49 protein-coding genes (2 of these 49 cut by a window edge) are annotated in these 57,671 nt (G+C 43.8%); 22 read left to right on the forward strand and 27 right to left on the reverse strand.

Annotation, left to right across the window (positions count from 1 at the left end):
• Both QE417_RS09055 and QE417_RS09060 read right to left on the reverse strand, forming a co-directional pair.
• Nucleotides 1-1,026, reverse strand: the 5' portion of a protein-coding gene (locus QE417_RS09055; RefSeq protein WP_311949431.1) for a sensor histidine kinase. 9 nt of this gene lie to the left of the window's left edge; 1,026 of the gene's 1,035 nt are visible here — the first part of the coding sequence; its start codon is at nt 1,024-1,026; its stop codon lies beyond the left edge, outside the window.
• Between the two features lie 164 nt (nt 1,027-1,190).
• Nucleotides 1,191-2,027 (reverse strand): LiaF transmembrane domain-containing protein, encoded by an 837-nt coding sequence (locus tag QE417_RS09060; RefSeq protein ID WP_311949432.1) that lies wholly within the window; start codon nt 2,025-2,027, stop codon nt 1,191-1,193.
• A 180-nt stretch (nt 2,028-2,207) separates the two neighbouring features.
• On the opposite strand from QE417_RS09060, the gene QE417_RS09065 reads away from it, so the two are divergent.
• A complete protein-coding gene (locus tag QE417_RS09065) occupies nt 2,208-2,708 on the forward strand; it encodes a hypothetical protein (protein WP_311949433.1) in 501 nt (166 codons plus the stop codon).
• Nucleotides 2,626-3,198, forward strand: a complete 573-nt coding sequence (locus tag QE417_RS09070; protein ID WP_311949434.1) for a c-type cytochrome — start codon at nt 2,626-2,628, stop codon at nt 3,196-3,198. Before QE417_RS09065 ends, QE417_RS09070 begins: the two co-directional genes overlap by 83 nt.
• Before the next feature lie 223 nt (nt 3,199-3,421).
• On the opposite strand, the gene QE417_RS09075 is transcribed toward QE417_RS09070, so the two are convergent.
• Together QE417_RS09075 and QE417_RS09080 are read right to left on the reverse strand one after the other, a co-directional pair.
• Nucleotides 3,422-4,486 (reverse strand): agmatine deiminase family protein, encoded by a 1,065-nt coding sequence (locus QE417_RS09075; RefSeq protein WP_311949435.1) that lies wholly within the window; start codon nt 4,484-4,486, stop codon nt 3,422-3,424.
• A 110-nt stretch (nt 4,487-4,596) separates the two neighbouring features.
• Nucleotides 4,597-5,466: a carbon-nitrogen hydrolase gene (locus QE417_RS09080; RefSeq protein ID WP_311949436.1), complete on the reverse strand. Its 870-nt coding sequence runs from the start codon at nt 5,464-5,466 to the stop codon at nt 4,597-4,599.
• Between the two features lie 196 nt (nt 5,467-5,662).
• Here QE417_RS09080 and QE417_RS09085 point away from each other — a divergent pair, with 196 nt between their 5' ends.
• Both QE417_RS09085 and QE417_RS09090 read left to right on the forward strand, forming a co-directional pair.
• Nucleotides 5,663-6,607 carry a lysylphosphatidylglycerol synthase transmembrane domain-containing protein gene (locus QE417_RS09085; RefSeq protein WP_311949437.1) on the forward strand — a complete coding sequence of 315 codons (945 nt, stop codon included), beginning with the start codon at nt 5,663-5,665 and terminating at the stop codon, nt 6,605-6,607.
• 11 nt (nt 6,608-6,618) lie between these two features.
• A complete protein-coding gene (locus QE417_RS09090; RefSeq protein ID WP_311949439.1) occupies nt 6,619-7,323 on the forward strand; it encodes an SDR family NAD(P)-dependent oxidoreductase in 705 nt (234 codons plus the stop codon).
• 272 nt (nt 7,324-7,595) lie between these two features.
• Here the strand turns inward: QE417_RS09090 and QE417_RS09095 are convergent, their stop codons facing one another.
• The 3 genes from QE417_RS09095 to QE417_RS09105 form a co-directional block, all read right to left on the reverse strand.
• Nucleotides 7,596-8,888 (reverse strand): alpha/beta hydrolase, encoded by a 1,293-nt coding sequence (locus tag QE417_RS09095; protein WP_311949440.1) that lies wholly within the window; start codon nt 8,886-8,888, stop codon nt 7,596-7,598.
• Nucleotides 8,889-9,020: 132 nt separating this feature from the next.
• Nucleotides 9,021-9,410 carry a DUF1634 domain-containing protein gene (locus QE417_RS09100; protein WP_311949441.1) on the reverse strand — a complete coding sequence of 130 codons (390 nt, stop codon included), beginning with the start codon at nt 9,408-9,410 and terminating at the stop codon, nt 9,021-9,023.
• A 6-nt stretch (nt 9,411-9,416) separates the two neighbouring features.
• The gene (locus QE417_RS09105; protein ID WP_311949442.1) at nt 9,417-10,253 is read right to left on the reverse strand and encodes a sulfite exporter TauE/SafE family protein; all 837 of its coding nucleotides are present in this window, start codon (nt 10,251-10,253) and stop codon (nt 9,417-9,419) included.
• A gap of 107 nt (nt 10,254-10,360) precedes the next feature.
• Between QE417_RS09105 and QE417_RS09110 the strand changes: the two genes are divergently transcribed.
• Both QE417_RS09110 and QE417_RS09115 read left to right on the forward strand, forming a co-directional pair.
• Nucleotides 10,361-11,725 (forward strand): M16 family metallopeptidase, encoded by a 1,365-nt coding sequence (locus tag QE417_RS09110; RefSeq protein ID WP_311949443.1) that lies wholly within the window; start codon nt 10,361-10,363, stop codon nt 11,723-11,725.
• A 14-nt stretch (nt 11,726-11,739) separates the two neighbouring features.
• Nucleotides 11,740-13,053, forward strand: coding sequence for a M16 family metallopeptidase (locus tag QE417_RS09115; RefSeq protein ID WP_311949444.1), 1,314 nt, complete (start codon nt 11,740-11,742; stop codon nt 13,051-13,053).
• Nucleotides 13,054-13,532: 479 nt separating this feature from the next.
• Here the strand turns inward: QE417_RS09115 and QE417_RS09120 are convergent, their stop codons facing one another.
• From QE417_RS09120 to rhaT, 15 genes are all read right to left on the reverse strand, one after another.
• Nucleotides 13,533-14,102 (reverse strand): DUF4199 family protein, encoded by a 570-nt coding sequence (locus QE417_RS09120; protein ID WP_311949445.1) that lies wholly within the window; start codon nt 14,100-14,102, stop codon nt 13,533-13,535.
• A gap of 8 nt (nt 14,103-14,110) precedes the next feature.
• The gene (locus QE417_RS09125) at nt 14,111-14,785 is read right to left on the reverse strand and encodes a hypothetical protein (protein WP_311949446.1); all 675 of its coding nucleotides are present in this window, start codon (nt 14,783-14,785) and stop codon (nt 14,111-14,113) included.
• Between the two features lie 41 nt (nt 14,786-14,826).
• Nucleotides 14,827-15,426 carry a hypothetical protein gene (locus tag QE417_RS09130; RefSeq protein WP_311949447.1) on the reverse strand — a complete coding sequence of 200 codons (600 nt, stop codon included), beginning with the start codon at nt 15,424-15,426 and terminating at the stop codon, nt 14,827-14,829.
• 8 nt (nt 15,427-15,434) lie between these two features.
• The gene (locus QE417_RS09135; RefSeq protein ID WP_311949448.1) at nt 15,435-16,691 is read right to left on the reverse strand and encodes a dihydroorotase; all 1,257 of its coding nucleotides are present in this window, start codon (nt 16,689-16,691) and stop codon (nt 15,435-15,437) included.
• 62 nt (nt 16,692-16,753) lie between these two features.
• Entirely contained in the window at nt 16,754-18,781 is a 2,028-nt protein-coding gene (locus tag QE417_RS09140; RefSeq protein WP_311949449.1) for a BatA domain-containing protein, read from the reverse strand.
• A gap of 49 nt (nt 18,782-18,830) precedes the next feature.
• Nucleotides 18,831-20,801 carry a tetratricopeptide repeat-containing sensor histidine kinase gene (locus QE417_RS09145; RefSeq protein WP_311949450.1) on the reverse strand — a complete coding sequence of 657 codons (1,971 nt, stop codon included), beginning with the start codon at nt 20,799-20,801 and terminating at the stop codon, nt 18,831-18,833.
• A gap of 355 nt (nt 20,802-21,156) precedes the next feature.
• A complete protein-coding gene (locus QE417_RS09150; protein ID WP_311949451.1) occupies nt 21,157-23,553 on the reverse strand; it encodes an ABC transporter permease in 2,397 nt (798 codons plus the stop codon).
• Nucleotides 23,554-23,800: 247 nt separating this feature from the next.
• Complete coding sequence (locus tag QE417_RS09155; RefSeq protein ID WP_311949452.1) at nt 23,801-24,397, reverse strand: LutC/YkgG family protein; 597 nt, start codon at nt 24,395-24,397, stop codon at nt 23,801-23,803.
• A gap of 159 nt (nt 24,398-24,556) precedes the next feature.
• Nucleotides 24,557-25,933, reverse strand: a complete 1,377-nt coding sequence (locus QE417_RS09160; RefSeq protein WP_311949454.1) for a lactate utilization protein B — start codon at nt 25,931-25,933, stop codon at nt 24,557-24,559.
• A gap of 87 nt (nt 25,934-26,020) precedes the next feature.
• A complete protein-coding gene (locus QE417_RS09165) occupies nt 26,021-26,758 on the reverse strand; it encodes a (Fe-S)-binding protein (protein ID WP_311949455.1) in 738 nt (245 codons plus the stop codon).
• Between the two features lie 41 nt (nt 26,759-26,799).
• Nucleotides 26,800-27,081, reverse strand: a complete 282-nt coding sequence (locus tag QE417_RS09170; protein ID WP_311949456.1) for an FGGY-family carbohydrate kinase — start codon at nt 27,079-27,081, stop codon at nt 26,800-26,802.
• Nucleotides 27,082-27,103: 22 nt separating this feature from the next.
• Nucleotides 27,104-28,186, reverse strand: coding sequence for an FGGY-family carbohydrate kinase (locus QE417_RS09175; protein ID WP_311949457.1), 1,083 nt, complete (start codon nt 28,184-28,186; stop codon nt 27,104-27,106).
• An 8-nt stretch (nt 28,187-28,194) separates the two neighbouring features.
• A complete protein-coding gene (locus QE417_RS09180; protein WP_311949458.1) occupies nt 28,195-29,469 on the reverse strand; it encodes a TIM barrel protein in 1,275 nt (424 codons plus the stop codon).
• A gap of 109 nt (nt 29,470-29,578) precedes the next feature.
• Entirely contained in the window at nt 29,579-31,699 is a 2,121-nt protein-coding gene (locus QE417_RS09185) for a bifunctional aldolase/short-chain dehydrogenase (protein ID WP_311949459.1), read from the reverse strand.
• A 35-nt stretch (nt 31,700-31,734) separates the two neighbouring features.
• Nucleotides 31,735-32,814: an L-rhamnose/proton symporter RhaT gene (gene rhaT / locus QE417_RS09190; protein WP_311949461.1), complete on the reverse strand. Its 1,080-nt coding sequence runs from the start codon at nt 32,812-32,814 to the stop codon at nt 31,735-31,737.
• A 357-nt stretch (nt 32,815-33,171) separates the two neighbouring features.
• Between rhaT and QE417_RS09195 the strand changes: the two genes are divergently transcribed.
• The 7 genes from QE417_RS09195 to QE417_RS09225 all read left to right on the forward strand — a co-directional run bounded on the left by QE417_RS09195 (nt 33,172) and on the right by QE417_RS09225 (nt 42,729).
• On the forward strand, nt 33,172-34,206 hold the full coding sequence (locus tag QE417_RS09195) for a GntR family transcriptional regulator (protein ID WP_311949462.1): 1,035 nt from the start codon (nt 33,172-33,174) through the stop codon (nt 34,204-34,206).
• Between the two features lie 18 nt (nt 34,207-34,224).
• Nucleotides 34,225-35,649 carry a sialate O-acetylesterase gene (locus tag QE417_RS09200; RefSeq protein ID WP_311949463.1) on the forward strand — a complete coding sequence of 475 codons (1,425 nt, stop codon included), beginning with the start codon at nt 34,225-34,227 and terminating at the stop codon, nt 35,647-35,649.
• A 4-nt stretch (nt 35,650-35,653) separates the two neighbouring features.
• A complete protein-coding gene (locus tag QE417_RS09205; RefSeq protein WP_311949464.1) occupies nt 35,654-37,966 on the forward strand; it encodes a DUF5703 domain-containing protein in 2,313 nt (770 codons plus the stop codon).
• Between the two features lie 108 nt (nt 37,967-38,074).
• Nucleotides 38,075-38,884: a 5'-nucleotidase, lipoprotein e(P4) family gene (locus QE417_RS09210; RefSeq protein WP_311949465.1), complete on the forward strand. Its 810-nt coding sequence runs from the start codon at nt 38,075-38,077 to the stop codon at nt 38,882-38,884.
• A gap of 76 nt (nt 38,885-38,960) precedes the next feature.
• Nucleotides 38,961-41,399 (forward strand): bifunctional YncE family protein/alkaline phosphatase family protein, encoded by a 2,439-nt coding sequence (locus QE417_RS09215; RefSeq protein ID WP_311949467.1) that lies wholly within the window; start codon nt 38,961-38,963, stop codon nt 41,397-41,399.
• Between the two features lie 34 nt (nt 41,400-41,433).
• Nucleotides 41,434-42,300 carry an aldose 1-epimerase family protein gene (locus QE417_RS09220; RefSeq protein ID WP_311949468.1) on the forward strand — a complete coding sequence of 289 codons (867 nt, stop codon included), beginning with the start codon at nt 41,434-41,436 and terminating at the stop codon, nt 42,298-42,300.
• Nucleotides 42,301-42,390: 90 nt separating this feature from the next.
• A complete protein-coding gene (locus QE417_RS09225) occupies nt 42,391-42,729 on the forward strand; it encodes a hypothetical protein (RefSeq protein WP_311949469.1) in 339 nt (112 codons plus the stop codon).
• A gap of 60 nt (nt 42,730-42,789) precedes the next feature.
• Here QE417_RS09225 and QE417_RS09230 read toward each other — a convergent pair whose 3' ends face one another.
• Complete coding sequence (locus QE417_RS09230) at nt 42,790-45,519, reverse strand: DNA gyrase/topoisomerase IV subunit A (protein ID WP_311949470.1); 2,730 nt, start codon at nt 45,517-45,519, stop codon at nt 42,790-42,792.
• A 240-nt stretch (nt 45,520-45,759) separates the two neighbouring features.
• Nucleotides 45,760-46,272 carry a YdeI/OmpD-associated family protein gene (locus QE417_RS09235; protein ID WP_311949471.1) on the reverse strand — a complete coding sequence of 171 codons (513 nt, stop codon included), beginning with the start codon at nt 46,270-46,272 and terminating at the stop codon, nt 45,760-45,762.
• A 167-nt stretch (nt 46,273-46,439) separates the two neighbouring features.
• Between QE417_RS09235 and QE417_RS09240 the strand changes: the two genes are divergently transcribed.
• The 3 genes from QE417_RS09240 to QE417_RS09250 all read left to right on the forward strand — a co-directional run bounded on the left by QE417_RS09240 (nt 46,440) and on the right by QE417_RS09250 (nt 48,649).
• Entirely contained in the window at nt 46,440-46,865 is a 426-nt protein-coding gene (locus QE417_RS09240; RefSeq protein ID WP_311949472.1) for a nuclear transport factor 2 family protein, read from the forward strand.
• 461 nt (nt 46,866-47,326) lie between these two features.
• Nucleotides 47,327-47,752: a nuclear transport factor 2 family protein gene (locus QE417_RS09245; protein WP_311949473.1), complete on the forward strand. Its 426-nt coding sequence runs from the start codon at nt 47,327-47,329 to the stop codon at nt 47,750-47,752.
• Between the two features lie 471 nt (nt 47,753-48,223).
• Nucleotides 48,224-48,649 carry a nuclear transport factor 2 family protein gene (locus QE417_RS09250; RefSeq protein ID WP_311949474.1) on the forward strand — a complete coding sequence of 142 codons (426 nt, stop codon included), beginning with the start codon at nt 48,224-48,226 and terminating at the stop codon, nt 48,647-48,649.
• Nucleotides 48,650-48,722: 73 nt separating this feature from the next.
• Here QE417_RS09250 and QE417_RS09255 read toward each other — a convergent pair whose 3' ends face one another.
• The 3 genes from QE417_RS09255 to QE417_RS09265 all read right to left on the reverse strand — a co-directional run bounded on the left by QE417_RS09255 (nt 48,723) and on the right by QE417_RS09265 (nt 52,443).
• Nucleotides 48,723-49,220, reverse strand: coding sequence for a cytidine deaminase (locus QE417_RS09255; RefSeq protein ID WP_311949475.1), 498 nt, complete (start codon nt 49,218-49,220; stop codon nt 48,723-48,725).
• Between the two features lie 134 nt (nt 49,221-49,354).
• On the reverse strand, nt 49,355-50,890 hold the full coding sequence (locus QE417_RS09260) for a cryptochrome/photolyase family protein (protein WP_311949476.1): 1,536 nt from the start codon (nt 50,888-50,890) through the stop codon (nt 49,355-49,357).
• Between the two features lie 269 nt (nt 50,891-51,159).
• On the reverse strand, nt 51,160-52,443 hold the full coding sequence (locus QE417_RS09265; RefSeq protein ID WP_311949477.1) for a DASH family cryptochrome: 1,284 nt from the start codon (nt 52,441-52,443) through the stop codon (nt 51,160-51,162).
• 188 nt (nt 52,444-52,631) lie between these two features.
• Between QE417_RS09265 and QE417_RS09270 the strand changes: the two genes are divergently transcribed.
• The 6 genes from QE417_RS09270 to QE417_RS09295 all read left to right on the forward strand — a co-directional run.
• A complete protein-coding gene (locus QE417_RS09270; RefSeq protein ID WP_311949478.1) occupies nt 52,632-53,285 on the forward strand; it encodes a TetR family transcriptional regulator C-terminal domain-containing protein in 654 nt (217 codons plus the stop codon).
• Between the two features lie 106 nt (nt 53,286-53,391).
• Nucleotides 53,392-54,045, forward strand: a complete 654-nt coding sequence (locus tag QE417_RS09275) for an HAD family hydrolase (RefSeq protein WP_311949480.1) — start codon at nt 53,392-53,394, stop codon at nt 54,043-54,045.
• A 13-nt stretch (nt 54,046-54,058) separates the two neighbouring features.
• A complete protein-coding gene (locus tag QE417_RS09280; protein ID WP_311949481.1) occupies nt 54,059-55,384 on the forward strand; it encodes an ABC1 kinase family protein in 1,326 nt (441 codons plus the stop codon).
• Between the two features lie 116 nt (nt 55,385-55,500).
• Nucleotides 55,501-56,397, forward strand: a complete 897-nt coding sequence (locus QE417_RS09285) for an NAD(P)H-binding protein (RefSeq protein WP_311949482.1) — start codon at nt 55,501-55,503, stop codon at nt 56,395-56,397.
• 10 nt (nt 56,398-56,407) lie between these two features.
• Nucleotides 56,408-57,316 carry a TIGR01777 family oxidoreductase gene (locus QE417_RS09290; RefSeq protein ID WP_311949483.1) on the forward strand — a complete coding sequence of 303 codons (909 nt, stop codon included), beginning with the start codon at nt 56,408-56,410 and terminating at the stop codon, nt 57,314-57,316.
• On the forward strand, nt 57,309-57,671 hold the beginning of the coding sequence (locus QE417_RS09295) for a cryptochrome/photolyase family protein (RefSeq protein ID WP_311949484.1). The gene runs 945 nt beyond the window's last position; the window shows 363 of its 1,308 coding nt (coding positions 1-363); its start codon is at nt 57,309-57,311; its stop codon lies beyond the right edge, outside the window. Before QE417_RS09290 ends, QE417_RS09295 begins: the two co-directional genes overlap by 8 nt.

Raw genomic sequence — 57,671 nt, forward strand, 5'->3', positions numbered from 1 at the left:
AGGTATTTTTATCATGATGGTAAATATATCATCATTTAGGAAAGTTTCAACCAAATCATTACGGGCAAAAAGCAAATAAAGTCGTCGTTGTATACCACTCACACCAAAGCCGGTACCTTGGCGCGGACGGGCGGTTTGCGGATCGTATGGATTTTGAACCATTACTACAAGGTAACTATCCTCAATTTCGGCACGTATGCTTATGGTTACCTCGCCTGTGGTATCATACAGGCCAAACTTTATAGCATTCTCTACAATGGGTTGTAGCAACAAAGGGGGCAGCATAGCCTTGCGGCATTTTTCATCGCAACTTATTTCGGTAAGCAAGCGGTGACCAAAACGTACTTTTTCTATTTCGAGGTAAAGGTTTAGGTGTTCCAGTTCTTCATTAAAAGTTACCTGCTGCTGGTCATCTTTTTTTAATGTACCACGCAAAAAGTCGGATAACTGGTGAATCATCTTACGGGCTTCATCGGGTTTAAAGCCAATGAGCGCGTTAATAGAGTTTAGGCTGTTGAATAAAAAGTGGGGCTGCAGTTGCTGGCGCAAATTATACAACTCGGCATCGCGCGATAGCTTTTCGGCTTCGGATTTGCGCTTTTCGTTTTCTTTTTGGTCTTGCTGCACATACCATACCAGGCTTATCATGGCCATCCATCCTATGGCCAAAAAGCTGGTTGAAAAACGCAGCACCAATGATTGCTTTAAAAAGGCATCATATACTTCGCCCAAGCTAAGCATGGGCATTGCCCACCTAATGAGCAATGTACAGGCCGCGGCCAGTACCAGGCACCATATAAACAAATTAATATAGCTGCCTTTACCCGGTTGATAGTAGCGCAGGTTATTATCAATTAACCAGCAAGAAGCGGCCAAAGGAATTATACTTAAACCGCTATCGATGCCTGCTACGTACCAGTTAAAACCAAAACTATATATAATATAGGTTTGCAATGCAGCCCATACCAAACCGCCTACGGCAAAAGCCAAACTAAGTTTACTATAAAAGGTAGGTGAAGCGGCCATGGGTTAGTTAAAAATTGTGGTCAGTTATTTTGTGTTAAGGTTAAGGTTGATTTTGAGCTTATTTTACAGGCCCTCCAAAAAAGCCTATAACTAATTTAAAAATGGTGTAAACGCTGATGAGAATTAAATACCAGTTCATGATTGATAGGTTTTAGAGATTTGAATTAAAAGCTGCGTATATCGATACCTGCAAAAACAGATATACCTTTGAGGTACAAAATTTTGTCGGGGCTTTGGGCAACATTACCAAAGCGTTTATCATCAACACCAGCAAAAACCGATGATACATCAGATACTACCTGCCAGTGTGGTGGCACCAATAATTTAGTGCCGCCAAATAATTGGGTTATTTCAACTATAACCGGGCCCTGTATATCAGCGCGGGTAAAGTCTACCTCGGCACCACCAAATATGTTTACTATTTCGCCGCCTTTAAAGGCTTTTGAAAGCACCATGCGCTTAACGCCGCCAAATACAGATACAATATCCAGCACGTCATCGCCTTTAATATTGTAATTATAGGTTGATGAGGTTTCGGATTGTGTTGATTGCTCGGCACCGGCCGGTTGTGCTTCTTCACCCTCAGGCTTTACTACATAATCGGCTTCGGTAAAAACCGGTTCTTTATCAAAGTACTGGTCTTTTTTTTTATCCCAGGGGTTTTGCTTGCCTTTTTTAGTGATAAGCCAAAAACCTACTGCTATGATAATAACCGGGAAGGCAAAATCGCGTGCATTAAACCAAGGCATAATTTTGCCCGATAAAAACAGAACGCCTAATACAATAAGTATAAAAGAACTTGGCTTTTTGAAATCGTTTTTAACTCCCTGAAAAACACCGATAACGATTAACAGCATCGGGAAGCTGAATATCCAGCCTGGGAAAAAGAAGAAATCGAATTGACGTAAAAGCAGCATTGCGCCTACGCCTAAAAGAATAAGTCCGGCAAGGGCTTTACCATTGTTTTGCGGACGTTTTGGATATATTGGTTCAGTACTCATGACTTTGTGTGTTAGTATTATTATGATTCAAAAGTAAAGCGTTAACTAAATTTTGCCTAAGTAAATATGGTAATTGAACTCAGTTTGTCGGTAAACGGCAGGTTTTTGTCGGTGAAAAATTTGGCCTTGTAACATTTGGGTGCTTACATACGTCTTACCGATACTTATTACAATTTTATTATGCCTAAAAAATCAAACAAGCTGGGTAAAGCATTGCTTATTATCCTTATTTTAGTTCTGATAGTGGTAGCCTCCGCAATTGGCTACCTTAAGTTTGCCCAACCCAATGTGGGCGATGCACCAAACATTCACATAACAAGCACCCCGGCGATGGTTGAACGCGGCCGCTATTTGGCTATGCACGTAATGTCGTGCATGGATTGCCACAGCACGCGTGATTTCAGCAAGTTTGCCGGCCCCATGACCGAAGGCACTTTGGGTAAAGGTGGCGACCATTTTGGCCCCGAAATGGGCTTCCCTGGCACATTTTATGCCCGTAACATTACCCCAGCCAGTTTAAAAGACTGGACCGACGGTGAAATTTTCAGAACCATTACCACCGGTGTTACCAAAAACGGCGAACCTATTTTCCCGCGTGATGCCTTACCACTCGTACGGCCGTGGCGATTCTACCGATATTATTTCGGTAATTGCTTATCTGCGCACCATACCGGCCATTGAGAATAATGTTCCTGCATCAAAAGCCGATTTCCCGGTTAACCTCATCATGCGGACCTTCCCCAAAAAGGCGGGCTTAATGACCAAGCCCGACACCACTAACCAGGTAGCGTATGGCAAGTATTTAGTAACTATTGCAGCCTGCCAGGATTGCCATACCCAGGTTGATGATAAAGGTGCCTTTATAGCCGGTACCGAAATGGCCGGAGGCCGCAAATTCCCGATGCCGGGCGGCGACATCAGATCGGCCAATTTAACATCAGATAACGCAACCGGTATAGGCACCTGGACAGAAGAAAGCTTTGTAAACCGCTTTACCAAATTCCGCAACCCGGCCGAAGCGCACAGAAGTGTTGGTAATAAGGATTTTAACTCCATTATGCCATGGACCATGTATGCTGGCATGAAAGACGGCGATTTGAAAGCGATTTTTGCTTACCTGAAAACGGTTAAGCCAATAAATAATCAGGTGGAAAAGTTTTCGCCGAGATAGGCCCACCCCAGCCCTCTCCAAAGGAGAGGGAGTGAAATAAAAACTACGTCATTGCGAGGTACGAAGCAATCTCTGAACTGAGCATGAACGCCTTGCATCCGCAGAGATTGCTTCGTACCTCGCAATGACGATTCTAAATAAAAAAGCGTCCTGAACAAAATGTTCAGGACGCTTTGATTTTCAAGTCCTTTCGCCTAAGGCGGAGATGATTTAGGTGGGGCTTTTACACCTCCGGTTCCTGCTGGCTAAGGCAGTGGAAACTGCCCAAACCCCATATAATGTCAGTTGAATCAACTCCTACAACCTTACGGTCGGGGAAGCATTGTTGCAAAATATCTAAAGCCTTATTATCATTAGCGCAACGGTAAGTTGGCACTACTACGGCTGCGTTGCTAATGTAAAAGTTAGCGTAAGATGCTGGTAGCGGCTGATCTTCGTAAATTACCGGTGTTGGCATGGGCAATTCAACTACGTTTAGTTGCTTGCCATCCAGCAAACGCATTTTATTTAACGCTTGCAAGTTCTCCTGCAAAATATGGTAGTTCTCGTCGTTCTTGTTTTCTTCAACAACGGTTACTACGGTATCTTCTTTTACAAAGCGGGTAATATCATCAATATGGCCGTCGGTATCATCGCCAATAATACCATCGCCCAACCAAAGCACCTGTTCAACACCGTAGTAGTTTTGCAGGTATTCTTCAATTTGCGCTTGGTTTAAGTGCGGGTTACGGTTTTGATTTAACAAACAAGCCGTTGTAGTTAACAATGTGCCTTTGCCATTAAACTCTACCGAACCACCTTCCATTACAATACCCGGATGGTACACCGGCAGGTTAAAATGTTCGGCAATACGGGTTGGTATCACATCATCCAAATCGTAGGGAGGGTATTTACCCCCCCAGGCATTGTAACCCCAATCAACCACCACTTTCCTTTTGGCTTCGCGATTTACCAAAAACGCCGGACCATGATCACGACACCAGGCATCGTTGGTAGGAAATTCAAAAAACTGGATGCGATTCAAATCAACACCGGCCTGATGCAGGTGCTGACGGGCAAACTCGATCATTTGTTGATCGGCTACATTAATGCGCACCAACTCGCCAACGGATACTTCTTTAATAAATTCGCAATACTTAGCGTAAATGGTATCAAGCTTACCCGGCCATGAGGCCTCTTTGTGCGGCCAACTTAACCAGGTAGCAGTATGCGGTGCCCACTCGGCAGGGAAGGTAAAACCCTGTTTAGCGGGGCTGTTGTTAAAATCCATAGTCGATGATTGACTCATTATAATATAAAAATTGTCATTGCGAGGAGCGATAGCGACGTGGTAATCCCCTCGCGATTAAACGATGAAAGAGGAGATTGCCACGCTACGCTCGCAATGACACAGATTTGTTAGTCCTCGTCTAATAGTCTTTTAGTTATTGGCTGATATGTTTCCACACGTCTGTCGCGTAAAAACGGCCAGTGGGTACGGTAGTAATCTGTTTTATCCAGATCTAATTCAACCACACTGATCTGCTCTTCATGATGATCTCCCTGAAAAATAACTTTACCAAACGGGTTCGAAACAAATGAACCACCCCAAAATTTCAGTCCGGCTTCTTCGCCTACACGGTTTACGCTTACCACGTGCACGCCGTTAGCCACCGAGTGCGAACGTTGAATGGTTTGCCATGCATTGTACTGATCGGTATTGGTATCCACATCCTGGCTTGATGCCCAACCGATAGCCGTTGGGTAGAACAGAATTTCGGCACCCATTAACGCAGTAATACGGGCGGCTTCGGGGTACCACTGATCCCAGCAAATTAACACGCCAATTTTGGCAAACTTGGTTTGAAAGGTTTTGTAACCTAAATCGCCCGGAGTAAAGTAAAATTTTTCATAAAAACCCGGATCATCAGGGATGTGCATTTTACGGTATTTACCTAAATATGAGCCATCGGCATCTAATACCGCAGTGGTGTTATGGTATAATCCCTGAGCACGTTTCTCAAATAAAGAGGCAATAATTACCACACCCAGTTCGGCAGCTACAGCCGAAAGCGCATCGGTTGACGGGCCAGGAATAGTCTCGGCCAGCTGGAAGTTGTCATAATTCTCCTCATCGCAAAAATATAACGATGTAAACAGCTCTTGCAAACACACGATCTGGGCACCTTTTCGGGCAGCCTCACGTACCTTTTCAATCGCTTTTTGTAAATTTTGCTGTTTATCAGCGGTACAGGTAGTCTGTACTAAACCTACTTTTACTTTGCTCATGGGCGTTAAAAATTTGCGCAAAAATACGCATTAGTTAATTAAATTACAGGGTAAACCAGTCGTGGTTTTCAATGGTAATATGGAGTTAATGTAAAAATTACCGTTCTTATTTACCTTCATAAATACATTCACCAGCAAGTAAGGTTTTGATTACGATAAACAGGTATTAAAATACTTTTTATAGTTTTGCCACCAAATGACTGATACGGAAACTCTTCCAAAACAAAAAACCTGGAAGGATACTTTGTGGAGCGCTACCAAACTGATACTGAAAATAGTAGTTACTTCGGCGCTTTTATATTACGTTTTTACCAAAGTACCTTTTCAGGAGGTTAAAGATAAGTTGCTTCATGCAAACTACTGGTGGATGGGCACTGCTGTGCTGGTGTTCTTCTTATCAACAATAGTATCGGCCTGGCGTTTGCTGAGCTTCTTTAACTCTATTGAATTACGGTTAGACCCTCGTTTTAACTTCCGGCTGTATTTACTGGGTATGTTCTACAACTTCCTGCTCCCCGGCGGCATAGGCGGCGACGGTTATAAAATTTACCTGCTCAATAAAAGCTATAAACTACCGGCTAAAAAAGTATTTTGGGCTATTTTGTTCGACCGCTTAAGCGGACTTTGGGCTATCGGGTTAATTATCGTTGCACTCATATTGTTCGTTCCTCAGGTTGAATTGCATATAGCCATACCAGCATCCATATTTTTAGTAGGAACCGCCATATATTACTTCGTAGCTCACCGTTTTTTTAAAGAGTACACACGCTATTTTATACAGGGGCATGGCAAGGCTGTTTTAGTACAATCGTTACAGGTATTAACCATACTTTGTGTGTTGTTAGGGCAAAACTTTAACGGCAAATTTGCGCCATATTTGTTGTCATTCCTCATGTCGGCTTTGGCTGCGGTTGTGCCTATTTCGTTAGGCGGAGCCGGTGCCCGCGAAGCTATATTTACCCAGTTGTCAGGACCATTTCATATGAATGTGGCACTGGCGGTGTTCCTGAGTATATCGTTTTACATTATATCCCTCATTATATCACTATTCGGGGTTTATTACGTATTGAGGCCAAGCCGTTTGCAAGAGGGTTTGCCAAGTATTGAGGAAGAGCCTGAGCATAACAGCGAAACCATATAACCAGCAATCCTATGAACATCATTATAACCGGTGCCAGCAGCGGCGTAGGCTTCGAGGCCGTGCTCGAACTCACTTTAAAGAAAGAGAATAAGGTTATTGCACTTGCCCGCTCACAGGATAAATTAACCCGTTTGCTCGAAATTGCCCAAAGTTTAAGCCCCGATTGTACACTGTACCCTATTGCGTTTGATATTGTACACGATGAGTATGCCGGTTTAGAGCAATTTATTAAATCGCATTTTGAAGGCAAGGTTGATGTGCTCATTAATAATGCCGGAGCATTGGTTAACAAACCCTTTACCCAAACCGATGAAACTGACTTTGTAGAAATGCTGCAAAGCAACTTTTTAGGCCACACCCGTATGATACAGAGTATGTTGCCCTTTATGGGTGAGGGTAGCCATATTGTAAACATTGGCAGCATGGGCGGCGTTCAGGGCAGTGTGAAGTTTGGCGGATTGGCGGCTTACTCAGCCAGTAAGGCGGCTTTACATGCACTTACCGAGTGTTTGGCAATGGAGTTAACCGACCGTAAAATAAGCGTAAATTGCCTGGCCTTAGGTTCGGCGCAGACTGAAATGCTGGAAAAGGCTTTCCCTGATTACCAATCGCCGGTGATGGCGTTTGAGATGGGTAAATACATGGCCGATTTTGCCACAACCGGCCATAAGTTCTTTAATGGCAAGATTTTACCGGTGGCGGTAACAACACCTTAGGATTTAGAAGCCAGAGACAAGAGCCAGGAACCAAGAATTTGGAAGGTTAGGAATCAAGGGTAAAGAGTCAGGAACCAAGATATACCTTTTCTATATAAAAAAACGACTGCTTCTTCCCACTTTTTGCCGTTAAAATCCTCAAAATTACCCAGTTTTTCCTGATTTTTCTGCGGTGTTCAATGTAGTGTTTCCGTAAACGCGTTAAACAGATGTAACGCATGAAACGCAGTTGAACACCTTGAACACTGACAAGGTCATGTCAGTACTTTCTTCTACTTTAAAGCTTTTACAAAATCTGTTACAGCAGCTACCAGTTCGGGTTTAACAGGCAGTTCGGGTTGGTTATAGGTGGCCAGGTTTGCGGCTTGTGTGGCCGGGGCTTCTTTCAGCACATAGTTCATGCCGGTAATCATTACCACCTTAGCATCCGATTTACCTTTTTTCAAGCGCTCAGCATAGGCAGCGTTTACCTGCAAGTCGGTAGTTCCCTGTATCAACAGGGTGGGTACCTTTACCTTCTTAATTTCTTTAACGGGGTCAAAGCGCATCCAGGTCATGAGGTAGGGTTGTACCGTTGCACGGGCTATGCTGTACAATTTAGGATCAACCTTGTCATAAGTTTTACCCCGGCGCAGGCTGTCGGTTATTTGTTTAAATCCCTGGGTAACGTAATCGGGCTGGCCTTTCAGCTGCTCCGTCATCAGTTTATCGCCTTGCAAGCTTTCGCCCTCAACCGATATAAAGCCGTTAACCGGCTGACCAATAGTAGCCAGCATACCCACCAATGAGCCTTCGCTGTGGCCTAAAACTACCACTTTCGAAAAACGCTCATCTTCGCTTAAACGTCCTATAAGGGTTACGGCATCATCAATGTAATCATCAAAGCGTAGCTGCGTTTCTTTGGTTGGAGTTACCACCTCGCCTATCAAACGCTTATCGTAACGTACCGACGCTATACCGTTTTTTGCCAGTGCGTAAGCCAGCAGTTTATAACTATCGGGGTTTTGGTTAAATTTTGGCTTATTACCATCGCGATCTGTAGGACCCGATGATGCGATGATGATCACGACAGGTATCTTACCGCTTGCCTGTTTAGGCATAGCCAACGTACCGCGTATGGCCCCCGAAAGGGTTTTGAGTTCCAACGGTGTTTCGGTTGTGTACGGATCTTCGGCAGTACGTGCCCTGCCGGTTTCGCCGCGATAATTATCAAACAATAAACCGCCTATTTTGCCCGATGAGTTGATGCTGATCTGCATAGCTAGTACCGCTTTCTGAAAATCGACACGATAAGTGGCCACGCCATCGGCCAGTCCGCTAAACGATGCCCTTTGTAACCTGCCCGAGCGGGTTTGTAACTCACCAAACATTTCGCGGTTTTTTTGAGCAGGCATATCCTTTTTTACCTCGGCGGCAAACATGTTAAAAATACTGTCGGCCTGGTTACGGTTGTAGTACAGCATAAACTTATTAAGCACTATGCGGTACACGCCCGGCTCAGCAGCCTGCGCATAGGCTTGTGGTAAACTGAATATTAATGCTGTTATAAAAAGTAATTTTTTCATTATTAAATTATCAAAAACGCAATTTCTTCCGCAGAGATTGCTTCGTTCCTCGCAATGACGTGTTATCTAACCTTTCTTTGCACAAAGCAAAAGCTTTTAGCTCCCTCTCCATTGGAGAGGGCCGGGGTGAGGTTACCCCGCGTGCCCCGTCAAAGCACTCGCCACAATTATAAACAATACCAGCAGCGTTATGCCTGTATACAACCAGTCTTTCTCCAGCACAAAACCAATGGCCGAAAACAAAATACGTATCACCGGCGTGGCTATCAACAAAATAATACCGGCCTGTATAATGGCCCGCCCCCTAAAGGTTATAATGCCATGCCATATACCCGATGCCGAATGCACAAAGCCTGGTATGCCTACAAATTCGCCGTAATGTACGGTCTCATAGCCATGCCTGTACAAATATACACAGCCGCCAACAAACACCACCCCCATCGAAATGATTACACCCAGGCGCAATATCCAGCCTATAATTTGCTGTATATCGGTGTCGGCTATATGTTTCTGTTCGGGCATTGAGTATTATATTTTATGATTAAAGCCGTTATAAATCATTTGTCCGGCCAAAAAAGTAACTATAACCGCAAATACCCAGCGTACCCATTGCGACGATGAGGTGTGCACCAATATTTTTGATCCGGTTAGTGCCCCAAGCAATACGCCGATAACTACCGGCATTGATAATCCCGGATCGATGTAGCCGCGTTGCAGGTAAACCACGGCGCTGGCCGCAGCGGTTACCCCTATCATAAAGTTGCTGGTAGTGGTACTCACCTTAAAGGGTATACGCATAATGCCATCCATAGCTACCACTTTAAGAGCACCCGAGCCTATGCCCAATAAGCCCGATATTACTCCGGCAAACAGCATCATAAAAAAGCCGCCGCCCACATTAGCTACATTGTAGGCCACCATAGTATTATTGGCGGGATAGGTACCGTTCAATTTCAGCTTTTGTGCCCACATGCTTTTTTGTTCGGCCAAGTGCTCTTTCTTTTTTTTGAGCGACATAACGGCCGAAAAAATGAGTATCAATCCAAATATAATGGCTATTACGCTGGTTTGCATATACAGCGCCAGTACAGCGCCAATCATGGCGCCTATGGTGGTGGCAATTTCTAAAAACATTCCCAGCCTTATGTTGGTAATACCCTCTTTAACATAAGCCGCCGCCGAACCTGATGATGTGGCAATAACCGATATTAACGACGCGCCAATAGCGTAATGAATATTTACATTAAGCAATAAGGTAAGCAAAGGGATAATTACCACGCCCCCGCCCAGCCCGGTTAACGAGCCTATAAGCCCGGCCAAGTACGATCCGGCTAAAATAATCAGGGTAATTTCGGTAACGGTCATGCAGTAGTATTTGCAATTAAGCCGCTAAAATATCCATTATCTTTTGGTATGCGATTTTTTTGTGAAATGAATAAAGTTTTTTAGCTTGAGCCAATTAATAAAACCTTATGACGAAAAAGCTTTTAGCGCTACTTTACTTGTTAATTACAGTTGCCGGTTTGCATGCCCAAAGCAAGCTGCCCTCCAATATATTCTTTAAAAAACTCCCTAACGGACTTGATGTATTAGTGGTTGAAGATAACAGCGTACCACTGGCCACCATTATGCTTACCAGCAAAAACGGGTCGTATACCGAAACGCCCCAGTTTAATGGTTTGAGCCACCTGTACGAGCATATGTTTTTTAAGGCCAATAAAGATTACAAAAGCCAGGAAGAGTTTATGGACCGCGTGAGCGAACTGGGTATTGACTTTAACGGAACCACCAGTTATGAAAACGTTGACTATTACTTTACCCTGCCTAAGTTTAACCTCAAGGCAGGTTTAAAATTCATGAACTCGGCCATACGTTACCCTAAGTTTGACGCTCAGGAAATGGCGCGCGAAAACGTAGTGGTTGACGGTGAATTTCAGCGCAAGGAATCGAGCCCGGGTTATGCCCTTAACGAGGCTATGGACCATCACTTGTGGGGAGATTTATACAGCCGCAAAAACACCATTGGCAATCATGATGTAATACGCAATGCGGTACCGGCTCAAATGGATTCTATCAAAAACAAGTATTACTACCCTAACAACTGCCTGTTAACCATTGCCGGCGATGTGCTGCACAATGATGTTTTTAAACAGGTAGAAATGATATACGGTAGCTGGCCGGCATCAGGCTTCGATCCGTTTAAAAAATGGCCTATACCCGAGTTTAAGCCCTTAACTAAGGTTGATAATTTTTACGTGGTATCGAACTTAACCCAAGTACCGGTATTAGAGATCGACTGGCTGGGGCCGGATACCCGTACCGATATACCGGCCACGTACGCGGCCGACGTGTTTTCGTACATACTTAACCAAAATGCATCTAAGTTTAGCCAGTCGCTGGTGCAATCGGGTTTGGCGCTGCAAGCCAACATTGGTTACCTAACCCTGAGCCATGTTGGCCCTATTACCCTGTTTGTAGTGCCCAACCCCACTAAGGTTAAAGAGTGCCTGGCCGAGGTAAAACGCCAGGTGGCTATGTTTGATGCAGAAGATTATGTAACCAACGAACAAATAGAAACAGCCAAACTAAAGCTGGGCATACGCCAAACCGAGGAACAGGAAGTAACTTCGGATTTTGTGAAGGTGCTTTCATTTTGGTGGGCATCGGCTTCTATTGATTACTTTACCACCTACCAGGAAAACCTGAGCAAGGTAACCCGGGCCGATATGCAAACTTATGTGCGCAAGTACATCAAAAACAAACCTTATTGCGCAGGTTTACTGGTTAACAGCCAGCTGCAATCACAAGTCCCGGCCGATTTTAAGCCCGCCAATTAAACCGATACCAACTCATGAATAAGATATTTTTAATGCTGATGACGGGCTTGTTTTTTGTAACGGCAGCATCGGCGCAAACAACTCCTGCCACCACAAGCGTAAGCACCATTACCACTACCTCATTTGAGGTAAACGGGCTAAAGGTTATTTTTAAGCCTACTGTTAAAGAGGTGATCAGCGTGCGCATGTACTTCCGTGGCGGCAATGCAAACTTTGCGGCCAGCCAGGCGGGTATTGAAAGTTTTGCACTTAAAGCCGCTACCGATTGTGGTGTAAAATCATACTCCAGCAATACGTTCAGGGATATGGCCGACAAGTACAACATAAACATAGGCGGTTCGGCCGATTATGATTACGGCTACATTGGCTTAAACTGCGTTGCCAAATATTTTAATGAGGGCTGGAACCTTTTTAACAAGGCAGTAACCGAACCTGTATTTGAAGAGAGCGAGGTGCAGCTACTCAAACAAAAGGCACTGGCTGCCGTTAAAACAGGCGAAACCAACCCCGACGACCGCATTGAGAAACTGGGCGTGCAAAGTGCATTTCGTGGCACCCCATACGCTTACGATCCTGATGGTAGCGAAGAAACACTGTCCCGCTTAAACGGTATCGACCTGAAAAATTACTACTACAAACTGCTAAATAAAAACCGCATGTTTTTGGTGGTAGCGGGTAAGATAACGCGCCAGCAGTTAGAAGCTAAAATTAAGGAAGCATTTGCCAACCTGCCATCGGCACCGTATACCCCTGCGGTTTACCAAAACCCGCTATTTGTGGGCGATAAGGCCGTGATGGAAAAACGCGACCTGGCTACCAATTACATGAGCGCTATTATGAATGCCCCGGTAATGAGCAGTCCTGATTATGTACCTTTCCGTATGGGTATTAATGCGCTGAGCGGCTCCCTGTTTGGGCAGTTACGTACTAAGTATAATTTATCATATGCTCCGGGTGCATTTTCAACAATTAACCAGCAGCCTTATGCCATGATGTACGTGAGTACCACCAACCCTAAGGAGGCTGCCCGCATTATGATTGATGTGCTTAACCGTCTAAAAAAATCTACCTTAACCACAGCCGGGCTGCGCGACATGAAGAGCGGTTACATTACCACCAACTACATGAAACTGCAAAACTCCGAATCGGTTACGGGCAACCTGGGCGAAGCCGAAATTATGGGCGACTGGAATTATGCCGAACGCATGCCCGACCTCATTAACAACGTTACCCCCGACCAAATTAGCAAAGCGCTCAACAAATACATAGCCGGCCTGCGCTGGGTATATTTAGGCAACGAAGCGCAAGCGGTGGGGTTGTTTAATTAATATAAAAAGCATTGGCCACGTGCGATTTCCCTCTTGAGAGGGGTGGAGGGGTGTGTCCTTTAACGATGAGGAAAGTTATTTCGACAGGAATAGTTCGAATTACACACCCCTGCCAACACACAGCCTCGCCCGCCCCCTCTCAAGAGGGGAAATAAAAAAACTTTGTCCGTGCAGGGTCTCTCGTAGAGGACCCTGCAATGCAAGTCACTTCGATTTATCTATCAACGCGGCGCAGGTTCCTCTACGAGAGACCCTACTAAAACGAGTGTGTCCTTTTGTTATTTGAATTGCTTTGTGTTGATTTTACTTAGCAAACGTAATAACACACCCCTGCCAACGCACGGCCTCACCCGCCCCCTCTCAAGAGAGGAAGTAAAAAATCTCCGCCGTTGTCGGTATCTTCACAAACAACTATACTAAATATCAAAGGGCCGGTTAAACAACCAGCCCTTTGATATTTTGATTAATTAATATTGGAATTATGCTTGTGCAACCGGCTTCTCTCGCTTAAATAAGATGCCCAGCAATGCAGCCACGGCAAATACCAGGATAACCGATACCACCAGCGATTGTATAAAACTACCCAAGGTAATATCGCTTGATGCGACAAATTTGCTGTTCATATCGGCTACCTCTTTGTCAATTTTTGCCTCGGGCTGGTTTTGTGATTGCATGGCTGCCTTACGTACGTTAATTAAACCCACGTGTGCTTTTTCGGCCACTACCGGATTGACTTTTCCCGAAAACAGGGTGACACCATTGTTCCATATCAGCGAGCTTACAAACAGCATAATAAATATGCCGGTGATAGCTTGTTTGAGATTCCAGTAACGGCCAATTTTGTTGCGTAGGCTATTGACGAACAAAAGCGCCATAGCAAATAGCAAAATGTAATACACCGGATACAAAAATATAAATGTAACCAACGGCGATTGCGCGTAATAAGCCAGGTAAAACAGTTTTAGTATATCTATAAACAGCATAATGCCGCCAAACAGCAATCCCCGCAATGCCCCTTGTTTCCTTACGGCTGCATTCAAATCTTCCATTAGCGGTATTAGTCCTTGTTAAACTCTACTAAAATTTTGTAAACGGCCATGTCAAAACCTTTATCAAGGGCGCTTTCGGCTACCTGTGCTTCGTCGCTGGTTGATGGCTGTGTATTTTGGAAGAAGGTGATCACCGGATAAAAAATCTCTTTTAATTCAGAATCTTCTGATAGCTTTTCGGCTACCTTCTTCACCTCTGCCGGGCTGCTTTCTACCAATATCTGGTTGGCAATAACCGGCTCGTATATCTGGTGCTCATCCTGAAACTCATCATCTTCAACCAGTAAGAACTCAGTCAAGTAATCTTCTAATGATGGCTCGATAGACTCATCGCGACACTCGTTAAGGTACAGCAGTACGTTAAGCAGTTCGGTACCACGGTCAAGGGTTTCTTCTTCAATATCGGCCCATTCAGGCGAGTCGAGGTAATCCTCCTCTAAACGGTTAATGTCGGCGCTGAAAAAGTTTACCATCAGTAAATCAAAGAACACTTCGCGCAGGGCTTCGGCCTGGGGGTAATCTTTAAAAACGGCATCTAAAGCTTCAGCTTTTTGCAAAAAGTCTTCGTCGGCAGTAAATACGGTAATAAGTTTGGTAGTTAATTCTTCTGCATTAACCGGGTTATAAGCCGTGTAAGCTTGTAACGCTGCGCTTATTGCGCTTTGTATAGTTGGATCGATCATTGAATTTTAAATTTAGTGTGTAATTATTAAACTACCTATTGTTAATGTATTTGTTTTGATGAGGCCTTTTTATAAGCCGAATACAATATGTCTATCATCGGTTGGTTTTTTCCCAGTTTGTCGTGCAGTGTTTCATAGTACCGTTTGCGGTAACCTGATGATTCTACATCGAAACAAAACTGCCAAACCGATTCTATTTCTTCTTTGCTTTTGAGCTTGTTTAATTCTTTTAAAAACGTTGCAAAGTTACTCACGGTAAAATCTTGCAACTGGTGCTGAAAATGGCTGATGGCATCAGCATCCCATTGTCCATTCATCGCTATGCCAATAAACTTCCGGGCTTTTTGCTTTGCATTAGCAGCCTTTGTAAAAAACAGCTTATCAATGTATTGATTTGCCTCATTATACAGCGGTGCAGCACCTTTCACATCATCATAACCAAATAGGGCATCAAATGACGAAAAGTTAGCCGGAAACTTATCAAAGAACAGTTTTTGGTAAACTAATGAATCTTTACCCTTATGCACGAATCCTTTAGCAAAGAGACTTTTTAGCTGCTTACTTTGATTAAATGTATCGGCTACCTGCGCATTTACTAAGGTTGTACACAAAAGCAGCAGCAGATAAATCAGCCTTTTCAAATCTTCAATTAGTTTTTAACTACCTGTTTGTTATTACAGGTTAACAGCACTCTACCTTTTAAGCTCTGCCCCATAAAAGGTGAGTTTGATGATTTTGAACGATTGCATAATTTATCAAACGTCCATTCAGTATCTACATTAAACACCACAAAATTAGCTGCATTGCCCTGGCCCAATACAGGGGCATCAACCTTTAATATTTTGCGCGGATTTACGGCCAGTTTCTCCACAATCAGTTCGGGTGATAAGCCGGCTTGTACAGCCAATGAAAACGTAGTTTGCAAGCCAATAATGCCAAATGCTGCTATCTCGAACTCTACTTCTTTAAACTCAATTTCGTGAGGGGTATGTTGCGATACGATGGCGTCTATGGTGCCATCTTTCAACCCTTGCAACAGAGCATCAATATCGGTTTGGGTACGCAGCGGCGGTTTAACTTTATATTGGCTATCGAAACCTAACAAAGCTTCATCGGTAAGTACAAGGTGGTGGGCAGCTACATCACAGGTAACCTGCAGTCCTTTGGCTTTAGCCTCACGTATTAAATCTACCGAACGTGCGGTTGATATAGTGCTGAAGTGTATAGGCGAATTGGTGTACTCGGCCAGGTAAAGGTCGCGGGCAATCATCAGTTCCTCGGCCAGCGAAGGGATGCCTTTCATGCCCATCAGGGTGCTTACTACGCCCTCGTGTACTTTGGCTTTGCCTGCTATGGCTACGTCCTCGGGGTACGAAAATATGAGGGCATCAAAACCTTTGGCGTATAATAAAGCGCGCTCCATCATGCCGGCATCTTTAACGGGGTTGCTACCATCCGTAAATGCTTTGGCGCCGCTTTGGTACATGTCGTGCATCTCAGCCAAATCTTTACCTTCACGTTTTTGAGAGATGGTACCCAGCGGATAAACATCAACCAAATTACCTCTCGAACGGTTGACAAGGTATTCTACTTCGGTTTTTGAATGTACGGGTGGCTGGGTATCGGGCATTAAGGCTACGCCTGTAAAACCGCCTGCTGCAGCTGCTTTTAAACCGCTGGCGAGGTCTTCCTTGGTTTCCAAACCGGGCTCGCCTATGTTACAGTTTAAATCAAAAAAACCGGGCGACAGGTAGCTGCCTTTGGCATCAAACACTTCGGCACCATCGGCATCAATACTTTCGGCAATGGTTTTAATTACGCCGTCCTGAACTAAAATATCAGCAGTTTTTTGATGAAACGGTGAGCCGGGGTGCAAAATGGTAGCATACTTAATGAGCATGTTCATGTGTAGAGGTGGCTTTATGCTTATGTTTCGAAATCAATCATACCAGCCCTGAAACCTGATGTTTATCTGCCCGGCAAGAAGCGGATAAGCAAAATTTCGGCTGCCACAAAAATCAGTGCCAAAATTATACAAAGTTTCCATAATTGCAGCCCTAAATTTGTTTGGGCTATGGTATCTTTTAACGAGGCCTTGCCGGTTTGTATAACCGTGCCATCATCGGGCAGCAATTGTTTAAGTTCGGCTTTGTTCAGATAGGTTAAATCCGATTCCTTTCTGCTATTATTAAAGGCTATAACAGCCGCCACACTGTCCTGCTTTTTAAGCTGATAAGTGCCGGGCTGCTGTACCTGGTCGGCCAGGTAAAGCAGGGTACTTCCCTCCTGCTGGCGCACATCGGGGATGAAGGTTTGACTGCCTCTAACCAGCTTTACTATTTGCTTATCGCTGGTTTGCAGCGGGGCAGTTTCAATGGCGGCATCGTTGCCTATGGTATAAAACAGGGGCTGGTCGTGCCCACTCAATAGTGCCATCCTAAACATGATGGGCAATAGTAAGGCATGGCGCGGCAGATTGCTGTAATCTTCGCTCAAAGGCACCGCAGATATGTATATTTTACCGCTTCCACTGCGGTATCCCGTCCAAAACGATTGTCGTCCAGGCAGTTCCATCAGCGTTTCGGCATTGGTTTGGGTAGCCGCGTTTAGCTGGTAATATTTTTTTACGATGGGCAAATCGGGGTTGCGTGGTGCATCCTCAAACACGGTTTTAAACAGCGGGTTTTGCACGTTGAGGGCACTTACACGGGTAGCTCCGGTAATCAGCTTTTCGGGGTAGCCTGCTCCTGCCGATTGTAAAAAGTTGCGGTAAGTGGCTAAATCGGCACCGTCCGCAGGAAAAACAGCCAGCGTTCCGCCTTTGGTTACAAAAATTTTTAATTGCTGCGCCAGGCCGGTTGATATGCTTTTTACATCGCTTAACACTACCAGCGGGTAAGCATTTAATCCCGAGTAATTTACGTTGCCATCGGCAGTAGCGGTTGGTGCAAAAAACTCATCGGCATTAAAAGCAGCTTGCAGGTATGGGTTTGGCTTACCGCCATTAATAAGCAATACCGGCATTTTGGCCTTTACGTTAAAGGTAAAGTAAAACTTGTTATCAAAAATTACGGGGTTATCCTGCAGTTGAATTTCGCCCTGTTGCCAGCCGGGTTGCAGGCCCGAAAACGTAAGCGTGTCTTGCCTTGATGCCCGTGCCGCAATACTAAAGGTGCCCAACGCTTTTTGTGCGCCGTTTACCATGAGCTTAAGCGCAATGCCCTTGGCATCTTCGGCCGCATAGTTGTGCAGTTTAACTACCAGCTTTTCTGTTTCGCCGGGGCGGTGCACAGCGCTGATGAGCCATACCGAATCAACCGCCACATTGGGCATGGTGTTGGCTTGTACCTGTACCAGTTTTACGTTCAGCCCGCTATCGGCCTTAACGGTGCTACCAGTAGCGCTTTTTTGAAAATCGGATATTACGTAGGCCGATTGCATGGCATTGGGTTGTGCCTGCAACAGGCTTTGCTGCCGGGTAATAATTTGCTGTAAAGTGCGGCTTTGCGCACTCATTTTAACGCCATCCACAGCATCATTAAATTCATCGCGGTTTACCAGGCGCTGGTGTTTACCTTCAAAATCTTGCGTAAGCAGTTGAAAACGGTCGTTTATGCTGTAGGCCGATGCTATTTCTTTGGCGCGGCGTTTGGCCTCGTCAAGCAAGTTACCTTCCTGGTTGAGGGTTTGCATGGAGTATGAGTTATCAACAAAAATACTTACCGCCTGCTGCTTGCCGGGGGCTATGGTATTTTGTTTGGCTATATACGGACGGGCAAAAGCCAGCACTAAAAAAGTTAAGGCTAATAAACGGCTAAGCAATATTAACCGCTCGCGCAAATTACGCCGCGACGATTGCTGTTCTTTAACCTCCTTTAAAAACTGTACGTTGCTGAAATATACCTTTTGGTACCGCCTAAAGTTGAACAAATGCACCAGTACCGGTATAGCCAGTGTTGCCAGGGCAAATAAAAAAGCTGGGTAGGCAAAATGCATTTATAATACTGTGTTAAAAGGCACAGTAAACAAATATAGCCCGATTGCGCTAACTTACAAACCTATCGTCGGTTATTACGGCTGTTACCGGGAAACTAATGGTAAATGAACTTCCTTTACCCGGCTCGCTGTTTATTTTCAGTGTTCCTTCATGCCTTTTCAATAAATCGCGAATGAGCATTAGCCCAAAACCGCTACCCTCTTCGTTTTGGGTTCCTTTGGTAGTATAGTAGTTCTTACTGTTAATACGGTTCATTACATCCTCGCTTATACCAATACCACTGTCTTTTACGGTAACGCAGGTTTCGGCATCGGTAGTTTCAGAGTATACCTGTATCAACCCGCCATGTGGGGTAAATTTAATGGCGTTATTCAATAAATTCCTGAATACAATACGAATGGTCTCAGTTTCGGTAAGCCAGGTTAAATCCTCATCCACATTATTGCTAATGGTTAGATTTTTATCGTTCGATGGTATTTTTTGCTCTTCGATTATAGCATCGGCCACGGTATGTAAATTAACCGGTTTAAGGTCTACCGCGGCGCCGCTTACCTGGCCTCTGATCCAAAACAGCAAATTATCGGTAAGGTTTATCACGCGGGTATACTGAGCTTCGAGCTGCGCAAACAGTTCATGCGCCTCTTCCATAGTAACCAAATCCATATTTAACAAATGGATGATGCTTTGCGTATTGGCCAGCGGCTTGCGCAAATCGTGCGTTATAATTGAGAGAAGCTTGCTTTTTAATTCATTATCATCTTCCAATTGCTGGTTGGTTTGCATCATTTCACCATTCATTTGGTCTAACAAAGCTACCTGCTGCTCAATTTTTTCTTTGCGTAAATTCAGTTCGTAAGTAAATCGCTTGGCCTTTTTATAGTTGTAGCTCAGCATAAACACAATAACCACGAAAACCAACAGGAAACCGGTATACAGTGCGATCAGGGTTTTTTGTTGTTCTGATTTCCTGGAAACATCCAGCATGCGTTCCTGTACCTTAATTTGCTGTTCTTGCTGGGAACGCAGGGCATCAATAAAATTGTTCGATTCGCGGCGCTCACGTTCGGCAATCTGATTATCAATAAAAATTAATTCTTCCTGCCATTGTATAACGGCGTCTTTATCCAGTTTAGCACGGCTTAAACGCAACAATAACTGCACCGCATTACGCAACAGCGACGGTGCCTGCGCACTATCAGAAGCTGCGTAGGCCAAATGAGCATACGTTGTGGCCTTTTCGTTATCAGCTTTGTCTTTGTAAATGCGGCTAAGCTCAAGATATGATTGCGCCCTACCCAATATATCGTTATCGGCAATATCAATTAACAGGGCCTTATTTAAATTATATACTGCGGAATCGGACTTATTAATTTTATGATACAATAACGCACGATTGTAATAGCTTTTTTTCTCACCATACGAGTAACTGCTCTTGCGGCTCAAAGCCTGCGCCTGGTTAAAATAAGCAAGGGCATCATCAAAGTGCATTTGTTGGGTTTTGAGCAAGCCCAGCTTTAAAAGGGTATTTATAATATCTTCGGGCTTGTTTAACTGCTTAAATACCTTCAATGTATTATTGAGTAGTTTCTCGGCCTCCTTATAACTTCCATCGTTACGCTTGATGGTACTAATGTGCTGTTCGGCCCGCGCAATATTGTAAACGTCGTTACTTTTTTGGCTCAGCTGCATAGAACGGTAATACAACTCGAGTGCTCTTTTGGCGTAACCTTGCTGGTTTAACAAATCGGCCTGGTTAAGGTAGGTAACGGCCAAACCAGTGGTGTAGTTATATTCGGTAGCTAATATTTCGGCTTCGTTTAAAAGTGTAAATGCTTTGCCGGCATCTTGTTTTACAAGAGGATACTTAACATTATTTAACGAATCAACGTGAGCAATAATTCGCTTAGTTGGTTTTTCGACTTGCTGAGCATAAACTTGTGCAGTTAACAAACAAACAATGCACAATAGTAAGCTACCCGTGACTGAGGTGTATTTAAAAACACGGCTCGCTGAGCGCATAATATTCTTATTTTAAAAATTTATCTTCCTAAACCATTATCATGCCAAACATTAACAAGCACGTATTAGCCATTACAATCTACGAGGCTCAATTATGAATAGATTTCAATAAGGAACACATGATACTATATTTTTTTTTTATTGGATGTGTTCCTTTATTAACATCCTTATAATTGTAAACATCTGAAAATGTTTTGAATGTGGAAAAATCTGAAAAACAACCCATAGTTCTAAATACTATTAAATTTGTTATAAGGAAATGTTTGAAATAAAAAAACCTGCAACAACACAAGTTAATCTTAATGATACTTGAGGTGTTACAGGCAATTATGAAGTAGCCTTTAAAAAAATGCTATTACTCTATTCTCAAACTTTTTACCGGGTTAGCAACAGCAGCTTTAATTGATTGAAAGCTGATTGTGAACAGTGCGATGAAAATTGACGCCAAAGCTACTAACGCAAACACATACCAGTCGATACTAACGCGGTAGGCAAAATTATTTAGCCACTTGTGCATGGTGTACCAAGCCAAGGGCCAAGCTATAATATTAGCCAGAATAATAAGCTTGAGAAAATTTCCTGATAACAGGAATACAATATTATTTACCGATGCACCCATTACCTTTCGTACACCAATTTCCTTAATTCGTTTTTCGGCCGAGTATGATGCCAGCCCCAATAGGCCGAGGCATGATATAAATATGGCAAGTCCGGCCAGTATACCAATTACCTGGCTTACCTGGTTATCGGCTTGGTAAACTTCGTTAAAATGATCATCTACAAACTGGTACTCGAAAGGGTAATCAGGAAACTCTGCAGCCCACTTAGACTTGATGAACGCCAGTGCCTGCTCGGTTTTATGCGGTGCTATTTTTACCGACACCTGGCTGTACCCCCAATCTTTAATATTGGCCATAAACATCGTTTCCACCTTGTGGTGCATGGAGTTAAAGTTAAAATCTTTGGCTATACCGGTTATTACGCCCAACGAATCGAAACCGAAACGCCTGCCAATAAGTTTGGAATATGGCGTTTTAGGTTCATCCTTTAATAGTTCTTTAGCAAGCGCCTCGTTTATAATATATTCTTTACCATAACCTGTACCATCGGCCGAAAAGTTTTTACCTAAAGCCATCTTAATATCGTACAGGGTCAGGAAATCTTGATCAACAATGAGTTGGGTAGACGCCAACTGGCGCAGCGGACCGTTTGCGGGTTTGTACTCTACTCCTGTTTGGTCGAGGTGACTGCCCAAAACATCCTGCGCACCGGTCACGCCGGCAATTAGGGTATTACCTAAAAGTTGCTGCTTAAAGGCATCGTACTTTTTATTAATTACTTTATTGAGCGGTATGGTAACAATTTGCTCGCGGCTAAAGCCTGGGTCGCGCTTTTGCATAAACCGCAGTTGCTTTACCACAAATACCGTAGCTATCATTAAAAAAACAGCGCTGGTAAACTGGCCAACCACCAGCGCATTGCGCAAGCCCGATTTGCCCGTTGCTGATGATACAGTGCCCTTAAGCACCTTAACCGGCTGAAAAGAAGACAAGAATACGGCAGGGTACAGGCCGGATACCAGGCCAACTACCACCGATAACACCAACAGGGCTAATAACAAAGCCGGGTTGCTAAACAGCGATAGCTCCAAATTACGCTGGCTTAACTGGTTTACGTAAGGCAGGCAAAGCTTTACCATACCTATAGCCAGCAAAAGGGAAAAAAATGATAACAAAACCGTTTCACCCAAAAACTGTGCAGCGAGCTGGTTACGGTGCGCACCTATCGACTTGCGTATACCCACTTCCTTTGAACGTTCGGTTGAACGTGCGGTAGTGAGATTCATGAAGTTAACACAGGCAATAACCAGCACTACTAAGGCAATAATACTAAACAGGTTGGTAGACTGCCCGTCAAATTTCTGATAATTTAAATAATCGAGCCCAACATCATTGGTAACAGCATGAACATCGCGCAGAGGAGTATAAAATAGCTCGTATTGTTTCCAGCCATCACCTTTTATATGTTTTTTGAGGTATGCCGGCATTTTGCTTTCCAGTGCTTTTACATTGGTACCGGGTACCAATTCAACATAAGTATTTAACCAGTTGCCGCCCCAGCTGTTCATCCATGATTCATAAATACTGCTTAACGACATTAAGCCGTCGAACTGCAATTGTGAATTTTGAGGCACATCGGCCATTACTCCTGTAACAGCAAAATTTACCGTATCCGAACCGTAATGGGCAATGGTTTTGCCCATAGGATCTTGATCACCAAATAACTTTTGAGCCGTTTGTTGGGTGAGTATAACACTGTTGGGTTTGGCAAGGGCGGTGCGGCGATCGCCTTTTACCAATTTAAAATCAAAAATATTAAGAAAGGTAGAATCGGTAAACAATACTTGTGGCAAAAAAATCCGTTTAGATTGATTGGCTAACTGGTACTTATTGTTCCATTTTACACGGGTAAAATTTTTGATGGCGGGGTAATCATTTTTAAGGGTTGGCCCCATGGGATACATAGACAGGGCTACCTTTTGCGAAGACACCATACCCGGAAACTTCTGCACCTCGCTTAGCCGGTAAATATTTTTGGTATGAAAGTTATCAAAACTCTTTTCGTACGAGACGAACAGCATAATCACAATACAGGCGGCAATGCCAATTGACAGGCCAATGATGTTGATTGCCGAAAAGAATTTACTCTTCCAGAGGTTGCGCAATGCGATTTTGAAGTAGCTCTTGATCATAAAGCTTGTGATTATATACTATGGATATAAAATCAGGAGCCATTTACATGCCTTGTTATTTATTAATTGACTATCAGTCACTTAAATAACATTTTTAGATTATCCACTGTTCGCATATGATACAGGTATTGCATGCAACCGATACAAAACCACCGCTTACAAAAAAGGCATTGCCTGCAACACCACAAGTTAAAACCTGATAAAAATCTGCGGTGTGCAGGCAATGCCCAAAATATCTTCGACTTTATTAGTCGTTCAGCAAAAATACGGTCATGCTACGCGGGCCGTGAGCACCCAGCACCAGCGATTGCTCAATATCCGCCGTTTTACTCGGCCCGGCAATGAATGCGCCCCAGCCATACTCTGCTTCACCTATGCGCATATAAGCGCGATGCATGGTATCAACAATGTTTTTAACGTTGATAACCGCCGCCAAATGCTGGCAAATAAACGGTACAGCCCTATGACCCAGCAATTCCTCGGTAACCCATACCGAACCGTTTTCGGCCACGCCAAAGTGAGCTTTAATAATAGATAGTTCTACGTCGGCCAGTTGGTGTGCGTCGGGGTTAATTTCGTAAGCAGATGTAGCTACGTCATCCAGTTCGGGCACTAAGCTCAACACACGCACATTTTGCGAGTTGTACTTTTCAGAAACGATGGCTTTGATCTCGTCCCAACTATTTACACGATGTACGGCACCACCAATAGTGGTAAGCACAGTTTCGTACTGACCAATAACATCATTGTAGCCTATATGCTTAAACGGCTCAATATCGGGCAAAGGTTTGGCCTCGGGTTTGTTTGCAGCTACAGCTGCTAATATTTTTTCTCGGCTGCTCATTTTAATGAGTGATTGAGTGAATTTGTGAATGAGTGAGTAGTGTCTTGATTTTGGATTTCGGATGTTCGATTTCGGATTTATGTTTGCTATGCTCAATCTCGCTCCGCGCTCTAAATCCCCCGCTCCTATTTCTTGATTCCTGACTCTATGCTCTTGATTCTATTTTTTCCTGTTCTTAGCGTACCACTCGCCGAATGATTCTTTTGGAGCTTCGGGCATGTCGCGGTTTTTGTACCAGGGGTTGAGCTTGTTGTTTACAGCAAACGGTGCGTACTTAATGGTTAAGCGACCCATTTTACCTGCCGCATGGTACAAGGTTGATGAACCCAGCGTGGTTGCCATTACGTGCATGGCTACGGTTTTGGCTTTAGGGGTGTATCCCTCTTTTACCAATACCTGGCGCCATTTGTACAACTGGTCGTGGATATCGATCTTAACCGGGCACACGTTAGAGCACGAGCCGCATAGCGTTGAAGCAAATGGCAGATCGGCGTACTTGCGCATATCCAGGTTAGGAGCTAATATAGACCCAATGGGACCGGCTACGGCGGTATGATAGCTATGGCCACCGCTACGGCGATAAACCGGGCAGGTGTTCATACAGGCACCACAACGGATACACTTTAACGAGTTGCGAAAGTCTTCGCGGCCTAATTGTACACTACGGCCGTTATCAACCAGTACAATGTGCATCTCCTGCCCTTCGCGTGGTTTTTTAAAGTGACTGCTGTAAGTAGTAATGGGCTGACCGGTGGCACTACGGGTTAATAACCGCAGGAACACACCCAAATGATCCCGGTTAGGAATCAGTTTTTCGATACCCATACAGGCAATGTGTACATCGGCCAGGTGAGCGCCCATATCGGCATTACCTTCGTTGGTACAAACCACAAACTCGCCGGTTTCGGCTATGGCAAAGTTTACGCCGGTTAGGGCTACTTTGCGGGTCAAAAAGGTTTCGCGTAAGCTGCCACGGGCAGTTTCGGTTAAAAATTGCGGGTCCGACATGTTTGAGGGCGTACCCAAATACATGTGGAACAGGTCGCCTATCTCTTCTTTCTTTTTATGGATACACGGCAATACAATGTGGCTTGGCGCTTCGCCGGCAAGTTGTACTATGCGTTCGCCCAAATCGGAGTCGATAACCTCAATGCCGTGGGTTGCCAGGTAATCGTTCAAATGGCACTCCTCGGTAAGCATCGACTTGCTTTTTACCATTTGGGTTACCTTGGCTTCTTTCAGCAGGCCATGTACAATTTCGTTATGTTCCTGGGCATCGGCAGCCCAGTGTACGGTAATGCCATTGGCTTTGGCAGCAGCTTCAAACTGTGCCAGGTAAATATCTAAATTACTTAAAACGTTAAATTTGATGTTCGAGGCGGCTTCGCGCAGTGCCTCCCATTCGGGCAGCTGATGTACGCTTTTATCGCGCTTGGCACGTATCCACCACAGGGTTTCGTCGTGCCAGTCTACACGGTCCTCGTCCTTGTTAAATATGTCGGCCAGTTCGGCGTGGTTCTTTGTTGCTACTTCCATAAACCCTCCAAACCCTTCACTATGGAAGGGTCTTGTTTTATTCTAAAATCGTTTGCTCATTACTGCCAGTGCTACTGCAACTGCCATTTATCCCTCACTGTTCAATATCTCTGCAATGTGCAATACTTTTACATTGCTGCCCTGGCGCTTAAGGATACCTTCCATGTGCATTAGACAGCTCATGTCGGCCCCGGTGATATATTCGGCTCCTTGTTTCAGGTGGTCGGCTACACGGTCTTTACCCATTTTTGATGATACGGCTTCTTCTACAACGCAAAATGTTCCGCCAAAGCCACAGCACTCATCTTTACGGTCAAGTTCCACCAGCTCAAGGTCTTTAACCATATTCAATAGCGAACCCGGTTTAGAAAAATCGGGTGCTACCAGCTCGGTCATCGAACTTAAGTGTAAGCCTCTTTGACCGTGACAGCTCTGGTGTACACCCACCTTATGCGGAAAACGCGACGGCAGACTTTCCACTTTTAAAACATCGGTTAAAAACGAAGTTAGCTCCCAAACCTGATGAGCTACTTGTTTAGCCAGTTCGGGCTGTTTATCATCGTGCAAGTGTTCGCGGATGTGTAATACGCAACTGCCCGAGGGTGATACAATGTAATCGTACCCTTGAAAATTTTCAATAAACAGCTTGTTACAGCCGCCGGTTAAGTGCTCATAACCCGAGTTGGCCATTGGCTGGCCGCAGCAGGTTTGGTTTTTGGGATATACCACGTCTACGCCCAATTTTTCGAGCAATTGCAGGGTTGCAATGGCCGCACCAGGGTAAAACTGATCGACATAACACGGTACAAATAAGCCTACGCGCATCTATCGCTCCTATTCTTGTTTTTATATGGTGTATAACTAAATTATGTTGTAATGCCTTGCGTAACCGAGTAAAATTTCAGTTCGAGCAAGTCGTGTGGCAAGGGTTTAGAGTTCCAGGCTTTATGAATAGCCAAAGCTGCACCAACGGCAGTAGCCTGGGCCATTGAAGCTGCAAACACCTCGGTGTGAGGGAAAGCTGCTGCCAGCAAATGCATATAAACAGCATTTTTGCTAAACCCTCCGTCAACAAATATACGCTTAACCGAATTGTCTTTTAACACGTAGCCGGTCGATATTTTTTGCTGGTCAACAATATCCATCATCAGGCGGTGGTAAGCTTCCTCTTCATTTGCAAAGGTGCTTAAAATCGCGCTGACCAAATACCGAAGCCTGTAAACTTGTAGCCCCGGTTTTTCTAACAGTTTCCTCGGCTAATAGTTTGGCTACGATGTCGGCATCAAACCTAATGGTGCGGTAATGTGCCATGTTTTGGTTGTAATGCGCGGCAATGCGTTTAACCTGTTGTTCGTACTCATAACCTGCAAACAAACGCGAGGCTTTAACGGGCTGGCCTTTGTATTGGATATAGTTTAAACAATCGTTCTTTAACTCTTCATCGGTTAATGCCGAGTGATCGAACGGGTTTAAACTGATAGTCCAGGTTCCGGTTGATAGCAGCACAAACGGCTCGGTAAAGCTTACGAGATAAGGTATTAATGCTGCCGAACTATCGTGCAGGCCAATACCCACTTCGTAACTATTGCCGGGGAATGCGGCCGGTAACACGGCATCGGCGTTGCGGATGGGAGCCAACTTTTCGGCCAGTCCTTCTTTTACAACCCAATCGTGGTAATCGTTCTTTTCAAAATCCCACAAACTGGTGTGGCAGCCAATGCTGGTAACATCGCTAAACATTTGCCCGCTAATTAAGTAGCTTAAATATTGCGGCAAGTGTAAGGCGTATTTTACCCGGCTAAAAATTTCGGGTTGCTCATGTTTTAAACGATAAAGCTGCAAGCCGGAGTTCAAACTGCCCAACACGGGCGATGATGTTTGACGGGCCACAGTAGATTCGCCCCCATAGGTTTCATAAAACTGCTTGTGCAGCTCGTCGGGGTAGGTTTTAAGGTAGTTGTATAACGGTGTTAACGGTGCGCCATCCTCATCAACATACACAAAACTGGCACCGTACGATGAAAAGTTTACGGCTTTCACATCAAATTCCTTGCGCTTGAAAATCTCGCGCAGGGAATCGAAAACCGAAAGCCGTAAACTATCGATATTTTCACAGGGGTCGCCATCCTCATCGGCCGTTTCGTTAAAACGGGCCGATTTTTCGTAAACAATCTTATAATCTTCGTTAAACAAGAACAATTTTTTGTTGGTCTTGCCTACATCAAATACGGCTATTACGGGTGTTGGCGTCATGTTAAATTTTATAGTCCGGTGGCAACAGTTTTTGCGCCACGCTCTTTAATTAAGTTTCCACGTACATCAAGGCTACGGTAGGCAGCTAACGGGTTGATTGCACCACCGGCACGTAAACGCGCTTCGGCCACTAACGAGCGAACATCGGTACGGTAAGCAGCTTGCAAAATCTCCTGAGCTTGTACAGCATCATTAGCAGCTTGTGCAGCTTTTAAAGCAGCGGTATCAACTAATAAAGCTTGAGCGTAAGCAATTTTGATAGCTTCTACCGATTGTAATAGATCTTCGATAGGGTCTTTCAGGTTGTGCGAAGCATCGATCATCCAGCCAATATCGGTAGCGTGAGTCATGCCGCGGGCATCCATACCTTCAACCAGTTCGTTAAAGATCAGGAACAATTGGTATGGGTTGATGCTGCCAACGGTTAAGTCGTCGTCGCCATACTTAGAATCGTTAAAGTGGAAACCGGCAAGTTTACCTTCCATCAGCAATAACGATACAATTTGCTCAATATTGGTGTTTGGCAGGTGGTGACCTAAATCGACCAAAGTTGATGCTTTAGGGCCTAATTTGTTAGCTAATAACAAAGATTGTCCCCAATCACCAATGGTAGTTGAATAGAAGTTTGGCTCGTAAGGTTTGTATTCTACCCATACTTTCCAATCATCAGGCAATGCCTCGTAAATTTCCTGTAAGCTCTCTAAAGTATTTTGGAAAGCGCCACGGAAGTTTAACTGACCCGGGAAGTTTGATCCATCGGCCAACCATACTGATAATGCATTTGAACCTAATTCAACACCATATTTAATTACCTCGATGTTGTGCTCAACTGCTTGCTTGCGTACCGCTTTATCTACGTGATGTAAAGAGCCGTATTTAAAGCTGTGCTGCTGGTCTTTCTGATCCTGAAAAGTATTTGAGTTAACTGCATCAAAGCGTAAACCATGATGAGCAGCTGCTGCTTTAATGGCATCGGCATTTGATGGGATATCCCACGGAATATGCAGGGAAATAGAATTACTTGATTTGTTTAATGCCTGGATAGCACCTACGTCTTCAATTTTTTCTTCGAGGCTGCGAGGCTCGCCACCGCCCGAAAAACGGCCAAAACGTGTACCACCTGTGCCTAATGCCCAGCTTGGAATGGCTACGTTAAAAGCTTCCAGTTTGGCTAACACACTCTCCAGATCTTTAACATCGGCAGCAACGTACTCAAAAGCACGCTCATGTTTGCTGCTGGCCTGATGATTTAACTCATCAATTTTATATTTTTCTATTTGCATAATTTAATCGGTTAACCCCACCCAAACCCTCCCCAAAGGGGGGGCTTAAGAAGGGATAATGGTTAATATTTTTAAAAGCCTTCCGCCTAAGGCGGAGACGTTGGAGGGGTTATCTTACAAATCCGGCAGCAACACCACCGTCAACGTTAATTACGTTACCTGTTGATTTACCTAACAAGCCGCCGGTGATGGCGAAACAAGCGTTGGCAATATCTACCGGTAAAATAATTTCGTTTAATAAAGTACGTTTTGCGTAGTAAGCAGGCAACTCGGCAACGGTAATACCGTAAGCTTTTGCACGGCCTTCGGCCCATCCGCCAGCCCAAATGTTGCTATCGCTGATAACAGCATCAGGGTTAACCACGTTCACACGTATTTTATCAGGACCTAACTCTGCAGCATTTAAACGGCTCAGGTGTAACTGAGCAGCTTTTGCACTACCGTAACCGGCATTGTTTGGTCCGCTTACCAGGGCGTTTTTGCTCACAATGTTAATTACATCGCCACCAATGGCTTGTTTTTTCATTACGGCAACAGCAGCCTGGGTTACAAAGAACTGGCCTTTAACCAATACATCATATAACAGGTCCCAATCCTTTTCGGTATGGTCGGCAATGGTTTTAGAGATAGATAAACCTGCGTTGTTCACAATTAAGTCAACACCACCAAAGTTTAACGCAGCTACATCCATAGCACCCTGAATTTGATCGGCGCTGGTAACATCCATAACCGCAGTAGCGTATGAATCTTTACCGTACAGGCCTTTAAATTCTTCACCGGCAGCATCTAAACGCTCGGCGTTCATGTCGTTCAAAATAACAACGGCACCTTCTTCAACAAACTTTTTGGCAATAGCTTTACCAATACCACCGGCACTACCGGTAATTAAGGCAATACGACCGCTTAAAGCTTTTGGCTTAGGCATGCGCTGTAACTTGGCTTCTTCCAGCAACCAGTACTCAATATCAAAAGCTTCCTGGCGTGGTAACGAAGTGTACTCAGAGATAGCCTCGGCACCTTTCATTACGTTGATAGCATTGGTATAAAATTCAGCAGCTACACGGGCAGTTTGCTTATCTTTAGAGAAGCTAAACATACCTACACCAGGGTAAAGAATAATTACCGGGTTGGTATCGCGTATAGCCGGGCTGTTATCGTGTTTGCAAGTGTTGTAATAATCGGTATACATTTGGCGGTAAGCCTCAAATGCAGGAGCTAATTTAGATTTTAAACCTTCCACATCGCTCAAGTCGGCATCAGGTGCTAAATCCAATACTAACGGGCTGATCTTGGTGCGCAGGAAGTGATCGGGGCAGCTGGTACCCAGTGGTGCCAAACGCTCTAAATCATTAGAGTTGATGAACTCCAAAACGCGAGCATCATCGGTAAAGTGACCGATCATATTGCGTTCGCTTGAGCAAAAACCACGCAGGATAGGTGCTAAGGCAACCGCTTGTTTTTTACGGGCTTCAGCCTCTAAGCTCTGTACTTTTTGACCGGCAAAAACAGGACCTTTTTTGCCATAGTTTTGCTCTAAGTATTCAGCACATTTTTCAATTACCTCTAAAGTGTTGATGTAGCTTTCGTAAGCAGTATCGCCCCAGGTAAATAAACCGTGTGAGCCTAACATAATACCACGGATGCCCGGGTTAGCATCTAAACAGGCTTTTAATTGTAAGCCTAATTCAAAACCTGGTTTTTTCCACTCAACCCAACCAATGGTACCGCCAAATAGCTCTTCGGTAATTTTCTTACCGTCTTTAGCAGCAGCAATAGCAATGGCTGCATCAGGGTGTAAGTGGTCGATGTGCGCGAACGGTAAAAAACCATGTAAAGGCGTATCAATTGATGGTGCTTTTGAAGCCAGGTCGTAAATGCTGTGGTTAAAAAGTTCAACCATTTCATCTTCAAACTCTACACCACGGTATACATTTTTAAGGCTGCGTAAGCGGTCAACGTATAAAGCAGCAAGGCCGCTTTTTTTAAGGGTACCAATGTCGCCACCCGAACCTTTGATCCACATTACTTCAACATCCTGACCGGTTAATGGGTCTTTTGAAGTTAGTTTGCATGATGTATTACCACCACCATAGTTGGTAAGGCGTAAATCGGCACCTAACAGGTTAGAGCGGTATATTAAAAGGGCTACCTCATCGCCGGCCAGTTCGGCTGCTTTGGCATCGTCCCATAAATAGCTTACGTGCTTAAATTCGGTTGTTTTAACAGACATATTGAGTTTTTACTTTTTGCTTGTGTTTAAATTTTTTATTTCAATGAGTTGCCGTATCCTACTATCAGTACAGATAGTATGATGGTGGCAATACCTATAATTACTGTTGTAAGTGCTTTACGGCTTACACCTTTCCACTCTTTTAAAACCAACCCCCATAGGTTGGCAATGAGGATAATAAACGCCATGTGCAGTATCCATGAGCTTGGCCCATTACCTAAACGACTTTCGCCCATACCGTAAAAGAAGAATTGCAGAAACCAGGTTGTACCGGCCAATGCCGAAAACAGGTAGTTAGCAAGCAACGGTGTTTTTTTATCGGTATAGTTACCAAAGGTTTTGTTGCGTGCGTTAAGAATCATACACCAGATAAAATTGGTGGTTAAACCGCCCCAAAGTATTACAATGTAGGTAACATTATTTTGGTATAAAAAATTACCCTCGCCCGGGTGAACGGCCTGCCACGCAGCATTAGCAGTTTCGGCCATAGTGTGACCAGCCTCTATACCAAAGTTAAAACAGGCGCTCAGCACACCCGATACAATGGCTACGAAAATTCCCAACCCGAATTTATACTCGGTATTGGTGTTGGTAACCTCCTGATTTTTTGAAAGCTCTTTTTCTTTTAACACACCGGCACGACCGCATATAATAATGCCCAGTACGCAAACGGCTATACCTAAAAGCACCATTTGGCCCCAGTTGGTACTTAATAATGTACTGATGGAATCTTTACCCTCTGCCGGGTACAATTCGTAATAAAGAGATGGAATTAATGAACCGAATATGGAGCATAACCCTAAAATGATTGAGCTGCCCAAAGCCACGCCTAAGTAACGTACGCCTAACCCATAAGTTAAACCGCCTATACCCCATAGCAAACCAAAAAAGTAGGTTAAGCCAAGTATACCGCCGTTGGTTGCCTTAATAATTTCAGTAAAGTTGGGAATGGTTAACCAGGCTGCCAATGGTGGCACTATCAACCATGAAAAAATACCACCCACTATCCAGAAACTTTCCCAAGCCCAGCCTTTTACCTTTTTGTAAGGAATGTAGAAGCTGCCTGATGCAAAGCCCCCGATAAAGTGAAAAATAACGCCTAAAATTGCCTGCATTCTTTAATAAATTTTTATAATTGGTGATAGCGAAAGTAGAAAAGCTGGCCTATACAGCTATCATGCACTGTCATGGTTATTTTTGGCCCGAGAGGTATTAGTGTAAACATAAGGTAGCTTTTGCAATAATACTTTATTAACCCATAATTCGCATAAACCTATTGTTAATTAGCTAATTTGATATAACAAAATGCCAATATCGGCAAATGTTATTAAATTGCCCATGCCAGTATTTTGTTAAGCTTTAACCTGTGCCGGTTAGTTACCACAGCGGTTCTGAATAGTCCGCCAAACATAATTTATAAAAGCCTGTTATACACCGCCAAGGTTGCCATAACGCCTATAATTCATTTCAAGATGAAACCTATTTCGTTTTTAGAATACATAGAAATTGACTATTATTCATCAACCCCTAAGTACTTACAGCTGGCAAACTCCATTGCCAAAGCCGTACGCGACGGGCGCTTGAGCAAGAACGACACACTTCCATCAATCAATGAGTTAAATTACAATTTCGAAATATCGCGCGATACGGCCGAAAAAGCCTATAAGCATCTTAAATCGATAGGCATACTGGGTTCGGTTCCGGGTAAGGGTTACTTTGTTAAGAGTGTAGAAACCGTACAGCGTTTTAAGGTTTTCCTGCTGTTTAATAAACTCAGTACCCATAAAAAAATTATTTACGATGCCATTGTTGCCGGGTTAGACCAGCAGGCCGCCATCGACTTTTATATTTACGACAACAATTTCCTGCTGTTTAAAAAACTGATCGAAAACGCTAACGACGATTATTCGCATTATGTGATCATTAGTCACTTTTTAGATGGCGGCGACGAGGGTTTGCAGGATGTGATCAACAAGATACCTAAGGACAAGCTCATACTGCTGGATAAAATGGTTAAAGGCATAGATGGTGAGTACGCTGCTATTTATGAAAACTTTGAAAAGGATATTTTTAACGCGCTGGAACAAGCCTTAAAACCACTAAGTAAGTATCACACCATCAAGATCACCTTCCCCGAGCATACATACCACTCTACCGAGATATTGAAGGGTTTTTATAATTTTTGCACCCAGTATGCCTTTAATTACAAGGTGGTAAAAAACATACCTAACGAACCCATCAACACCGGCGAATGCTACATCACCCTGATGGAGAATGACGTAGTGGTACTGATAGAACGCCTGCTGCAAACTGATTTTAAGATAGGCCAGGATGTGGGCATCATCTCTTATAACGAAACCCCGGTAAAGAAGATTATTTTAAATGGATTGACTACCATTAGTACCGATTTTCAGAAAATGGGCGAAAGCGTGGCACAAATGATCATCAATAACCACCGCGAGCATATCGAAAATCCTTTTTACTTAACATTGCGTCCTTCGTTATAAATCCTCTATTTTTGAGGAATGAGAAGAAGTGTATTTGCGACAATTATATTTATTGCGCTAAGTATTGCGGCTAATGCCCAGGTTAAACTGGCATCTATTTTCACCAGCAACATGGTGCTGCAACAAAAAACTGATGCACCCATTTGGGGATGGGATAAACCCGGCAAACCCGTAGCCGTAACCACTTCATGGAACAACAAAACCTACAAAACCACCACCGATAATGCCGGTAAATGGAAGGTTAAAGTGCCTACCCCATCTTTTGGAGGCACTTACACCGTAACCATAAACGACGGCCAAATTACCAAACTCGATAACGTATTAATTGGTGAGGTTTGGCTGTGCGGCGGCCAATCAAACATGGAAATGCCCATAAAAGGCTTTAAAGGCCAGCCTATTATGGGGTCTAACGAGGCTATTCTTAAATCGAAAAATAACAATATTCGTTTATACACCGTTCCGCGCTCATCGGTAACCGAGGTGCAGGAAAACAGCAAACCATCGGAGTGGCGCGTGGCAAGTCCCGAGTTTGTAAGCAACTTTAGCGCTACAGGCTATTACTTTGGCCGTTTATTAAATGAGATGCTGAACGTACCTGTTGGTTTGATTAATTGCAGTTACAGCGGTTCGTACGCCGAGGCATGGTTGGACCCTGAAACTTTGAAAGCTTTCCCCGAGGTAAAAATACCGGCCAAAGGCGATACCATTAAACAGGTGAGCCGCACCCCTACCACGCTTTATAATGGCATGCTGCACCCTATATTAGGCTATGGCATTAAAGGAGCTATTTATTACCAGGGCGAATCGAACTATGAGCGTCCTGACAATTATGAGATTCTTTTCCCTACGTTGGTAAAACGCTGGCGCGAGCTTTGGGCACAGGGCGATTTCCCTTTCTTTTACTGCCAAATAGCCCCTTACGATTACGCCCAGCTTCCTCCCTACAACAAAGGTGGTAAATACAATTCGGCTTATTTGAGGGATGCCCAGCGTAAATCGCAAAAAACCATCCCCAATAGTGCCATGGCGGTATTAATGGATATTGGCGAACAACCCAGTATCCACCCAGCCCGTAAAGAACCGGGCGGAACCCGCTTAGCTTATCTTGCTTTAGGAAAAGTATACGATATAAAAGGCTTCGGCTTTGCCAGCCCCGAGTATGAATCGATAACAGTTAAAGACACTATCGCTACCATTAAATTTACCAATGTAGCCAACGGCTTAACCTCGTACAGCAAACCGTTAACTCAGTTTGAAATTGCAGGTAAAGACCAAAAGTTTTACCCTGCCAAAGCGGTAATTAACGGCAGCTCCGTAAACGTATCGGCACCACAAGTTAAAGAACCGGTGGCCGTGCGCTATGCTTTCCGCGATTTTATTGTGGGCGAACTGTATGGCACTGACGGACTGCCGGTATCATCATTCAGAACCGATAATTGGTAACCTGATGAAGAGCCTGCGTTTGATATTATGCCTTACCGCTTTGCTTGTTACCAACTTAGCTCATGCGCAAAGTAGTGAGCTAAAGCAAAATAATATTGTTTGGACAACCCAAAGCCAAAACTCCGGCGAAAGTATGCCCTGCGGCGGTGGCGATATTGGCCTCAATGTTTGGGTAGAAAAAGGCGAAATCCTGTTCTATCTTTCTAAAAGCGGCACATTCGATGAAAATAACACCTTTTTAAAGTTAGGTCGCGTTCGGGTAAAGTTGTACCCTAATCCGTTTGAAGGCAAGGATTTTAAGCAGAAACTCAATTTACAAACCGGCGCAGTAAATATTGAAGGCAACAATGGAAAACTCAAAGCCAGTATTAAAATTTGGGTAGACGTGCATCGCCCGGTAATTCACGTGGATGTAAGCAGCAATCAGCCCGTAAAAACCGAAGCCGCCTACGAAAGCTGGCGCACCGCAGACCGATATACCAAAGGCCGCGAAAACAACCAGAGTTCGTGGAAATGGGCTAATCATCCTGACATCCGCACGCGCAAAGACGAAATTTCGGCTAACAATAACAGTGTTACTTTTTACCATCGGAATGCTGATACCACTGTTTTTGATGCAACTGTGGCCCACGAGGGAATGGATGCTGTAAAAACGCAAATGTTTAACCCTTTAAAGCAATTAACCTTTGGCGGCAGCATGCAAGGCAAGGGTATGGTTTCGGCCGGAACATACTGGGGTACGCTTTACCATACGCCTTTTAAAAGGTGGAAACTGCAAAGCAAATCGGCCACTAAAAAACAAAGCATCGAACTTTACCTGCATACGGCACAGGCACCGGCTTTAAGCCAATGGCAAGCCGGACTGCAGCAGGTTATTAAAGAAGCTCGGTCGGCCAAGAAAACCGAGCTCAACACCCAAAACTGGTGGAAGGATTACTGGAACCGCAGTTTTATTCATATCAATACCGATTCGGTACAAACCCAAGCCTGGCAGGTGGGGCGCAATTACCAGTTGTTCCGCTATATGCTGGGGTGCAATGCATTCGGGCAATATCCAACCAAGTTTAACGGTGGTCTGTTCACTTACGACCCGCAGTTCACCGACACAGCATCCAAATTCACGCCCGATTTTCGCTTGTGGGGCGGCGGCTTAATGACGGCCCAAAATCAGCGCCTGGTATACTTCCCCATGCTCAAAAACGGCGACTTTGATTTGATGAAGCCGCAGTTTGATTTTTACCTGCGCACACTCAAAAATGCCGAACTCCGCAGCCAAACCTACTGGAACCACGCCGGGGCAAGCTTCACCGAGCAACTGGAAAACTTTGGCCTGCCCAACGTTACCGAATACGGCTGGAAACGCCCCGCAGGTTACGACAAAGGGATGGAATACAACGCCTGGTTAGAATATGAATGGGACACCGTACTCGAGTTTTGTTACATGATGCTCGAAACAGAGCGCTACACGGGTAAAGACATCAAACAATACATTCCCTTCATTGAAAGCTGCCTTATCTTTTTTAATGAGCACTACCAATATTTAGCCCGCAACCGCGGCAGTAAGGCTTTTGACGGTAACGGCAAACTGGTGCTCTACCCCGGTTCGGCAGGCGAAACGTTTAAGATGGCATACAATGCCAACTCCACCATTGCCGCCCTGCAAACCATGCTTAAACGTTTGTTGGATCTTCCTGCCGGTTACTTAACCGACGAGCAAAAGAAAAACTGGAACCTGATGCTTAGCCGCATCCCTCCTATCAGTTTTCGCGAGATGAATGGCCACAAAACCTTAGCCCCCGCTCAAAGCTGGGAACGGGTAAACAATGTGGAAAGCATGCAATTATACCCCGTTTTTCCGTGGGGAATCTATGGCGTAGGCAAACCTGATATTGATGTAGCCCTTAACACCTGGAAATACGATACCCTTGCCGTAAAGTTCCGCAGCGGCGTGGGCTGGAAACAGGACAACATTTTTGCCGCCCGTTTAGGTTTAACCGACGAAGCCGCTGAGTTAAATATCTTCAAACTCAAAAATTCCGGCCGCCGTTTCCCTGCCTTTTGGGGACCAGGCTTCGACTGGACACCCGACCATAACTGGGGCGGATCAGGCATGATAGGCGTACAGGAAATGCTCCTGCAAACCGATGGCAAAAAGATCATGCTCTTCCCCGCCTGGCCCAAAACCTGGGATGTGCATTTTAAACTGCATGCCCCTTATCAAACTACGGTTGAGGCTACGGTTAAAAACGGAAAATTGGTTGATTTGAAGGTATGGCCCGAAAGCAGGAAAAGCGATGTGGTGAATATGTTGAAGTAGTTTTACTATAACATAAAGCCGTTAACTATAAGGAGTATTATTACTGCCGAGATTACCCGGTTCTTGTAATTAGGTTTTTAATAAATTTGCAGTGAAAATTTACGTGTTATGAAAAGATTACTCTCCATCATCATTATACTTATTGCCCTTTTAGAAGCCTGCACAACTACCAAATCAACTATTCAAACTTCCTCAACATCAACGGTTAATAATGGCAAGGTTTGGGCATCATTATGGCAGCAGCGGGCGGCTGAGTACAGGGCTTTGTGTTTTCAAGCTTATAATACCGCTAAATTTAGATTGGATGAAGCTTTAAAACAATCAAACGGTAGACCTTTAGCAGTAGTTACCGATATTGACGAAACGGTGCTGGATAATAGTCCTTACGATGCACAGCGCGCTATTAATAACCAGGAATACGATTCAGCCACCTGGAAACAATGGACCGCCAAGGCCGCTTGTGATACCGTGGCGGGTGCGCCATCTTTTTTTAAGTATGCAGCCAGCAAAGGTGTGGCGGTGTTTTACATTACCAACCGCGATGAGGATGAGCGTGCCGGTACGGTTAAAAACCTTCAACGTTATAATATGCCCTTTACTGATAATGAGCATGTGATATTAAAATCAGGAAGCTCGAGCAAGGAGAGCCGCCGTTTGGAGGTGCTGAAAAAATACAACATCGTGCTGCTTTGCGGCGATAACCTGCCCGATTTTGATAAGCTATACGATAATCACCCTACTGAAGAAAGCCGTAATGCCGCCACCACCCAACTAACTAATGCATTTGGCAGCAAATACATTGTTTTACCCAACCCATCATACGGCGATTGGGAAGGCGCTTTGTTCAAATTCAATTATGGCTTAAAGGCTGCTCAAAAAGATTCGGTTATTAAGGCTAAAACCCGTTTCGATAAGTAATAACAAATTGTTAAGCTTTCGTTAAAGCGCATTTTCATGGCAGAGATAGGATAATTTTGAGCTCCTGTTAACTGCTATGAACAAGACATTTTTGGCAAGCGCCGTATTATCGTTATTTGCATTACAAGTATGGGCGCAAATGCCCGGTAAAACTTCAACCGGGCAGGTTCAGCTACCCAATGGCTGGAGACTGAGTCCGGCAGGGCGTTCATTGCCCCTGGGCGATTTGCCGCTGAACATCCAGCTTTCGGCCTCGGGCAAATATATGGCGGTAACCAACAACGGCCAAAGCACGCAATCCATCCAGCTTATCGACCCTAAAACCGAATCCCTGCTCGATCAGCGCGTGGTAGCCAAATCATGGTATGGCCTTGTTTTTAGTAAAGACGAAAAATTCTTGTACGCATCGGGTGGTAACGATAACTGGATATATCGCTTCAGCCTCGAAAACAATAAACTGAACAAACCCGATACCCTGCGTTTGGGTAAGCCCTGGCCTAACAAGGTTGAGCCTGCGGGTATAGCGGTTAACAAGGCCAACACGCAGCTGTTCACCGTAACTAAAGAAGACAGTAGTTTGTATGTGCTCAACCCGCAAACGGGCAAAATCATCAACCAGGTAAAACTGGCTGCCGAGGCCTACAGCTGCTTGCTGAGCGCCGATGAGAAAACCCTGTACATATCATTATGGGGAGGCGGCAAGGTGGCGGTTTATGATTTGGCATCGCAAAAAATAATTAAGAGCATTGCTACGCAAAGTCACCCTAATGAGTTGCTGCTTAATAAAAAGAATACACTGTTATATGTGGCCAATGCTAATGACAACAGCGTGTCGGTAATTAACACGCAAACGCAAAAAGTTATCGAAACCATATCGGCCAGCCTTTACCCAACCCGCTTAACAGGGTCAACCACCAACGGTTTGGCCCTATCGGCCAATGGCAAAACGTTGTACATTGCCAATGCCGATAATAACTGTTTGGCCGTGTTTGATGTAAGCATTGCGGGTAACAGCAAAAGCCGTGGTTTTATACCGGTGGGCTGGTATCCAACCAACGTAAAAACGCTGGGCAACAAAATACTGGTATCAAACGGTAAGGGCTTTGCCTCCATGGCCAACCCTAACGGACCGCAGCCTGTGCGCAAAACCGATAACAGCGGTCATCACGTAGGCTCCATCAACAGTCGCGACCAGTATATTGGCGGCCTGTTTAAAGGCACCCTGTCGTTTATTGATGCGCCCAAGCCCGAGCAGTTAAAGCTATACACCACGCAGGTTTACGCCAATACCCCGTTTAATACGGATAAGGAAAAAATGGCTCCGGGAGAAGCCAATAACCCTATACCACGTAAGGCGGGCCAAAAATCGCCCATGAAGTATGTGTTTTACATTATTAAAGAAAACCGTACGTATGACCAGGTTTTGGGCGATTTGCCACAAGGTAACGGCGATACCTCGCTTTGTATTTTTGGCAAGCAGGTTACGCCTAACCACCACGCCATAGCAACCGAGTTTGCCCTGATGGATAACTTTTACGTAGATGCCGAAGTAAGTGCCGACGGGCATAACTGGAGCACTGCCGCCTACGCAACCGATTTTGTGGAAAAGAACTGGCCAACCAGCTACGGCAACCGCGGTGGAACTTATGATTACGAAGGTACCCGCACGGCGGCCTACCCGCGCGATGGTTTTATATGGGATTACTGTAAACGTGCAGGCCTCAGCTACCGCACTTATGGCGAGTTTGGCGAATATGGAAAAACCAGTTTAAAATCATTGAGAGGGCACGTGGCACCAAAGTCGCCGGGTTTTGATATGGATATTAAGGATGTGGTACGTTACGAGGCCTGGGCACAGGATTTTGACTCGTTACTGGCCGTGAACGCCGTGCCAAGGTTTAACACCATCCGTATATCTAACGACCATACCAGCGGGCAAAAAAAAGGCAAGTATTCGCCCATTGCCGCTGTGGCCGATAATGACCAGGCCATAGGCATGTTTTTGGAGCATTTGTCAAAAAGCCCGGTTTGGAAGGAGTCGGTTGTGTTTATATTGGAAGATGATGCCCAAAACGGGCCCGACCATGTGGATGCGCACCGCTCACCGGTATTTGTGGCCGGTCCGTATGTAAAACGTAAAGCAGTATTGCATCAAATGTATTCAACCTCGAGTGTGCTGCGTACCATGGAGCTTATTTTAGGTTTGCCGCCTATGAGCCAGTACGATGCTGCCGCCATGCCTATGTTTGAGTGCTTTACCTCAACGCCCGATTTTACACCGTATATAAGCAAAGCTGCCTTAGTTAACCTGGAGCAACGCAACGTAGCCAATAACGCAAGCAGCCGCCGGTCGGAGTTCTTTAATTTTGCCAAAGAAGATGCCATCCCCGACCTGGAACTGAACGAAGTGGTATGGAAATTTGTAAAAGGCGAAAACGCTGTAATGCCCGCTCCTAAACGCAGTGCTTTTGTAATGCTCGAAGCCAAAAAGAAACGCGACGATGATGATGATTAATTGCTAACTTAGCATTAACGTTCATTATTTACCTATGGTTACCATCGAAAACGAATATTTGAAAGCCACCATCAGCAGCAAGGGCGGCCAGCTTACCTCATTAATTAATAAAGCTACCCAAACGGAGCATATGTGGCAGGCCGACGCGCAAATATGGCCCTGGCATGCACCAAACCTGTTCCCTATAGTGGGCGGACTGGTAAATAACGAGCTGCATGTTGATGCCCAAACTTATAATTTGCCCCGCCATGGTTTTGCCCGGCAATCAACCTTTATTGTTGCCGAAGCTAACCCACACCATGCCGATTTTATGCTGCATTCCACTGCCGAAACGTTGGCGGTATACCCATATAAATTTGCTTTTCATATACTTTATGATTTGATTGATAATGCCCTGCGCATTACTTATAAGGTAATTAACCTCGATAGCAAAGCCATTTACTTTTCGGTAGGAGGGCACCCGGCTTTTAATGTGCCGTTTGGCGGCGAGGGAAATTATGAAGATTATTATCTTGAATTTGAAGTTGCTGAAAAGCTGGAATCGCACCTTTTAAGTGCTGAAGGTTATTTTACCGGCGAAACCATACCGGTTGAATTAAATGGTAATAAACTGCCACTTACACGCAGCCTGTTTGATAACGATGCGCTGGTGTTTAAAAATATCAAATCAAAATCGGTTACTATAAAATCAACCCAAAACGAGCAAGGGTTAACGGTTGAATATCCGCACTATAAACACTTGGGCATATGGGCCAAACCCGGAGCCGATTTTGTGTGCATTGAGCCTTGGTTGGGTTATGCCGATGATGTAACCCCGGCAACCGACATTAGCGTTAAACCGGCCATACAAAAACTGGAAAAAGGACATGTTTTTGAGGCACCTTACTACATCAGTATTTAATATTTCCTTAAAGTTAATTGTACTTTTTTAAAACATTAGGCTGTGTGTTAGAGTAATGTGTATAGTTAAACACATTTAATTTGCATGACTATGAAAAAGACAATTTATCTACTTATGACTACGCTGATGTTGAGCTTTGTTGCTTTTACATCAAATGCTGCAACTAAAGAAGACGGCATCAACTACAAAGAATACTACGCTACCAAAACTGCTGAAGAAAGAAACGCCCGCGTAGAAGAAATTAAAACCCGTGTTGATGAGATCAGAGCGATGGACAAATCACAATTGACCAAAGCCGACCGCAAAGCTTTACGTGCCGAATTAAAAGACCTGAAAAAAGAAGCTAACGCAGCCAGCACCGGCGGTGGTATCTATCTTTCGGTAGGTGCTATCATTATTATCATTTTAGTATTGATCCTGATCTTGTAATCAGGAATACCTATCATTATAACAAAAAAGAGGAGCCCGAAAGCTCCTTTTTTTGTTTTATTAAAATAATCCTAACTGCCCGTTGTCTTTATCCAGATCTATATCATCGGGGTTAGTTATTTCGAAATCAACTTTTTTAGCCGCTTGATCGGGCGTGGCATCGGGTATCGGTTTTGGTTCGGCAGGATTGGTATTATCTTCAATTACCTGCGTATCCGTTACCGATTCTGGCGCCGGGTCGGGCACATCTTCAGCATCATCGTGCTCGGCTATCAGCTCAACCGTTTGTATGGTATGTGCCGAAAGGCGGTTGCCCATGGCCTTCATTCCCTTAACGTCAATTAAATCTACGAGGTTAAGCTCGGCTAACTCTGGTGTTTGGGCTTTGCCTTTTAGTTGCTCTACCTTAACCACTACCTGCGCTGCGCCCGAAATTATAATGAGTTTTGAACCAGGTTCTTCGCTAATAAAGCTGGCTTGTTTGCCAATTACAATATTTTCGAACACAAAACGCTTAACCAGGTAATTTTTGGATTTACCATCATAGTGTATTACGGAGTAAACCTTCTCCGGATCGTACTTCTCGATCACCGTCATTTTATCATCAAAATGATTGCTGAGCTCAAAGCCGGTTAATTCGTAAACACCGTTTGATAAAATGGTAAGGATTTTGTCCTCTCCGTCAAACTCGCCTAAGTAACGGCCACGGCCATCAACGTTCAAGCGTTTAAGCACATCATCGTACCATATTTTACGGCCGGCCAGTGTTGATACACCTTTAGATTTAAATAAGATCTTTTTAACCGGGTACTTGGTCACCTGGTTACCCATCGAGCCGCGGCCTTTGATACCTATTTCGGCAAAATCCTGGTCAAACTGTAGCTTTTTAAGCTTGCTATGCGGTTTAAGCTGCACGGTAACCACTTCAGCCTCGCCGTTAGGATTAGCCGAAAAATGCAATACACGAGTGCCTTTAGTACCTTTGGTTAAATCGTATTCCTTGTCGCGCGTTACGCCCACTACCGAGAAACGCTTGATGTAGGTAACACCGCTTTCGCCGTCCTTATATATCATGTTGTACACGGTGCGCTCGTCGTTCTTTTTAAATACGGCTACATGCAAGATGTTTTTACCCACAAATGCCTTATCCTGCATTTTGGTGATCATGCACTTACCATCCTCGCGAAACACGATGATCTCATCAATGTCCGAACAATCGCAAACAAACTCCACGTTCTCGTCGCGTTTAATGCCCGAGCCTATAAAGCCGTCTTGCTTATTAACGTATAGTTTTACATTAGCCAAAGCTACTTGTGCTGCTTCTACCTTATCAAAGGTGCGCAGCTCGGTTTTGCGTTCGCGGCCTTTGCCATACTTTTCTTTAAGCTTTGCAAACCAGGCAATGGCGTAATCGGTAAGGTGTTTAAGGTGGTGGTTTACCTCTTTAATTTCGGCCTCGAGGGCTTTCATCTGTTCATCCGCTTTCTTCACGTCGAAGCGGGTAATGCTGCTCATTGGTTTATCAATAAGCTTCTTGTAATCCTCCGGAAGAATAGTACGGTAAAACTGCGGAAAGAACGGTTCGAACAAACGGTTCAAAACTTCTACCACAGCATCAAAATTGCCCGATGTTTCATAGTCGGGGTGCTTGTACATCCCTTCCTGAATGAATATTTTAAGCAATGAGCTAAAGAATATCTTTTCCTTTAAATCATTGAGGCGTATTTCGAGCTCACGCTTTAAAAGGTATTTAGTGTGATTGGCGCTTTGAATAAGCACATCGTTCACACTCATAAAATGCGGCTTATCATCCTGTATAATACATGTATTGGGCGATATAGATACCTCGCAATCAGTAAATGCGTACAGCGCATCAATAGTTACATCGGGCGATATGCCGGGCGCCAGATGCACTACTATTTCAACATTCTGGGCGGTATTATCCTCAATTTTTTTGATCTTGATCTTGCCTTTATCATTTGCTGATATAATGCTATCGATCAAGCCACCGGTAGTGGTGCTATATGGAACCTCGGTAATTACCAGGGTTTTCTTATCCTTTTCAATAATTTTTGCACGTACCCGTACCTTTCCACCACGCTGACCTTCGTTATAGTTGGTAGCATCGGCCATGCCGCCGGTTAAAAAGTCGGGCAGCAGGTTGGGGCGGTTGCCGCGCAGCACTTCAATGGCAGCATCAATCAGCTCTATAAAGTTGTGCGGTAAAATTTTGGTAGCCAAACCTACGGCAATACCATCGGCTCCCTGGGCCAACAGCAAGGGGAACTTTACCGGCAGGGTAATAGGCTCGCGGTTACGGCCATCATAACTGGCTTGCCACTGCGTGGTATCGGGGTTAAACACAACCTCGAGGGCAAATTTGGTTAAGCGCGCCTCAATATAACGTGGTGCCGCGGCCGAGTCGCCCGTGATGGGGTCGCCCCAGTTTCCCTGACAATCTATCAATAAGTTCTTTTGACCAATTTGCACCATGGCATCGCCAATAGAAGCATCGCCGTGGGGGTGATACTTCATAGTGTTACCAATAACGTTGGCGGCCTTGTTAAAGCGCCCGTCGTCCATTTCTTTTAACGAGTGCAGAATACGGCGCTGCACAGGCTTTAAGCCATCATAAATATGCGGAACGGCACGATCGAGAATAACGTACGAGGCGTAATCTAAAAACCAGTTTTCGTAAAGGCCGTCGAGCGGTACTACGTTGTGCATGGTTTCGTTATTGGCTTCGGGTTGGTTTGCCTCGGGCTCGTTGGTATCTAAAGTATCTGACATATTTTCGGGTAGAACCGTTTAGCAAAACCGTAAGGCTTCACCAAACATTTATCAGGGATTAAAAATTACTAATAAATTTAGCCAAATATACTAAAAACAACGCAAAAAACCCATCATAAGTGTTTAGTGCAGATGATTTGAGGGCTCAATTTATTATTTATTTTGCTAAGTACGCAATTGAAAGACAGTTGCTTAATGCAAGCGGGTATTGTATATAAATTATATGTAAAAAGAAAGGCATTAAAAAGTGCGATCTCTACCCGCCCTTATCATTTGCCCGTAATCCATACGGTTGGCCATGGCGTGGCATATCATGGCCATGCGCTTTATTCGGGTAGGCTCGGTTTTTGCGCTGTTTAGCCAGTTTACAAAATACCGGCGGTGCGATTCGAGCAAGCTGTTAAAATAATCCAACCCATCCGGGTCATCGGCCAGGCAGTCGTGCAAATCATCGGGCACTATTAGTTTAAAATCAACATCTTCTTCTAAACTAACCTGCAACATGGCTCCTTTGCTTTTGCGTACCCCTTTGCGCATATCGGCATTTAAGGTCAGGATAAAATTACCCTCGCCCATGGGCATGAGCGCCACACCTGCAATAGGGAAACTATCTAAAGTACCCCTAACCCGGAACGATTTTTTATTGCCGGGCTTTAATTGCTGGGCAACATCGGCCGGAACGTCAACATAAGTCCACCCGGTTTTTTCGCCCTGATCGGCAAATTTTAAGATGATGGCATTATACGTTACCATATTACTAAGCAAATAAGGGTATAAACAATAAACTAAGCGTACTGATAGCCGAAAATGTTAACGACTTGTTAAATATTCAATTATAATAAAAAATACTGTAACGTTTGCTGCCAAGCTTGTGTCTTATGGATATAAAACAAAAACATTAACATTTAATCTTCAACGATATGAAAACCTTAAAATCAATAGTATTAGGCGTAGCTTTATTAGTATCAGCCAACATAGTTAAAGCCGACGAACCTGCCGTAGCTAAATTAACAAAATCTTTTGCTATCGACGCTTATGTGAACAGCACCACCTTAGGCCAAAACGCCGATTTGAACAATGTGGTAGACAATAATGCCAAATTCAACATCCTACGTGGCAAACAGGTGGTGAGCTTCACTAAAGGTGATATGATCAAGTTTTCGAAAGAAAACAAAAATGTGCGCCAGGATTGTAAAACTTCTGTAACCGAAGTTGAAAGCAATGACGATATGAGCATTGTAAAAGTTGATATGAACTACGGCACTTTCACTCGCACCAACTATGTAACTATTGCCAACACAGGTGATGGCTGGAAAATTACCAACGTATACTCAGTATTTAAATAATACCTGATTACTTCATAAAATAGTTTTAGTTAAGACAAAAGCCGCTTTTAAGCGGCTTTTGTTGTTTATGATAAGGGTTGGAGAGTCGATTGAGCAATAGGTGCTTTGACCTAAGCATGCACAAGCTTTTTATTATTCTGTAAATGATGAATACCTTTTGCAAAGCATTTTTGAAAGGCTATTCCAATTCTTTTTCGAAATATATTTCAAATTAAAAATTTGGAAAAAACTCCTTCCAATTTAACAAGCTAATCTTAGTTATGTATAATCCAGTACTATGCATTGCAATATTGTTATTTATAGAACTTAAAATTTCGTATAAACACCATTCAAATATCTAAATTTTAGCAAGTTGTTAATTATTCAAATTTGATGAAATTCGTGTAACGTTTGGAGCAATGAGGGTGTCTTATAGATATAAAACAAAAACATAAATACTTAACACTTAAATCTTCAACGATATGAAAACCTTAAAATCAATAGTATTAGGCGTAGCTTTATTAGTATCAGCCAACATAGTTAAAGCCGACGAACCTGCCGTAGCTAAACTAACAAAATCGTTCGCTATCGACGCTTATGTGAACAGCACCACCTTAGGCCAAAACGCCGATTTGAACAATGTGGTAGACAATAATGCCAAATTCAACATCCTGCGTGGCAAACAGGTAGTGAGCTTCACTAAAGGTGATATGATCAAGTTTTCGAAAGAAAACAAAAATGTGCGCCAGGATTGTAAAACTTCGGTAACCGAAGTTGAAGGCAACGACGATATGAGCATTGTTAAAGTAGAAATGAACTATGGCACTTTCACTCGCACCAACTATGTAACTATTGCCAACACCGGTGATGGCTGGAAAATTACCAACGTATACTCAGTATTTAAATAATACCTGATTACTTCATAATAATAGTTTTAGCTAACACAAAAGCCGCTTTTTGAGCGGCTTTTGTTATTTAGTAATTACGGTGAAAAATACGATTTAGGAATAAGTTGTATAATAAAGTATTCGCAAGCTTTTAATTTTTGCTAACGACGACCAATTTCATTTTAATGGCAATCGCTTTTTGAAACCTTGCTGCAAATCCCTTGAATTAAGTTTCCAATTTCAAAAAAAATCGGAAAAAATTTTCTTGCCAAAAACCAAGTAATTCGCAATCATGTATAATTACAGTACTATGCATTGCAATATTCCTATTTTCAAGGCTTAATATTAAGCATATATGGCACTTAAGTACCTAAATGTTAACGAGATGTTAAATATTCAAATTTGATGAAATTTGTGTAACGTTTGAGGTAATGAGGGTGTCTTATAGATATAAAACAAAACATTAATACTTACACTTAAATCTTAAACGATATGAAAACCTTAAAATCACTTGTATTAGGCTTAGCCTTATTAGTAACAGCAAACATTGTTAAAGCCGACGAACCTGTTATTGCAAAATTAACCAAATCATTTGCGGTTAACACCTATGTAAACACCATGACCTTAGGCCAAATTGCCGGCTTAAGTGATGTAGTAGACCACAGCGCAAAATTCAACATACTGCGCGGTAAACAAGTATTGAGCTTTAGTAAAGCCGATATGATGAAATTTGCCGGCGAAAACAAAAACGTTCAGCAAAATTGTAAAACCACAGTTACCGAGGTGGAAAGCAATGATGATATGAGCATTGTAAAAGTTGATATGAACTACGGCACCTTTACCCGTACCAACTACGTAACCATTGCCAACACTGGCGAAGGCTGGAAAATCACCAATGTGTATTCAGTTTTTAAATAAAAAGATAAATTTTTGTCAGATAATAGTTTTAGTTAAAAACACAAAAGCCGCTGCGAGAGCGGCTTTTGTGTTTTTATACCGGTACTGCGGCCAGCCGGTCTTCAAAAAACATGAAGGGCAAAAAGCTATCGGCGCCCTGGGTGGCCCATACGGCGCCGTTGCGGCAATATAACAGGGTGCGTATGGATGCAGCCTGTTTCTTTTCGTATTCGGCCAGTACCTGTAAGCATGAACCGCAGGGTGTAATAGGTTTATTGATCGTAAACTTATCGGTATGGGCGGTAACCGCCATCGCTTCAATAGGGTCGTTAGCAAAATTGGCACCCCAGGTAAACAAGGCAACCCGCTCGGCACACAAGCCCGACGGGTAAGCCGCATTTTCCTGGTTGCTGCCATAAATAATGCGCCCGCTTTTTAAGCGCAATGCTGCCCCTACACTAAAATTTGAATACGGCGAGTGCGACCCGGCAAGTGCTTTTTCGGCCTCAAGGCACAAAGCTTTATCTGTATCGTTTAGCTCTTCAAAGGTGTGATACTCTTCAAAAGCTATTTTTATTTCGTGACTAATCATTTTTATACACCGCTAACAAACGCGGGGTAACAATGTAAGCATAGTTTGCGGGAAAAGAAAATATTTTATTACTTATACTATCTCTAAAAATCACGTTTGTAGTAGCATACTTATTATGTGCAATTCAGAGGGGCTTATAAATTGTTCATATCATTTAAATAAACCTCTGCCTGCTGCATAATTTTTTCTCTTTCATCAGGTTTCATTTTATTAAGTGTAACATAAGCCATTCCTATTCGCGGGTTCTTTTGCAATTTATTGGCATTTCGGTCAAAAAAGTTCCAGTACAGGCTGTTGTAAGGGCAGGCACGGTCACCGTGTTTCTTTTTATAATCGTAATGGCAGTTTTTGCAATAATCGCTCATTTTGTTAATGTATGCCGCCGATGCCACGTAAGGTTTTGAGGCTATGATGCCCCCATCGGCAAACTGGCTCATACCGCGGGTATTGGTAATTTCAACCCATTGTATGGCATCAATGTAAACACCTAAATACCAGGCATCCATATCATCGGGATGAATACCGGCCAGCAGCCCAAAGTTGCCTATAACCATTAAGCGTTGTATATGGTGCGCCCAGGCATGATCGAGCGATTGGCCTATACACTTACTGAGGCAATTCATTTTAGTATTGGCATCCCAAAACCAATGGGGTATGTGTGTTTGATGTTCAAAAAAGTTTTTTTGTTCATACCCGGGCATTTGTGCCCAGTAAACGCCGCGCATAAATTCGCGCCAGCCAATAATTTGCCTTACATAACCTTCTACCTGGGCCAAAGCAATTTCAGTTTTATGCTTTTCGTAGTACCTCAACACCGTTCCAACCACCTCGGCAGGCGACAGCATTTTAACATTCATAATGAACGACATACGCGAGTGAAATAAACTGGTATGGCTTTGCAGCATGGCATCCTCATAGGTACCAAAGTGAAGCAAGAGGCTTTCGCAAAAGTATTTTAATGCTTTAAGCGCTTCTTCGCGCGATAGCGGCCACTCCAAACGCTTTTCATCAATATTACCGAAATAGGGTACCTGCATCTCATCAATCATTTGCTTTAGTTCGGCAACATCATGATCAAATACCAGGGCATCTTGTAATAGCACTTTGCCATCATACTTTTTACGGTTATCGGCATCAAAGTTCCACCGGTTATCCAGCGGTTCATCACCCTGCATCAATATGTGTAGCTTTTGACGCATGTGGCGGTAAAAGTTTTCCATACGATAACCCTTTTTATCGCCAAAAAAATCGCGTACGTCAAAACGTTCGGTTAAAAAGTGTTCGGTATTGGCAGTGGCGGTTTCAATATCCAGTTCATTGCAAAGCTGCTTTAACTGTTCATCCAGCCGGTATTCATCGGGCAGTTGGTATTCAAACCGCTTAATTTTTCCCTTGGTGATGATGTGCTTAATGTTTTGGGCAAAGTCTTGCTGATTGGCTTTATCATTAAGCTTAATGTAAATTACCTCATGGCCTTTTTGCGTGAGCTGGTGGGCAAAATTGCGCATGGCAGCAAAAAAAGCAAGTATCTTTTGTATATGGTGTTTTACATATTGCTGCTCCTGCATTACCTCGAGCATTATGTAAATCACATCATTATCAACCTGCTTATACCAGCTATGCTTACTATTGAGTTGATCGCCCAGAATTAAACGGAGGGTTTTGGCCATGCAGCATTAACGTTTGCAACATCATGTGGTTTGATGCTACGTAGTTCATCAGGTTGTAAAAGCTATGCATTACGCTGAACTTTGTACATTTGAAATTTGATTTTTGAAAATTAAGGTACTGACAGCATCGGGTCAGTTACAAGGTGTTCAACTGCGTTTCAGGCGTTACATGTGTTCAACAGGTTTCATAAAAAACTATATTAAACACCGAGGGGAAACGGGGTAATTCCGAGGTTTTCAGAATAAAAAACCGAAGAGCAACAGGCAAGCTAAGCCACGTTTTCTTCGGCCAGCCAAAGCTTAGCATATTCGCCTTTGGGGTCGAGCTCGGTCGGGCTTTTAGGACTAAAATAACGGTTTTCGCGCGGATCGTTACCCACACCGGCAATGTAGGCCCAGTTGCCCCAGTTGCTGGCCGGAGAATAATCTATCAGCTTTTCTTCAAACCATTGTGCGCCGCGGGTCCAATCACCTTTAAGGTCTTTAACCAAATATGTAGCTACTGCCTGGCGGTTAGCATTGGCAATAAAGCCGGTGGCATTGAGTTCGTGCATACTGGCGTCAACAAATGGAACACCTGTAGTACCGTTTTTCCATTGTTCAAACAGTTCTTCTTGGTTATCAGCAAGTTCAGGTGCCGAACCTTTGAAACCTTCGGGATCAAAAAACTGGCGGCTATGCTTTTTAAACATAAACCTGAAGTAATCGCGCCACAACAACTCCAGCATCATAGGGTGGTTGCCTATTTCGTGTTCATGCTTAACTACCTCCCAATATACTTGCCTGGGCGACACACACCCCAACGCCAACCAGGGCGACAGCTTAGATGCGGCACTGTTACGACTGTTTTTACCGCTATGGGTAAGGTGGTAATTAGCAAAAAATTTCTCCAGTTGTTGCCAGGCAGCCGTTTCGCCACCTTTAAAGGTATAACTGGCACGGGTATCAATTACCGGTTGAGGCAAGCCTAATTGCTCAAGCGTTGGAATTTCGCCGGCATCGGTTATGGTTGGAATAATAATTTCTTGGGGTGCAGACAGGCTTGGGCGCACATTACTATCACGCTCCACCTTCTTTTTAAACGTATTAAAGCTATCCGGAATATCCTTGATAGGGAAAGGAAGATCTTCTTTATGATAAAGCGTATGACCGATGAAGTGCTTGAGATTAAGCTTCATTTTCCATAAAGCAGCTTCTACTTCTTCAGATATATTGGTTTCTTCCAAGGCTACCTCGCGGTGGTGATAAACCTCGTTAATTTCGTATTGTGCGGCAAGTTGTGGTATAACTTCGGCCGGGTTACCGTGCGCTATGAGTAAGTCACCAGCCAATTTTTGCAGATTTTGGCGTAAATCAGCAACACTTTCGATCAGAAATTTAGCGCGATGGCTACCGGTTTTATAACCGCCACCGGGCGTAACCGTAAAGTAATGAGGGTCGAACACATAAACCGGTAAAATTTTATCTGCTTTACGGGTGGCTTCGAGCAGAATCTCGTTGTCGTGCACCCGTAAATCATTTCTAAACCAAACCAGTATTGTTCTTTCGCTCATTCTTATAACGCATCCAAATTAACAAACAAAAATGCTAATTTTCTAATATAAATAGGATACACCACACAAGATTTGACACCTTACCAACACTTGTGCATAACCTTAATCATATTCTAATTTTTGGTTTTTAAACAAGGCTGACACTATTTGGTTAAATATACCGTACTTTTATATAAACACCAAAAACTATGGCTACCATCGAAAGCATTCAGAACGCCTATATTGATTACGTATTAACCGAAGGGCACGAACCAAAGTCGGTTTACTTGTTTGCCAAAAACAATGACATGAGTGAGGAAGAATTTTATCGTTTTTTTGGATCGTTTGAGGCAATTGAGCAAAATATTTGGGCCGAACTTGCTAATAAAACCATCACCGCAATTAAAATCCAGGAAGTATGGGCACAATATTCGGCACGCGAAAAAGCCTTATCGTTTTTTTACAGCTTTTTTGAGTTACTAAAAGGCAGCCGGAGTTTTGCTGTTTATAGCCTTAAAAAACATCAACGCGCTCTTTCGTCGCCACAGGTGCTTAATACAATGAAAAATATTTTTGAAGCCTTTGCCGATGAGATACTCCGCGATGGTCTTGATAGCGGCGAACTTACAGATCGCAAGTTTTTCACCAAAAAATATAAAGACGGGCTATGGCTGCAGTTTGGCTTTGTACTTAACTTTTGGGTGAACGACAACTCGGCCGGATTTGAAAAAACTGATGAAGCCATTGAAAAGGGCGTAAACGTAACTTTCGATCTGTTTCAGCGCTCGCCGATTGATAACCTGATAGATTACGGTAAATTTTTGGTAAAAAACGGAAGTTTTAAAGAGAAGATGGGTTTGTGAACCCCACCCTACCCTCCCCGAAAGGGAGGGTTCTAAGATTTCTAATAAACTAATTTATAATAATATTTTATAAAAGCCTCCCCCTCGGGGAGGTTGGGAGGGGTTAATGTACGCTGCTATTTTTGATATGGACGGCACTTTGGTGGATAATAACCCATATCACTTTAAAGCCTGGAAACAGCTTTTTGAACAACATAACCGTGTTGGGGTAACACCCGAGCTTTATAATGAAAAGATTAGCGGAGTACCGGGCATGGTAATTATGCGCAATTTTTTTGGCAATGATCATACCGAGGAGCAAATGACCCAGCTGTTTGCCCATAAAACCCGCAATTATAAAGAAATTTACGCACCGCATGTAACCCCTATTAATGGCCTTGAGCGTTTTTTAACAGCGTTGAAAAATGCGGGTTTTAAGTTGGCCGTGGCATCATCGGCTACCGAAGCTAATATTGAGTTTGTATTGAGCAGGCTACCGGTAAAACATCTTTTTGATGTAGTGGTTGATGGGTTGCGGGTCAGCAAATCAAAACCTAACCCTGATATTTTTTTAAAAGCCGCCAAAGATTTAGGTGTAAGTCCCGAAAACTGCGTGGTTTTTGAGGATTCACTTTCGGGCGTAAAGGCCGGCAATGCCGCCGGCATGAAGGTGGTGGGCATAACTACCAGCCATACCAGCGATGAGCTGCAGCCGGTTAGCCAGGTAATTACCGATTATACCGAGCTCACCGAACATGATGTTAAGGCTTTATTTGAATAACAAAATTACTACTATGAGCGAGGAAAAAGCGAGGGAGCAAAACAGTATACCTACAAGCAAAGTTGAGCGATCGGCCAGGTTTGTAAAAACAGGGTTTAAAGTTGGGGGTAATTACATAAAGCATTATTCAAAAAAGCTGTTTAACCCAAGCCTCGACAAAACAGAACTCAATGAGGATAATGCAGCCGACATATACGAATCGTTAAGCGAGCTTAAGGGCAGCGCACTCAAGGTTGCCCAAATGTTGAGCATGGATAAAAATATCCTCCCGAAAGCCTACGTTGATAAATTCTCACAGTCGCAATATAACGCTCCTCCCCTTTCAGGGCCACTTATTGTACAAACCTTCAGAAAACACTTTGGCAAATCGCCCGAGCAGATATATGATAAGTTTAACCTGCGTTCAAACAATGCAGCCTCTATAGGCCAGGTGCATCAGGCTGAACTGAACGGGCAAAAACTGGCCGTTAAAATACAATATCCGGGCGTTGGTGATTCTATATCATCAGACCTTAAACTGGTAAAACCGTTTGCATTCAGGCTGTTGGGCATGAGCGAAAAGGAGCTGGACATATACATGCGCGAGGTGGAAGAACGCCTGCTGGAAGAAACCGATTATGAGCTGGAAGTACGCCGTTCTATAGAATTTTCTAACGCTTGTGCGAATCTCGAAAACATAGTTTTCCCAACGTATTACCCCGAACTATCGAGCAAACGCATCATTACCATGAGCTGGATCGAAGGGCAGCATTTAAAAGAGTTTTTGCAAACCAATCCATCCCAGGAACTGCGTAATCAATTGGGGCAGGCACTATGGAATTTCTACAATTTCCAGCAACATGAACTTCGCGCCGTACATGCCGACCCACATCCGGGCAACTTCATGATCACTCCAGATGGCAACTTAGGTATTATTGATTTTGGCTGCATTAAAGAAATGCCCGAAGATTTTTATTACCCGTTCTTCTCGCTTACTTCTACCAATATGCTTGATAACAAGGAAGAAACTATTAAAGCCTTCCGCAAACTGGAAATGATATTGCCTAATGACAGCCCTCAGCAGGTTGAGTTTTTTTACAGCACCTACCATCAAATGATAAGCCTGTTTGCCAAACCCTACATGAGCAGCACTTTTGATTTTGGACACACTGCCTTTTTTGATGAATTATATGGCTTTGGCGAACAACTATCGCGCATGCCCGAATTTAAACAGGCGCGCGGCGTTAAACATTTTATATACGTTAACCGTACCAACTTTGGCTTGTACAACATACTCCACGAGCTTGGGGCACAGGTAAACACCGACACTTACAAACCGCACATCGTATTAGAACATTAATTTTGCAATCCTACTTATCTGCTTTTTTAAATGATTGCTAATATATACTCACAACACTTTTAATATAAACCCATAATTTTAAAACTCCATTAATATTTCGTTGTTGCTATACATTGATGAAAGTACTGCTCACAGGCGCTAATGGTTATATAGGTGCACGGTTAATACCTGCTCTACTGGCACAAGGCCATGAGGTTGTGTGTTTGGTACGAGACAAAGTCTTATTTGAAAAACAAAGTCAATTTGCCGCCCAGGTTTCCATTATTACCGGCGATTTACTGCGCAACCGCAGTATGGAAGCTTTACCTGTTGATATACAGGCAGCCTATTACCTCGTAAATGCTTTGCCACAAACATCGGGCTTTGCAGGGCTGGAGGCGCTTTCGGCCGAAAACTTTGTTAATGCTGTTAACCAAACCCATTGCAAGCAAATCATATCGTTAAGCGAAATCGATGATCATTTAACCGAAGCCGGGCTATCCCGCCTGCATGTTGAAGATATTTTGCGTACTGCCGATGCTGCTGTTACCATTTTAAAATCGACCATGATCATTGGCGAAGGCAGCATAGCTATCGAACTCATGGAAGGCCTTACCAAAAAATCGCCTATACTTATTGCACAAAAATGGGCTAAGGCGCAAGAGCAACCTATAGCCACATGTAATGTTGTGGAGTACTTAACGGGTTGTTTGTTAAACCAGGATACTTTTAACAGCGAGTTTCATATTAGTGGCCCCGAAATACTCACTTTTAAACAAATGCTGTTGTTGCACAGCGAGGTTTGCCGCGGGCGCAAAGTGAGCATCATGACTATGCCTCAAGTATCGGCCGCGCTGTCGTCATACTGGCTTAATTACTTAACGCCTATAAGTTTTTCACACGCCAAAACTTTAGTCGAAAACTTAAAATATGACTTGGTATCGCGCGATGATGCCATTCAAAGCATTATACCCCTTAAGCTTAAAAAGCTGCGCGAAGCCTTGCTCGAAACTATGCCTGTAAGCCGGGCTTAATAATTACCTGATGGCAAAACATGTTTTAATTACCGGCGGTACCGGTCTTATTGGCAGCGAGCTAACACAGATCTTATTAAATAAGGGTTACGAGGTTAGTCACCTGAGCCGTAGTGCGGGTAAAACCAATGGGGTAAAAACCTTTTTATGGGATGTAAATAAAGGTATAATTGACGAACAATGTATAAATGGCGTAGACACCGTTGTACATTTGGCCGGTGCAGGCATTGCCGATAAACGCTGGACCGAAAAGCGTAAACAGGAAATTATCGACAGCCGTACCAAATCAATCGGGCTTATTTATACAGCCCTTAAAGCCAACGCTAACCATACTGTAAAACATGTGGTATCGGCATCGGGTATTGGTTATTACAGCGACCGTGGCGATGAATTAATGACAGAGGACAAAACACCTTTGCACGACTTTTTAGGCACCTGCTGCATGGAATGGGAAAAAGCCGTTGATAAAGGCCTTGAACTCGGTTTATCGATCACAAAGTTCCGTACCGGGGTTGTGCTCACTAAAAAAGAAGGTGCATTACCTCAATTGGCTTTGCCCGTAAAATTTGGCGTAGGTTCGCCGCTGGGTAGTGGCAAGCAATACGTATCATGGATACACTTGCATGATGCTGTAAATATGTATGTGCAGGTAGTGGAAGGCTCTCTTACACCCGATACTTATAATATGGCTGCCCCAAACCCGGTAACTAATGCCCAACTCACCCAGGCAGTGGCTAAGCAGTTACGCCGACCTTTATGGGTGCCCAATGTTCCGGCTTTTGTTATTAAACTGTTGTTTGGCGAGTTATCAACCCTGGTATTGGGCAGTACATGTACATCATCACAAAAAATAGAAAAAGCGGGTTATCATTTTAAATTTGTACACGTTTCCGATGCTTTAAAAGATATTTATGGATAAAAATTCTCCAGTTACCGTTTTTTGGTTCCGTCGCGATTTGCGCTTACATGATAATGCTGGTTTGTATCACGCCCTTAAAGGCCCCAACCCGGTACTTTGCCTCTTTATTTTTGACCGCGTTATACTCGACAAACTGGAAGATAAGAACGATGCGCGTGTAACGTTTATCTATAATACCATTGCCCAACTTGATCAGGAACTTCAAAAACACAAAAGCTCGCTCCTGGTAAAATACAACAAGCCGGAGGATGCCTGGAAAGAGGTTTTAAAGGAATACGAAGTTGAAGCTGTTTATACTAACCGCGATTATGAGCCTTACGCAAAAAGGCGCGACGGTGAACTTGGCGACATATTC

The sequence above is a fragment of the Mucilaginibacter terrae genome (assembly GCF_031951985.1).
Lineage (GTDB): Bacteria > Bacteroidota > Bacteroidia > Sphingobacteriales > Sphingobacteriaceae > Mucilaginibacter > Mucilaginibacter terrae_A.

Bases quoted from the DNA above. Each gene is read 5' to 3' on its own strand.
- QE417_RS09215 (WP_311949467.1), top strand. From the start codon at position 38,961: ATGAACAAGACATTTTTGGCAAGCGCCGTATTATCGTTATTTGCATTA.
- QE417_RS09170 (WP_311949456.1), bottom strand. From the start codon at position 27,081: ATGATGGATATTGTTGACCAGCAAAAAATATCGACCGGCTACGTGTTA.
- QE417_RS09285 (WP_311949482.1), top strand. From the start codon at position 55,501: ATGAAAGTACTGCTCACAGGCGCTAATGGTTATATAGGTGCACGGTTA.
- QE417_RS09085 (WP_311949437.1), top strand. From the start codon at position 5,663: ATGACTGATACGGAAACTCTTCCAAAACAAAAAACCTGGAAGGATACT.
- QE417_RS09225 (WP_311949469.1), top strand. From the start codon at position 42,391: ATGAAAAAGACAATTTATCTACTTATGACTACGCTGATGTTGAGCTTT.
- QE417_RS09195 (WP_311949462.1), top strand. From the start codon at position 33,172: ATGAAACCTATTTCGTTTTTAGAATACATAGAAATTGACTATTATTCA.
- QE417_RS09160 (WP_311949454.1), bottom strand. From the start codon at position 25,933: ATGGAAGTAGCAACAAAGAACCACGCCGAACTGGCCGACATATTTAAC.
- QE417_RS09205 (WP_311949464.1), top strand. From the start codon at position 35,654: ATGAAGAGCCTGCGTTTGATATTATGCCTTACCGCTTTGCTTGTTACC.
- QE417_RS09175 (WP_311949457.1), bottom strand. From the start codon at position 28,186: ATGACGCCAACACCCGTAATAGCCGTATTTGATGTAGGCAAGACCAAC.
- QE417_RS09140 (WP_311949449.1), bottom strand. From the start codon at position 18,781: ATGCATTTTGCCTACCCAGCTTTTTTATTTGCCCTGGCAACACTGGCT.
- QE417_RS09260 (WP_311949476.1), bottom strand. From the start codon at position 50,890: ATGGCCAAAACCCTCCGTTTAATTCTGGGCGATCAACTCAATAGTAAG.
- QE417_RS09150 (WP_311949451.1), bottom strand. From the start codon at position 23,553: ATGATCAAGAGCTACTTCAAAATCGCATTGCGCAACCTCTGGAAGAGT.
- QE417_RS09135 (WP_311949448.1), bottom strand. From the start codon at position 16,691: ATGAACATGCTCATTAAGTATGCTACCATTTTGCACCCCGGCTCACCG.
- QE417_RS09165 (WP_311949455.1), bottom strand. From the start codon at position 26,758: ATGCGCGTAGGCTTATTTGTACCGTGTTATGTCGATCAGTTTTACCCT.
- QE417_RS09245 (WP_311949473.1), top strand. From the start codon at position 47,327: ATGAAAACCTTAAAATCAATAGTATTAGGCGTAGCTTTATTAGTATCA.
- QE417_RS09120 (WP_311949445.1), bottom strand. From the start codon at position 14,102: ATGGAAGATTTGAATGCAGCCGTAAGGAAACAAGGGGCATTGCGGGGA.
- QE417_RS09250 (WP_311949474.1), top strand. From the start codon at position 48,224: ATGAAAACCTTAAAATCACTTGTATTAGGCTTAGCCTTATTAGTAACA.
- QE417_RS09145 (WP_311949450.1), bottom strand. From the start codon at position 20,801: ATGCGCTCAGCGAGCCGTGTTTTTAAATACACCTCAGTCACGGGTAGC.
- QE417_RS09230 (WP_311949470.1), bottom strand. From the start codon at position 45,519: ATGTCAGATACTTTAGATACCAACGAGCCCGAGGCAAACCAACCCGAA.
- QE417_RS09070 (WP_311949434.1), top strand. From the start codon at position 2,626: ATGCCTTACCACTCGTACGGCCGTGGCGATTCTACCGATATTATTTCG.
- QE417_RS09290 (WP_311949483.1), top strand. From the start codon at position 56,408: ATGGCAAAACATGTTTTAATTACCGGCGGTACCGGTCTTATTGGCAGC.
- QE417_RS09075 (WP_311949435.1), bottom strand. From the start codon at position 4,486: ATGAGTCAATCATCGACTATGGATTTTAACAACAGCCCCGCTAAACAG.
- QE417_RS09235 (WP_311949471.1), bottom strand. From the start codon at position 46,272: ATGGTAACGTATAATGCCATCATCTTAAAATTTGCCGATCAGGGCGAA.
- QE417_RS09240 (WP_311949472.1), top strand. From the start codon at position 46,440: ATGAAAACCTTAAAATCAATAGTATTAGGCGTAGCTTTATTAGTATCA.
- QE417_RS09200 (WP_311949463.1), top strand. From the start codon at position 34,225: ATGAGAAGAAGTGTATTTGCGACAATTATATTTATTGCGCTAAGTATT.
- QE417_RS09100 (WP_311949441.1), bottom strand. From the start codon at position 9,410: ATGCCCGAACAGAAACATATAGCCGACACCGATATACAGCAAATTATA.
- QE417_RS09080 (WP_311949436.1), bottom strand. From the start codon at position 5,466: ATGAGCAAAGTAAAAGTAGGTTTAGTACAGACTACCTGTACCGCTGAT.
- QE417_RS09265 (WP_311949477.1), bottom strand. From the start codon at position 52,443: ATGAGCGAAAGAACAATACTGGTTTGGTTTAGAAATGATTTACGGGTG.
- QE417_RS09255 (WP_311949475.1), bottom strand. From the start codon at position 49,220: ATGATTAGTCACGAAATAAAAATAGCTTTTGAAGAGTATCACACCTTT.
- QE417_RS09060 (WP_311949432.1), bottom strand. From the start codon at position 2,027: ATGAGTACTGAACCAATATATCCAAAACGTCCGCAAAACAATGGTAAA.
- QE417_RS09185 (WP_311949459.1), bottom strand. From the start codon at position 31,699: ATGTCTGTTAAAACAACCGAATTTAAGCACGTAAGCTATTTATGGGAC.
- QE417_RS09125 (WP_311949446.1), bottom strand. From the start codon at position 14,785: ATGATCGATCCAACTATACAAAGCGCAATAAGCGCAGCGTTACAAGCT.
- QE417_RS09115 (WP_311949444.1), top strand. From the start codon at position 11,740: ATGAATAAGATATTTTTAATGCTGATGACGGGCTTGTTTTTTGTAACG.
- rhaT (WP_311949461.1), bottom strand. From the start codon at position 32,814: ATGCAGGCAATTTTAGGCGTTATTTTTCACTTTATCGGGGGCTTTGCA.
- QE417_RS09270 (WP_311949478.1), top strand. From the start codon at position 52,632: ATGGCTACCATCGAAAGCATTCAGAACGCCTATATTGATTACGTATTA.
- QE417_RS09275 (WP_311949480.1), top strand. From the start codon at position 53,392: ATGTACGCTGCTATTTTTGATATGGACGGCACTTTGGTGGATAATAAC.
- QE417_RS09065 (WP_311949433.1), top strand. From the start codon at position 2,208: ATGCCTAAAAAATCAAACAAGCTGGGTAAAGCATTGCTTATTATCCTT.
- QE417_RS09105 (WP_311949442.1), bottom strand. From the start codon at position 10,253: ATGACCGTTACCGAAATTACCCTGATTATTTTAGCCGGATCGTACTTG.
- QE417_RS09095 (WP_311949440.1), bottom strand. From the start codon at position 8,888: ATGAAAAAATTACTTTTTATAACAGCATTAATATTCAGTTTACCACAA.
- QE417_RS09155 (WP_311949452.1), bottom strand. From the start codon at position 24,397: ATGAGCAGCCGAGAAAAAATATTAGCAGCTGTAGCTGCAAACAAACCC.
- QE417_RS09220 (WP_311949468.1), top strand. From the start codon at position 41,434: ATGGTTACCATCGAAAACGAATATTTGAAAGCCACCATCAGCAGCAAG.
- QE417_RS09210 (WP_311949465.1), top strand. From the start codon at position 38,075: ATGAAAAGATTACTCTCCATCATCATTATACTTATTGCCCTTTTAGAA.
- QE417_RS09110 (WP_311949443.1), top strand. From the start codon at position 10,361: ATGACGAAAAAGCTTTTAGCGCTACTTTACTTGTTAATTACAGTTGCC.
- QE417_RS09280 (WP_311949481.1), top strand. From the start codon at position 54,059: ATGAGCGAGGAAAAAGCGAGGGAGCAAAACAGTATACCTACAAGCAAA.
- QE417_RS09090 (WP_311949439.1), top strand. From the start codon at position 6,619: ATGAACATCATTATAACCGGTGCCAGCAGCGGCGTAGGCTTCGAGGCC.
- QE417_RS09180 (WP_311949458.1), bottom strand. From the start codon at position 29,469: ATGCAAATAGAAAAATATAAAATTGATGAGTTAAATCATCAGGCCAGC.